At 37.8% G+C, this 57,671-nt stretch carries 51 protein-coding genes (2 of these 51 only partly in view); 23 read left to right on the top strand and 28 right to left on the bottom strand.

From position 1 onward, the window contains the following. The 11 genes from AADJ06_RS09170 to AADJ06_RS09120 all read right to left on the bottom strand — a co-directional run. On the bottom strand, positions 1-58 hold the 5' end (the start) of the coding sequence (locus tag AADJ06_RS09170; protein ID WP_341226135.1) for an NAD-dependent epimerase/dehydratase family protein. The gene continues 968 nt to the left of window position 1, outside the view; only the first 58 of its 1,026 coding nucleotides appear in the window; its start codon is at positions 56-58; its stop codon lies beyond the left edge, outside the window. A gap of 121 nt (positions 59-179) precedes the next feature. Next, positions 180-968: a hypothetical protein gene (locus tag AADJ06_RS09165; RefSeq protein ID WP_341226134.1), complete on the bottom strand. Its 789-nt coding sequence runs from the start codon at positions 966-968 to the stop codon at positions 180-182. 73 nt (positions 969-1,041) lie between these two features. After that, positions 1,042-2,256 carry an MFS transporter gene (locus AADJ06_RS09160; protein ID WP_341226133.1) on the bottom strand — a complete coding sequence of 405 codons (1,215 nt, stop codon included), beginning with the start codon at positions 2,254-2,256 and terminating at the stop codon, positions 1,042-1,044. After that, entirely contained in the window at positions 2,253-2,795 is a 543-nt protein-coding gene (locus AADJ06_RS09155) for a GNAT family protein (RefSeq protein ID WP_341226132.1), read from the bottom strand. Before AADJ06_RS09155 ends, AADJ06_RS09160 begins: the two co-directional genes overlap by 4 nt. Positions 2,796-2,809: 14 nt before the next feature. Further along, positions 2,810-4,528, bottom strand: coding sequence for a GMC family oxidoreductase (locus AADJ06_RS09150; RefSeq protein ID WP_341226131.1), 1,719 nt, complete (start codon positions 4,526-4,528; stop codon positions 2,810-2,812). A 135-nt stretch (positions 4,529-4,663) separates the two neighbouring features. Continuing rightward, positions 4,664-6,379 (bottom strand): GMC family oxidoreductase, encoded by a 1,716-nt coding sequence (locus tag AADJ06_RS09145; RefSeq protein ID WP_341226130.1) that lies wholly within the window; start codon positions 6,377-6,379, stop codon positions 4,664-4,666. Between the two features lie 148 nt (positions 6,380-6,527). After that, positions 6,528-12,470, bottom strand: coding sequence for a T9SS type A sorting domain-containing protein (locus tag AADJ06_RS09140; protein ID WP_341226129.1), 5,943 nt, complete (start codon positions 12,468-12,470; stop codon positions 6,528-6,530). A gap of 367 nt (positions 12,471-12,837) precedes the next feature. Continuing rightward, positions 12,838-13,716 (bottom strand): sugar phosphate isomerase/epimerase family protein, encoded by an 879-nt coding sequence (locus tag AADJ06_RS09135; protein ID WP_341226128.1) that lies wholly within the window; start codon positions 13,714-13,716, stop codon positions 12,838-12,840. A gap of 37 nt (positions 13,717-13,753) precedes the next feature. Further along, entirely contained in the window at positions 13,754-14,344 is a 591-nt protein-coding gene (locus tag AADJ06_RS09130; RefSeq protein WP_341226127.1) for a HupE/UreJ family protein, read from the bottom strand. A 136-nt stretch (positions 14,345-14,480) separates the two neighbouring features. Then, entirely contained in the window at positions 14,481-16,073 is a 1,593-nt protein-coding gene (gene nadB, locus AADJ06_RS09125; protein ID WP_341226126.1) for an L-aspartate oxidase, read from the bottom strand. 56 nt (positions 16,074-16,129) lie between these two features. Continuing rightward, positions 16,130-17,104, bottom strand: coding sequence for a KpsF/GutQ family sugar-phosphate isomerase (locus tag AADJ06_RS09120; RefSeq protein ID WP_341226125.1), 975 nt, complete (start codon positions 17,102-17,104; stop codon positions 16,130-16,132). A 187-nt stretch (positions 17,105-17,291) separates the two neighbouring features. On the opposite strand from AADJ06_RS09120, the gene AADJ06_RS09115 reads away from it, so the two are divergent. The 11 genes from AADJ06_RS09115 (at position 17,292) to AADJ06_RS09065 (ending at position 31,936) form a co-directional block, all read left to right on the top strand. Then, positions 17,292-19,571, top strand: coding sequence for an ATP-dependent DNA helicase RecQ (locus tag AADJ06_RS09115; protein ID WP_341226124.1), 2,280 nt, complete (start codon positions 17,292-17,294; stop codon positions 19,569-19,571). 114 nt (positions 19,572-19,685) lie between these two features. Continuing rightward, positions 19,686-21,326: an adenine deaminase gene (ade, locus tag AADJ06_RS09110; RefSeq protein ID WP_341226123.1), complete on the top strand. Its 1,641-nt coding sequence runs from the start codon at positions 19,686-19,688 to the stop codon at positions 21,324-21,326. 2 nt (positions 21,327-21,328) lie between these two features. After that, positions 21,329-22,111 (top strand): acetylglutamate kinase, encoded by a 783-nt coding sequence (gene argB / locus AADJ06_RS09105; RefSeq protein ID WP_341226122.1) that lies wholly within the window; start codon positions 21,329-21,331, stop codon positions 22,109-22,111. 39 nt (positions 22,112-22,150) lie between these two features. Beyond that, positions 22,151-23,224, top strand: coding sequence for a M20 family metallo-hydrolase (locus AADJ06_RS09100; RefSeq protein WP_341226121.1), 1,074 nt, complete (start codon positions 22,151-22,153; stop codon positions 23,222-23,224). Between the two features lie 106 nt (positions 23,225-23,330). After that, the gene (locus AADJ06_RS09095; RefSeq protein WP_341226120.1) at positions 23,331-24,761 is read left to right on the top strand and encodes a DUF937 domain-containing protein; all 1,431 of its coding nucleotides are present in this window, start codon (positions 23,331-23,333) and stop codon (positions 24,759-24,761) included. 158 nt (positions 24,762-24,919) lie between these two features. Further along, positions 24,920-26,512 carry a S8 family peptidase gene (locus tag AADJ06_RS09090; protein ID WP_341226119.1) on the top strand — a complete coding sequence of 531 codons (1,593 nt, stop codon included), beginning with the start codon at positions 24,920-24,922 and terminating at the stop codon, positions 26,510-26,512. A 62-nt stretch (positions 26,513-26,574) separates the two neighbouring features. Then, positions 26,575-27,747, top strand: coding sequence for a putative sugar nucleotidyl transferase (locus AADJ06_RS09085; RefSeq protein WP_341226118.1), 1,173 nt, complete (start codon positions 26,575-26,577; stop codon positions 27,745-27,747). A gap of 3 nt (positions 27,748-27,750) precedes the next feature. Next, positions 27,751-28,848 (top strand): DNA polymerase III subunit, encoded by a 1,098-nt coding sequence (locus tag AADJ06_RS09080; RefSeq protein WP_341226117.1) that lies wholly within the window; start codon positions 27,751-27,753, stop codon positions 28,846-28,848. A gap of 60 nt (positions 28,849-28,908) precedes the next feature. Then, a complete protein-coding gene (locus tag AADJ06_RS09075) occupies positions 28,909-30,654 on the top strand; it encodes a GMC family oxidoreductase (protein WP_341226116.1) in 1,746 nt (581 codons plus the stop codon). Between the two features lie 74 nt (positions 30,655-30,728). Continuing rightward, complete coding sequence (locus AADJ06_RS09070; protein ID WP_341226115.1) at positions 30,729-31,382, top strand: gluconate 2-dehydrogenase subunit 3 family protein; 654 nt, start codon at positions 30,729-30,731, stop codon at positions 31,380-31,382. Positions 31,383-31,477: 95 nt separating this feature from the next. Beyond that, positions 31,478-31,936: an FKBP-type peptidyl-prolyl cis-trans isomerase gene (locus AADJ06_RS09065; protein WP_341226114.1), complete on the top strand. Its 459-nt coding sequence runs from the start codon at positions 31,478-31,480 to the stop codon at positions 31,934-31,936. A 3-nt stretch (positions 31,937-31,939) separates the two neighbouring features. Here AADJ06_RS09065 and AADJ06_RS09060 read toward each other — a convergent pair whose 3' ends face one another. Then, positions 31,940-32,497 carry a thioredoxin family protein gene (locus AADJ06_RS09060; protein ID WP_341226113.1) on the bottom strand — a complete coding sequence of 186 codons (558 nt, stop codon included), beginning with the start codon at positions 32,495-32,497 and terminating at the stop codon, positions 31,940-31,942. Between the two features lie 106 nt (positions 32,498-32,603). On the opposite strand from AADJ06_RS09060, the gene AADJ06_RS09055 reads away from it, so the two are divergent. From AADJ06_RS09055 to AADJ06_RS09040, 4 genes are all read left to right on the top strand, one after another. Beyond that, positions 32,604-33,140 (top strand): mechanosensitive ion channel family protein, encoded by a 537-nt coding sequence (locus AADJ06_RS09055; RefSeq protein ID WP_341226112.1) that lies wholly within the window; start codon positions 32,604-32,606, stop codon positions 33,138-33,140. A 54-nt stretch (positions 33,141-33,194) separates the two neighbouring features. Next, complete coding sequence (locus AADJ06_RS09050; RefSeq protein WP_341226111.1) at positions 33,195-34,043, top strand: methylated-DNA--[protein]-cysteine S-methyltransferase; 849 nt, start codon at positions 33,195-33,197, stop codon at positions 34,041-34,043. Positions 34,044-34,371: 328 nt separating this feature from the next. Next, positions 34,372-34,959 carry an alpha-ketoglutarate-dependent dioxygenase AlkB gene (locus tag AADJ06_RS09045; protein ID WP_341226110.1) on the top strand — a complete coding sequence of 196 codons (588 nt, stop codon included), beginning with the start codon at positions 34,372-34,374 and terminating at the stop codon, positions 34,957-34,959. 68 nt (positions 34,960-35,027) lie between these two features. After that, the gene (locus AADJ06_RS09040; RefSeq protein WP_341226109.1) at positions 35,028-35,156 is read left to right on the top strand and encodes a hypothetical protein; all 129 of its coding nucleotides are present in this window, start codon (positions 35,028-35,030) and stop codon (positions 35,154-35,156) included. A gap of 599 nt (positions 35,157-35,755) precedes the next feature. On the opposite strand, the gene AADJ06_RS09035 is transcribed toward AADJ06_RS09040, so the two are convergent. The 5 genes from AADJ06_RS09035 to AADJ06_RS09015 all read right to left on the bottom strand — a co-directional run bounded on the left by AADJ06_RS09035 (position 35,756) and on the right by AADJ06_RS09015 (position 38,937). After that, positions 35,756-36,535: an SDR family oxidoreductase gene (locus tag AADJ06_RS09035; RefSeq protein ID WP_341226108.1), complete on the bottom strand. Its 780-nt coding sequence runs from the start codon at positions 36,533-36,535 to the stop codon at positions 35,756-35,758. Positions 36,536-36,619: 84 nt separating this feature from the next. Then, complete coding sequence (locus AADJ06_RS09030) at positions 36,620-36,916, bottom strand: hypothetical protein (RefSeq protein ID WP_341226107.1); 297 nt, start codon at positions 36,914-36,916, stop codon at positions 36,620-36,622. Between the two features lie 17 nt (positions 36,917-36,933). Beyond that, positions 36,934-37,284 (bottom strand): hypothetical protein, encoded by a 351-nt coding sequence (locus AADJ06_RS09025; RefSeq protein ID WP_341226106.1) that lies wholly within the window; start codon positions 37,282-37,284, stop codon positions 36,934-36,936. Between the two features lie 9 nt (positions 37,285-37,293). Continuing rightward, complete coding sequence (locus tag AADJ06_RS09020; RefSeq protein ID WP_341226105.1) at positions 37,294-37,704, bottom strand: hypothetical protein; 411 nt, start codon at positions 37,702-37,704, stop codon at positions 37,294-37,296. A gap of 39 nt (positions 37,705-37,743) precedes the next feature. Then, a complete protein-coding gene (locus AADJ06_RS09015) occupies positions 37,744-38,937 on the bottom strand; it encodes a cation:proton antiporter (RefSeq protein ID WP_341226104.1) in 1,194 nt (397 codons plus the stop codon). Positions 38,938-39,189: 252 nt separating this feature from the next. Between AADJ06_RS09015 and AADJ06_RS09010 the strand changes: the two genes are divergently transcribed. After that, positions 39,190-39,804: a fumarylacetoacetate hydrolase family protein gene (locus AADJ06_RS09010; RefSeq protein ID WP_341226103.1), complete on the top strand. Its 615-nt coding sequence runs from the start codon at positions 39,190-39,192 to the stop codon at positions 39,802-39,804. A gap of 32 nt (positions 39,805-39,836) precedes the next feature. Here AADJ06_RS09010 and AADJ06_RS09005 read toward each other — a convergent pair whose 3' ends face one another. From AADJ06_RS09005 to AADJ06_RS08985, 5 genes are all read right to left on the bottom strand, one after another. Continuing rightward, on the bottom strand, positions 39,837-40,136 hold the full coding sequence (locus tag AADJ06_RS09005; RefSeq protein ID WP_341226102.1) for a HigA family addiction module antitoxin: 300 nt from the start codon (positions 40,134-40,136) through the stop codon (positions 39,837-39,839). Further along, positions 40,097-40,636 carry a hypothetical protein gene (locus AADJ06_RS09000; protein WP_341226101.1) on the bottom strand — a complete coding sequence of 180 codons (540 nt, stop codon included), beginning with the start codon at positions 40,634-40,636 and terminating at the stop codon, positions 40,097-40,099. The genes AADJ06_RS09005 and AADJ06_RS09000 overlap by 40 nt, the downstream gene beginning before the upstream one ends. 91 nt (positions 40,637-40,727) lie before the next feature. Further along, positions 40,728-41,432, bottom strand: a complete 705-nt coding sequence (locus AADJ06_RS08995) for an SDR family oxidoreductase (RefSeq protein ID WP_341226100.1) — start codon at positions 41,430-41,432, stop codon at positions 40,728-40,730. Between the two features lie 107 nt (positions 41,433-41,539). Beyond that, positions 41,540-43,258 carry a hypothetical protein gene (locus AADJ06_RS08990; RefSeq protein ID WP_341226099.1) on the bottom strand — a complete coding sequence of 573 codons (1,719 nt, stop codon included), beginning with the start codon at positions 43,256-43,258 and terminating at the stop codon, positions 41,540-41,542. A 188-nt stretch (positions 43,259-43,446) separates the two neighbouring features. Beyond that, positions 43,447-44,889 (bottom strand): sulfatase, encoded by a 1,443-nt coding sequence (locus AADJ06_RS08985; RefSeq protein WP_341226098.1) that lies wholly within the window; start codon positions 44,887-44,889, stop codon positions 43,447-43,449. 306 nt (positions 44,890-45,195) lie between these two features. Here AADJ06_RS08985 and gltX point away from each other — a divergent pair, with 306 nt between their 5' ends. From gltX to AADJ06_RS08955, 6 genes are all read left to right on the top strand, one after another. Next, positions 45,196-46,695 carry a glutamate--tRNA ligase gene (gltX, locus tag AADJ06_RS08980; protein WP_341226097.1) on the top strand — a complete coding sequence of 500 codons (1,500 nt, stop codon included), beginning with the start codon at positions 45,196-45,198 and terminating at the stop codon, positions 46,693-46,695. 92 nt (positions 46,696-46,787) lie between these two features. Next, positions 46,788-47,018, top strand: coding sequence for a DUF2283 domain-containing protein (locus tag AADJ06_RS08975; RefSeq protein WP_341226096.1), 231 nt, complete (start codon positions 46,788-46,790; stop codon positions 47,016-47,018). Next, positions 47,009-47,251: a DUF4258 domain-containing protein gene (locus AADJ06_RS08970; protein ID WP_341226095.1), complete on the top strand. Its 243-nt coding sequence runs from the start codon at positions 47,009-47,011 to the stop codon at positions 47,249-47,251. The genes AADJ06_RS08975 and AADJ06_RS08970 overlap by 10 nt, the downstream gene beginning before the upstream one ends. A 105-nt stretch (positions 47,252-47,356) precedes the next feature. Then, positions 47,357-47,554 (top strand): hypothetical protein, encoded by a 198-nt coding sequence (locus AADJ06_RS08965; RefSeq protein ID WP_341226094.1) that lies wholly within the window; start codon positions 47,357-47,359, stop codon positions 47,552-47,554. After that, positions 47,551-48,330, top strand: a complete 780-nt coding sequence (locus tag AADJ06_RS08960; protein ID WP_341226093.1) for a TIGR00266 family protein — start codon at positions 47,551-47,553, stop codon at positions 48,328-48,330. Before AADJ06_RS08965 ends, AADJ06_RS08960 begins: the two co-directional genes overlap by 4 nt. Positions 48,331-48,473: 143 nt before the next feature. Beyond that, on the top strand, positions 48,474-49,331 hold the full coding sequence (locus AADJ06_RS08955) for a sugar phosphate isomerase/epimerase (RefSeq protein ID WP_341226092.1): 858 nt from the start codon (positions 48,474-48,476) through the stop codon (positions 49,329-49,331). Positions 49,332-49,385: 54 nt separating this feature from the next. On the opposite strand, the gene AADJ06_RS08950 is transcribed toward AADJ06_RS08955, so the two are convergent. The 5 genes from AADJ06_RS08950 to AADJ06_RS08930 all read right to left on the bottom strand — a co-directional run bounded on the left by AADJ06_RS08950 (position 49,386) and on the right by AADJ06_RS08930 (position 56,301). Then, the gene (locus tag AADJ06_RS08950) at positions 49,386-49,979 is read right to left on the bottom strand and encodes an SET domain-containing protein (RefSeq protein WP_341226091.1); all 594 of its coding nucleotides are present in this window, start codon (positions 49,977-49,979) and stop codon (positions 49,386-49,388) included. A gap of 142 nt (positions 49,980-50,121) precedes the next feature. Then, positions 50,122-53,055, bottom strand: coding sequence for a DEAD/DEAH box helicase (locus AADJ06_RS08945; RefSeq protein WP_341226090.1), 2,934 nt, complete (start codon positions 53,053-53,055; stop codon positions 50,122-50,124). 406 nt (positions 53,056-53,461) lie between these two features. Then, positions 53,462-53,917, bottom strand: coding sequence for a DUF4440 domain-containing protein (locus AADJ06_RS08940; RefSeq protein ID WP_341226089.1), 456 nt, complete (start codon positions 53,915-53,917; stop codon positions 53,462-53,464). Beyond that, entirely contained in the window at positions 53,904-54,863 is a 960-nt protein-coding gene (locus tag AADJ06_RS08935) for a kelch repeat-containing protein (protein ID WP_341226088.1), read from the bottom strand. Before AADJ06_RS08935 ends, AADJ06_RS08940 begins: the two co-directional genes overlap by 14 nt. A gap of 25 nt (positions 54,864-54,888) precedes the next feature. Further along, positions 54,889-56,301 (bottom strand): PQQ-dependent sugar dehydrogenase, encoded by a 1,413-nt coding sequence (locus tag AADJ06_RS08930; RefSeq protein WP_341226087.1) that lies wholly within the window; start codon positions 56,299-56,301, stop codon positions 54,889-54,891. A gap of 132 nt (positions 56,302-56,433) precedes the next feature. Here AADJ06_RS08930 and AADJ06_RS08925 point away from each other — a divergent pair, with 132 nt between their 5' ends. After that, a complete protein-coding gene (locus AADJ06_RS08925) occupies positions 56,434-57,315 on the top strand; it encodes a DNA adenine methylase (RefSeq protein ID WP_341226086.1) in 882 nt (293 codons plus the stop codon). Positions 57,316-57,317: 2 nt separating this feature from the next. On the opposite strand, the gene AADJ06_RS08920 is transcribed toward AADJ06_RS08925, so the two are convergent. Continuing rightward, positions 57,318-57,671, bottom strand: the 3' portion of a protein-coding gene (locus AADJ06_RS08920) for an AMP nucleosidase (RefSeq protein ID WP_341226085.1). The gene runs 423 nt beyond the window's last position; only the last 354 of its 777 coding nucleotides appear in the window; its start codon lies off the right edge, out of view — the gene reads right to left on this strand; its stop codon occupies positions 57,318-57,320.

Here is a 57,671-nt window from a genome sequence, read left to right as displayed (position 1 = left end):
GTTTTTTTATAAGATGAAGTCCGATAAAACCCGCCGCCCCTGTAACTAGAATTTTCATTTATAAGAATCTTTGACTCATAAAATCCTTTTGGAAAGAAAATGGTTCGTGATTTGTACTTATTCTTTATGAAGAGTCACTTTATGAGTACCAACGGCTTTTAGTAGGACTATATCAATGTCTAATAAGAGAGCTTATACTCTATTAAAGATGATTCCGGCTCAGCTTGGCGATTAATAATAACCTTAGACACTCTTTCTAACTCGTCGTATTCATAAGAGAAAGCTAGCGTGTAGTCATAGTCCAAATCTTCGTCGTGAAATACGGCAGTTTTCAAAAGGTTCGTACTAAAGTTTCCTAAATATTTATCTCTAAAAGACCAATGGAAGGTAAGTGGTGTTAAAATTTCTTGTCTAATGTTGTTAGTAGTAGAGTCAATATACGTATAGTCTGCCGTGAGAGAGCCATTTTGATAATGAATCAAGTTTCCATCGGTAGAGTATTCCATATTATATCTTGAAACTTCTGTTGTTTTTAATAAATAATCATTTTTAAAATAGTATTTGAATTCATTTGTGAGTCCTTGTTCTTGTCTCGCAATACCATCGTCGTTAAGGTAAATAGTTTTGCTTATTCCATTTTCAAGAACATTAACTCGGTCAGCTTGATAGTTGTAAGAATAGAGCGTGTCATTCTCCATATAGACACTTTTTAAACGATTGCTGTCATCATAATCTAGTAATAGATTATAAGTGCTTGTGACATTGTTTATAGTTAATCCAACATCCATTTTGGTGAAATTAATTTGCTCTATTTCGGAGACTGTAATTTCAGGGAGTAAATCGATTTCGTTTTGAATTGCATCTTCCTGGCTTATAGGTTCTTGGTCTATCGGCTCAGTTGAGTTGTCTTTTTTACAAGAGAATATTATTATGCTTAAAAAGAGGAATAGTAGACTTTTATTTTTCATAGTGTTGAGATGGTTTTTAATCCTAACGACAATTTGTTTTAGAATATTTCTTCTGTCTCAATATTTATGCCTTTCAGTCTTCTAGATAATCTAAATCTTTATGAAAGGTTTCTGGTAAAGCATAGTTGGCATATATAGCCAATGAAAAACAAAGTAAACCCGTAATGATGGCAGCTTGAATTATGTTAAATTCATTCATAGAGCCTATGAAGGCATAAAGCATACTGATAGGAATGGCTGCTCCTCTAACAAAATTTGGAATGGTGGTAGCCACCGTGGAGCGTATATTTGTGCCAAACTGCTCCGCACCCATGGTTATCATCACTATCCAGTATCCGGTAGAAATTCCCATCAAAACACAAACCACGTAAAATACATAAGCGGACTGCCCATGGAGGTTTAAATAAACCAAAGAAATTATCAAACTGCTTATTTGAAAGATGCCAATGGCCTTTTTTCTGCTTTGGAGCTTTTGACTAACCACGCCGCAGAGCACATCACCAAAGGCAAGTCCTAAGTAAATAAATGCCACAGCTTTACCAGTAGTTATGGCTCCTTTGATGCCTAGTTCTTCTGCCAATGATGGAGCCATTTGCATCAAAATAGTTACCACGAAAAACACTGGAATGCCCACGAGCAAGCTCAGGATATAGATTTTTCTACTTTTGGGGTTTCTAATGAGTTTAAGAATATTCCCTCTTTCTTTTTTACTGGCACTGGCGTGCAAAAACATTTCAGATTCGTAAGTGCCTATACGTAAAAGCAAAAGGAGTATTCCGAGTGCTCCACCAATAAAGAATGCGTATCGCCAATAAAAAGTATCTCCAATGAGACCTGCCACCACAGCACCTAAAACACCTGTGGCTGCCAAAATAGATGTACCGTATCCTCTGATTTTCTGAGGCATGGTTTCCGCTACTATTGTTACGCCCACACCTAATTCACCTGCCAAACCTACACCAGCTAAAAACCTAAGTGCGGAGTAAGAATAAATGTCAGAGATAAAGCCGTTAATGATATTACAAACCGAGTAAAGTATAATGGAGGCAAAAAGCACTGAAAGTCGACCTTTTTTATCGCCAAGAATACCGAAAACTACACCACCGATTAGTAAACCTACCATTTGAATATCAAATAGTAAAAGCCTCATATGGTCTAAGGAGGCTCCAGAATAACCCATTTCGGCCAAACTACTTTTGCCAATAACCACAAAAAGCACCAAGTCAAAGGTGTCAACAAAGTAACCTAATGAGGCAACAAGGAGTAGGAGCCAGGTAGACTTTTTCATTTATTGAAATCTTCGGAAAGAATGGCGTACATGTAATTATCAGACCATCCTGATTTTAAAGGTAGTACTTTTCGTTTTCTACCCTCCTTCTCCATTTTTACTTTTTCCAACACTCGAATTGATGCTTGATTTTCTACGGCTACTCCTGCTTCTATTCTATGAAGCTTTAGTTTACTAAAGCCAAAGCTTAAGACATTTTCGAGGGCTTCGCTTGCGTATCCTTTGCCCCAAAAATCAGGATGTAGTTTATACCATACTTCTGCTTTTTTATGTTTTTTAGCTCCAGAAGTAATTAAGGCTATCAATCCTACAAATTGATGAGTTTTTGTTAGTTCAATAGAAAATGTATGATTTTCAATACTATCCTTCTTGTTCTCAGAAATCCACGGTTTTATAGTGCCTTCTGTCTCCTTAATATCCTTTGGTATTCCTAGTGTGTTAAAGTGGTCTACCTCAGGTCTTGCATGCAATGCATGTATGGCCTCTAAATCGGAATTGTCTATCAGTTTAAGGGTTATCCTTTCACTGAAAATGTTCATTTGTCCTTTGTTGCTCACGATAGGTTGCCTAGTTTAAATTGTTCTGCGGCATAGTTTGCGGCTCTAGCCGTTAACGCCATATAAGTTAATGAAGGGTTTACACAAGAAGAAGATGTCATGGCAGCTCCGTCTGTTACAAAAACATTTTCAGCTCCCCACACTTGATTCCATTTATTAAGTACAGACGTTTTGGGGTCTCTACCCATTCTGGCGGTGCCCATTTCATGAATACCTACACCAGGGCTTTTTTCTTTATTATTATTTCCAACCACATCTTTTAGCCCAGCAGCTTCTAACATGTCTACAGCTTCCTTCATTATCGTTTCACGCATCAGGATTTCGTTTTTACCCCATCCTGCATCAAATTCAATTTGTGGTAAACCATTTTTATCTTTTTTACCTGAAAGGGTCATTCTGTTATTTGGGTCTGGAAGTGTTTCTCCAAAACCCCATAAACTAAACTTCCAAGAACCTGGTAAACTCATGTTTTCTTTAAATTCAGCTCCAAAGGTAGGAGCACCTTCTTGGTATTGCCCTTGGCCTCTAGCTGCCTGTCCTTGGAAACCAAAGCCTCTTAGAAATTCTCTTTTGTCATTACCCCAGTTAGCAAATCTTGGAATATAAATACCGTTTGGTCTACGACCGTAATAATATTTGTCATCCATGCCTTCAAACCTTCCATCGGCTCCTACGGCCAAATGGTGGTCCATAATGTTTCGGCCTAGTTGGTCGCTATCATTTCCTAAACCATTCACATGTTTTGAAGATTTAGACTGCATCATTATCCATGCAGAATTCATAGCAGAAGCATTAAGGAATATGATTTTAGCAAAATACTCTACCTCTTCGTTTGTTTTTTCATCAATGGCTTTAACGCCAATTACCTTATCTGTTTCTTTATCAAAAATGGTTTGATAAACTATTTTGTCATTGACTACCGTCAGGTTTTTAGTTTTTTTAGCAGCTGGTAATGTAGACGCCTGCGTACTGAAATAGGCTCCATATGGGCATCCTCTTTTGCATAGATTTCTGTTTTGACAAGTACTTCTACCCAAAGCTAATTGTTCCTCGGTTGGGTTGGTCAAATGAGCGGCACGCCCTATAATAAGGTGCCTATTCTCAAAATTAGATTCTATTCCTTTTTTGACTTCTTTTTCTACACAGTTAAGCTCCATTGGTGTTTGAAAAACTCCGTCTGGCAAAACATCTAAGCCCTCTTTGCTGCCACTAATTCCAGCAAATCGTTCTACATAGTCATACCAAGGTGCTAAATCATCATACCTGATGGGCCAGTCTACCCCATGACCATCTTCTAAGTTTGCTTCAAAATCTCTTTTATTCCATCTATAACTCTGTTTTCCCCATGTTAAAGATCTACCACCAGTCTGGTATCCTCTTACCCAGTCAAACCTTCTCTTTTCGGCAAAAGGGTAATCTACATCTTTAACAAAATGGGGGAGTATGTCTTGAGCATTTGCAAAACCGGCTCTAGCTCCGGAGTAATATTCCTCTTTTTCTTTATTGGTTAGTTGCCCTCTATGTGGAAAATCCCAGGGGTTCTTCATGGCATTTTCATAACCAGTAATATGCTGTATATCTCGTCCTCGCTCTATCATGAGCACTTTTAGGCCTTTTTCAGTCAATTCTTTGGCCGCCCAGCCTCCAGATATTCCAGAGCCTACCACTATGGCGTCAAAAGTTACTGCCTCTTTGGCATTTCCTTGTATGTACATTTTATGGGTTGAATATGGTTAGTTCTAAAATGGAAATTATAAAAAGTAGTAGTGGATAGAACGAACAAAACTAGGGGTAAATATTTTTCACATTAAACTAAAAGCATTGAGGTTTTATGAAAAAGAACTAGGGAATTATAAATTCCCTAGTTTTAATTGTTCTACTGCATAATTAGCGGCTCTGGCCGTCAATGCCATGTACGTAAGCGATGGATTTACACAGGAAGAAGAAGTCATGGCAGCTCCATCTGTAACAAAGACATTTTCAGCTCCCCATACTTGATTCCATTTGTTTAGTACAGATGTTTTAGGGTCTCTGCCCATTCTTGCAGTGCCCATTTCATGAATACCAACACCCATACTTTTTTCAGCCTCATTATATCCTACTACATCTACCAAGCCAGCTGCTTCCAGCATCTCTACAGCTTCTTTCATGATGGTTTCTCTCATTTTTAGCTCGTTTTGCCCCCAACTTGCGTCAAATTCAATTTGTTGTAGACCGTTTTTATCTTTTTTATCAGATAACCTTATTCTATTATTTGGGTCAGGTAAAGTCTCTCCAAAACCTCTCATGCTAAAAGACCATGGCCCAGGTACAGACATTTTTTCTTTAAAATCAGCTCCAAAAGTTGCATCATTTATTCTTGGATCGCCTTGTGCTCTACTAGCTCCACCTTGATATCCGAAACCTCTTAAGAAATCTCTTTTGTCATCGGCCCAGTTGGCAAACCTTGGAATATAAATCCCGTTTGGCCTGCGGCCATAATAGTATTTGTCTTCATGCCCTTCGTATCGACCTCGTGCCCCTGCATTTAGGTGGTGGTCCATGATGTTTCTTCCTAGTTGGTCAGATTCATTACCTAATCCATTCGGATGTTTTGAAGAGGTAGACTGCATCATTATCCAAGCTGAATTCATAGCAGAAGCATTGATGAAGATGATTTTCGCAAAGTATTCTACTTCCTCATTAGTTTTCTCATCAATGGCTTTAACTCCTATTACTTTATCAGTTTCTTTGTCAAAAATGGTTTGGTAAACTATTTTATCATTTACCACTGTTAGGTTTTCTGTTCTTTTAGCAGCTGGCAATGTAGCAGACTGTGTACTGAAATAGGCTCCGTATGGACACCCCCTTTTACAAAGATTTCTGTTTTGGCATGTGGCTCTTCCTAGAGCCAGTTGTTCTTCCGTTGGGTTTGTTAAGTGTGCGGCTCTACCTATAAAAAGGTGTCTGTTTTCATAACTAGATTCTATCCCTTTTTTTATTTCTTTTTCAACGCAGTTAAGTTCCATGGGTGTTTGAAAAATACCATCGGGAAGTACATCAAGGCCTTCTTTGCTTCCGCTAATACCAGCAAAACGCTCGACGTGGTCATACCAAGGAGCTAAGTCTTCATATCTAATTGGCCAGTCTACACCATGACCATCTTCTAAGTTTGCTTCAAAATCTCTTTTATTCCATCGGTAGCTTTGCTTACCCCAAGTTAGGGAGCGGCCACCGGTTTGATATCCTCGAACCCAGTCAAATCTTTTTTGCTCCTGAAAAGGATAATCTACGTCTTTTACAAAATGTGGGAGTATATCTTGAGCATTTGCAAAACCAGCTCTGGAGCCTGAGTAGTATTCCTCTTTTTCTTTATTCGAAAGTTGGCCTCTGTATTCAAAGTCCCATGGGTTTTTCATGGCATTTTCATAACCGGTAATGTGTTCAATGTGCCTGCCTCTTTCAATCATTAACACCTTCAGACCTTTTTCAGTCAATTCTTTGGCAGCCCAACCACCAGAAACTCCTGAACCAACTACTATAGCGTCAAAAGTCATTGCCTCTTTGGCTTTTCCTTGTATATACATTCTTAATAGGTTTTCTTCTATATGCTAAAATGACAATTAAATTTTAAAACGTATATCATAAAGCCGTGTTTTCTCAGAATTGCTTTTCTGATAACAAAAAAATCCTGACCAGAAGGCCAGGATTTAGTTTTGGTAGTAACCAAACTAATTAGTCTAGTTTTATAAACTTCTTAGTTGAAATGTCTTTTGAGTTTTCTGCTTGTAAGAAGTAAGTACCAGTTGGAATGCTTCCGAACTCTACTGTGTATTCTGTTGAGCTATTTTTGGTCGTATTTATTTTTATCCCTACACCATTTATGTTGAGTAACCTGAAAGAAAGCTCTTCGGCGTTTCCTTTTGTTTTAATATTTATTTCTTTTGACCCAGCCTCCACAGGGTTGGGGTACAAAGACCATTTTAAAGCGTCTGTTTCTCTAAAGTCAATCGCGATTATTTTGGAATAACTAGTAGCCCCATCAATGTCAATACTTTTAAGTCTGTAGTAATTTACTTTTGCCTTAGGAGACTTGTCAGTAAAAATATAGCTGTGTTTTTCTAATAAATTTTCAGCTGCTACTTTTCCAATTCTTTCAAATGATATGGCATCAAAACCTCTTTCTATATCGAAGTGGCTAACACCTATTTCGTTAGAAACGGTCCAAACCAATTCGGCAGTTTCATTAATTTTCTGTCCAGAGAAAGAAACCAGCTCTAGTGGAAAGCTATTAGCAGCAGCTACAGAACAGTCAGAAGAACTATATGGCTGAGATGTTTCACAGCCATTTTCGTTAACAGTAACAGTGAAGTTGGTTGAGTTTGGAATGTTCTCAATTACCCAAACTGTTCTTGAATCATTTTCTCTGCCGTCATTATCAAAGCTTGCAGTTAAACCATTACTTACAGAAACTGTACTATTAGAGCCTCTAGAAGTTTGAATGGCCATCATTGAAACACTTCCGTCGTTGCAACTGGGTGCTAAGATGTCTGTGATAGTAGGTAGGGCTTTTACTATAATTGGTTCTTCATCAGACTCAATTGATGGACAGGTAGTTCCAGGAGATTCACATACGGCATAATATCCTGTAGAAATAGCAGGCGAAAGAAGAACAGATGCAGTGCTTGCAAAACTGATTGTACTTCCACTTTCATACCAAGAAACCCCATCATTACAGCCTACTGCCGTCAAAGTGCTACTTCCACCGGGGCAAATAGATGGAGACGAATTTGTGATTGTTGGTTCAAAAGGCGGAAGTATAACCGTTATTACTAAATCTGAACTGCTTAAACTAGTACAGCTATTGGCATCAGTACAAGTGGCTGTATAAGTTGTGGTTCTGTTTGGAGTTACTGTAATGGTATTTCCTGTTTCTCCTGTAGACCAAGTAACAGTACCCGTACAGCTTGCTGCTGCTAAGTTAGAAGAAGAACCTTCGCAAATTGTATTTTCATCTGCCGACAAAGTAGGTGCCGCTGGTAGCGGGTTTACATTTATTATTTGAGCAGCTCCAAGGCTTTTACATGTTCCATTTTCACAGGCAGCATAATAAGTGATGGTACTTGTAGGATTAACAATTGTGCTTGCCAAAGGTGTATTTAGTGCAGCATCTTCATACCAAACTAAATTTCCCAAAGTACATGCACCGCTAAGTTCACTTCTATCTCCTGCACAAACAGTGCTTGGGCTTGCAGATGTAGAACTTGGTGCGGCTGGTGTTTCTGTAACTTCTACAGTATGAGATGCCGAAGAACTTTGACATGTATTTAAAGTGCAAATGGCATAGTAAGTAGAAGTTTCTGTTGGGCTAACTGGGCTTGTTACACTTGTAGTCAATGCAGCATCAGAAAACCAACTAATGCTACTTCCGTTAGTACAGGTACCGCTTAAGGTACTACTTTCTCCGCTACAGATAGCTGGCCCTGCTAAGCTTGAAGGTGTTTCAGGAATGGCCGTTACTTGAATAGCAACTATCGTAGATTTATCACTTTCACAGCCATTAAGTACGCAAACTGCTTGGTAGTCTGTACTTGTTGTTGGAGATACTGTTATGCTAGCACCTGTTTGTCCATCAGACCATTTGACAGAGCCACTGCCACAGTTTGTAGCATTTAATGTGGTGCTTTCGCCTTCGCAAATGGCATTGTCTGTTGTACTTATTGAAGGTATATTGGGTAATGAATTTACCGTTACTTCAATAGGGTCGGCAGCTCCTGATTCACATTGTACCGCCACTTCATTACTAGTAGTTGTGACACAGTTTGCGGTATATGATGCGGTTCCCGAGACTGTTGGGATATGGTTTATTGAAGTACCAGAACCAATGCTGTTCATAGATTCAAACCAATTGACAACAGGATTGTCACCTGTACAATTAAATGATGTTAATGTAACAGACTCTCCAAGACATAGCTGAGTTTTATTTGCTGAAATACTTGGGATTGGCGGGGGGAATACTACATTTATTGTGCTTACAGCACTGACAGGACTTATGCAGCCAGTGTTTGGGTTTGTACATGTAGCACTATAACTCGTGGTATCTGCTGGTGTTTCGGTAATGCTTGCGGTTGTTTTTCCGTTAGACCAGGTTATGTTTCCAACACAGCCACTTGCCGTTAAAACTAAACTAGCTCCTTGGCATAAATTACGGCTACCAGGTTCTATGGTAGGGGCGGCAGGTAGTTCATTTACTTCTACAGTCTGACTCACATATGGACTTTTACAAACTCCATCTATACAAGAAGCATAGTACGTAGTAGTATTAGTTGGACTTACGGTGGTACTTCCTAAGGTAGTCGAGAGAGCTTGGTCAGTGTACCAAGTTAAAGTTCCGCTGGCACAGGTAGCAGTTAATGTGGTGGAGCTTCCTTCGCAAATAGTACTTGAAGATGACATTACTGATGTCGGGTTCGGAGGGATGGCTGTTACAGTTATTTCAACAGAACCTGCTGCACTTTTACAAGAGCCGCTAACGCAACTTGCATAATATGTGGCGGTAGCACTAGGGCTTACAGTACTGCCTACAGCGGTAGTTAATGCAGCATCTGAAAACCAAGTTAAAGTTCCGGTAGCACAAGTAGCACTTAAAGTACTGCTCTCGCTGTCACAAATACTTGTTGGACTGGCAGTAACAGATGTAGGTGCTACGGGTGTTGGCGAGACATTGATGGTGATGTTTTGAGAAAGAGATTGACAAGAACTTAAAACACAACTGGCATAATACGTCGTGGTAGAAGTTGGGCTTACTGTTGAGGCAGTTACTGTAGTAAGTCCAGCATCTTCATACCAAGTTAAAGTTCCGGTTGAGCATGTACCAGCTAAGTCACTTGATTCTCCACTGCAAATAGAAGAAGGTGTAGCTGTAAGGTTAGTTGGATTATTTGGTCTGTCTTTTACTGAAATTTTAATGTCCGCTCCTTTAGGGCTTTCGCAATTAGTTGAGTTGTTTTTACAGGTAGCAATGTAAATAGTAGTTTCAGTAGGACTTACACTCTGCGGACTAACAGTACCAACCAGTGTGCTAGGTGAAATAACAGATAAGTACCACTGAATTGTGTTGCCAGCCTCACATGCACCTATTAGGTCATAAGAGTCGTCCTTACAAATATCAGTGGATGTACTTAAACCTGTAGGAGCCGCAGGTGCAGGAGAAACCGTTATAGTGATACTTTTTGAAGTACTAAGGCAAATTCCATTTTGGCAAGCTGCGTAGTAAGTAGTAGTGCTGGTTGGTGAAACAGTGGTAGATGCTAGTTCGTTAGTTAAAAGGGCATCTGTAAACCATTTAAGGTTTGCGGTGCCACTACATGTGGAACCAATAACTACGCTTTCACCTTCACAAATACTTGTTCCAGTAGTTGAAATGTCAGAAGGGGCTGAAGGAGTAGTTGTTACGTTAACATTTATAGATGATGGAGCACTAGAACAGCCATTTTCTGAACAAACACCATAGTAGGTGGTATTGCTAGTGGGCGAAACTGGTAGTGTTACCAGGTTTGTTAAAGCGTCTTCTTCATACCATGTTAATGTACTTGTTCCAGAGCACATTCCGTTTAGAGGGCTACTGTCACCTGAACAAATATTGACAGAAGATATTCCGCTTGGGGCGTCTGGTATTGGATTTACAGCTACATCTACGCCAGTAGAACTAGGGCTAGTACATCCGTTTTCAGTACATGTTGCAGTGTAGGTTGTTGGTGACACTGACGGGCTCACGGTTATGGAAGTACCTGTTTGTGAATTTGACCACGACACCGTTCCTGAGCAACCCGTGGCTTCTAAGGTTGTAGTTTCGCCAGTACAAATGGTACTGTTACCGGTGATTGAAATGCTAGGAGCACTAGGTACATTATTTACGATAACGTCAATATTAGAACCTGATGAAGAGCAGTAAGCGGCTTGTGAAGCGTCACATAAAGCATTATAGGCTGTTGTGCTTGAAGGGCTTTGAGAAAGACTGGCTGTGTTTCCTATAGGAACTACATTTCCTACTTCAAACCAAGATATGGTACCTGAACAATTAGACATTAACAGATTAACAGTTTCTCCATTACAAATAGTGTTTTTGTCAATGGAGATAGTAACTCCAGAACTTGATACTACAGTAACTGTTATGGTATTCGAATTTGTACTAACACAGCTGGTAGTTGTATTCGTACAAGTGGCAGTATAATCGGTGTTGACCGCAGGACTTACAGTAACACTAGAACCTGTATCCCCACTAGACCAATTAATAGTTCCGCTACATCCGGTAGCGGTAAGTTTAGTACTGTTTCCTTGACAAATTTGCGTATTTCCTGCAGTTATGGTTGGTGCTGTTGGAGTAGGATTTACTGTCACTGTAATGGCAGAAGAGGGAGAACTTTCACATGCTGGGGAAGCAGATTTACAAGTAGCTACATAATTGGTGGTGGCAGATGGGCTTACTGATAAGGGGCTTCCTGTACCTACTAAAGTACCAGAAGTGTTATTCTGATACCAGTTAATAGTTCCTACACTGCAGGTTCCTGTTAAGTTGCTAGATGCTCCTTCACAAATACTTGAAGGGCTAGCGTTTAATGAGGAAGGCGTAGTAGGTACATTGACTATTGTTACGGTTACCATGGTGTTGGAAGCACTATAACAGTCATTTTCTGAGTCATAGAAAGTTGCGTAATAGGTTCCGCTGCTTGATATGTTTAGATTTGAAATTTTGTTGGCATTTGTTGGTGGTGAAGCTGTATGCCAGGTTAATACAGTTCCATCTGGCGTGTTGTCTGCCGAAATTGTTCCTAAATTAACGCTGGTTTCGCCACAGCCATTTGAAATATTTGTTGAGCTTAAGTTAGGTGCTGTATTACCTACCTTACATAGTGGGGCAGTTACACATCTAGCACCATCATTGGTTCCTGATTTTGTAGCTTGTGAAAAGAAAACAGCATTTGATGGGCTGCCTGTAGTTAATGTACTGTGACTAATTGTAAATATTTTACCGTTTGAATTACCATTGAGGTATAGTGTCCCATTTGCGTCAAAATAGACCGCTCCATACGTTTGTCTATCTAAACCAGTTACGGTAGTTGTGATAGTTCGAGCTCCATTGGCAGGATTAAATTGATATACACGCCCTCTATTATCTACACCATACAAGAAACCATCTATTGGGTTAAATGCATAATCGGCAATTGAAGTTTTCGTAGTAGTGAGGCTTGATATTGGAGCAGGAGGATCTACGTTTAAATCATATCGAATTATTTTAGTAGTGTTGCCTTTATACATATACATGATTCCATTTGCATCTATATCGGCATTATATAAACCTGTATTGATACCGAGGTTATAGGTTGTGAAATTCCAGTTTTTATCAACCTTATAAAGGTTCCCTGTTTGTTTCCCATTTAAATAAATGAAGTTATCTGCCCTATTGTATCCAGCGGATACATCTTCACCAAACAAATTGCTTGCTACCTCCGTGCTGTTTCCAGTTTGTAAATCAATCTGAATAATATCAGTGGGTCTGTTTTGAAATAAATAGGCGAATGATTCACATTCGAAAGGGACTGATGCTGGGATTGGCTCTTGTGAGAAGACGAGTCTTGAAGATACAAATAGCAAAAATATTACTGTAGAGAGTCTCATCAGATTGTTATAGGTTTGTCGATTTACTTTAATACTTCTTTTTTTAGAAAAAGTCACTTTTAGAGTAACTTATATTCTGTGCAGTAGTTATTTACAAAAGTACGTAAATATGAAGTAAAAGGCTTAAATAAACTTTTTAGAGATGAGCTTTAGACTTGACTAGTTTTTCTGCCGATAAAGTGTAAGTTTCTCAGTATGAATATAGTTTTTACCTTAATTATTTTAAGTAACTGTAATCCAGAAAAAACTACAGGTTGTTTTTGTTTCAAAGTGAACCCTTGAATTTCTTCTGAGTAAGTGTGTTTTTATGTTTGTGATTTTTTTAGGTTTTAGTCTTATGTTACATAAGACTAAACCAAATTTTGATTTAAAGGCTTTTTCTTATTTTCTCCATTAAGGCAGTTACTTTTTGCCCTACATCGCCATCTCCTAAGGTTTCAATTGGGATATATCCTTTATAACAGGATTTTTTAATAACATCTAGTAGTTTGGGGATATCGGTATCCATTTCTTGCCCATTTACAAAGATTTTTTCTTTGATTTGCCAATTGACAGCATACTTAATAGTACTCGCAATGTCTTCATAGGTTTTGCCACTTCTGTATCCACCAGTGTCCATTATAAGTCCGAACCAAGGGTTGTCCACTTTCTTAAAAAGATAATGCACATGCTCTGGTGTTCTGATAAAATCATTGTGATTTTGAACGGCTACCACCACCCCGTGTTTCTTGCCAAAGTTTACACATTCTTTAAAGTCTTCCACCATCCATTCTGCCGTTTCTTCCCAAGTATAACCATCGGGTATGTCATTTCCTGCAAAAATTCTAATAACGGGTGCTCCGAGCTTTTGAGCTACTTGTATCCAATTTTTTACCAGCTGAATGTGCTCATTTCTTATCGTTTTATCTGGATTAGTAAAATCATTCCTAACACCTGTTCCGCTTATTTCCAATCCATTATCTTGTGCTTTCTTTTTGATAGCAAATATGTAATCATCAGAAGGAACCTTTGGGTACTCTGGGAAATAATAACCTGTAATATCTATAGCATCAAATTTCTGTTTTACGCAGTAGTCAATAACTTGAAATAAATTAATCTCACCTTTTGTTAGGGGATTGTTAAAAGAAAAGGCATTAAGGCTAGTTTTTAGGTTGAAGCATTCTGCCGATTGACCATAAAGTTTTGATGAATACATCAAAACTGGTAGTGTAGCCAAGGTCTTTAAAGCTTTTCTTCTTGATTGCATTATTCAATAGGTCGTTTAGGTTTCAATAGTTCTTTAGTCAGGCAGCATTTATAATCATCATAAGAGTCATGCCAAATACTATTCCGCTAAGAATTAAATTCCATGTTTTTCTTCTTAAATCAAGTATGGAAATCATGAGGAAGTTTATTAGTAAGATGGCCATTACAATAATTATTTGACCAAACTCTAAACCTATGTTAAAGGCTAGTAGAGGTTTAACTATGCTATTCTCAGCTCCGAGTAAACTTCTTAGGTAATTGGAGAAGCCGAGCCCATGAATCAATCCAAAAAGAGAAGCAATGACATACCTGATAAATTGCTTGTTTTTTGGTTCGGTATAAATGCTCTTTTTGAATTTATGGAAAAAGTTGACCACACAGGTGATCAGTATGGTTATAGGAATAAGAAGCTCAATAAGCTCAGAATTAACATTAACTAAACCGGTGGTAGAAAGAGCCAGTGTAATGGAATGACCAAGAGTAAAAGCAGTAATTAAAATTAAAACACTTTTCCATTGTTTTACGGAAGAGATAGCACAAAGTGCAATAATGAATAAAATATGGTCAAAGCCATTTAAATCTGTTATATGCTGATAACCAAGTTTTAAGTATATAAGAAATTCCTGCATAAAGTATTTTGGGTTGAAATTGTCTTGAAGGTACTAAATGGCATCTAGCAAGGCAAAGTAACCGTTACTTTTAGTAAAAAACTTATTGGATGGAGGGCAGTGGATATCTGACCTCTATTTATAATACTTGGTGCTTTTATAAAACGGAGTTTTCTGGTTTTCCACCGAGTTTATATGGATAATCTGTAGTGAAATGGAGCCCTCGACTTTCCTTACGTATTTGAGCACATTTTATGACCATTTCGGCACATAAAATAAGATTTCTGAGTTCGCAGAGCTTTACGGAGAGTTTAGTTTTTTTGTAGAATTCTTCCGTTTCTTCTTGAAGCAAATGGAGCCTTCTCATAGCTCTTTCTAATCTGAAATCAGAACGAACTATACCTACATAATCAGACATCATTCGTTGTAACTCTCTTAAATTATGTGTTACCAGTACAGCTTCTTTTGGTTGCTCTGCTCCAAATTCATTCCAGTCTGGAATTTGCATATTGAACTCTACACCTTCGATGTTTTCAAGTGCTTTTTGAGCTATTCTATTTCCAAATACGGCAGCCTCTACCAGTGAGTTTGATGCAAGTCTATTGGCCCCATGAAGCCCAGAAGAAGAACATTCGCCACAAGAAAATAGATTTGATATGCTTGACTGACCATTTATGTCAACCATGATTCCACCACATAAATAATGTGCGGCAGGAGTTACTGGGATGTAATCCTTTGTCATGTCAATACCAATACTAAGGCACTTCTCATAAATGTTAGGGAAATGGTCTAAAATCATTTCTTTAGACTTATGTGTGATGTCTAAATAAACAAACTCTTCTCCCGATTTCTTCATCTCCGCATCTATGCATCGTGCTACTATATCACGAGGAGCTAAGGAGCCACGTTCGTCATAGTCGTACATGAATTCTCTGCCATTCTTATCTCTTAAGACACCACCTTCACCACGAACAGCCTCCGTAACCAGGAAACTAGGAAAAGAACCTGGGTTATAAAGCGAAGTAGGATGAAACTGAATCATCTCCATGTCTCTCACCTTGCCTTTTGCTCTATAAACCATCGCTATACCGTCTCCCGTAGCTATCACCGGATTAGTAGTAGCTGCATAAATATGACCAGCTCCACCAGTAGCCATGAGTGTCATTTTTGATAGAATCTTTTCTACTTTCCCAGAGTTCACATCTAAAGCGTAAATCCCGTAAGAAGTAACATCTTTAGTTTCACGTGTAATCTCAATTCCCAAGTGATGTTGTGTAATAACTTCAACAGCATAGTAATGGGTTAGTATTTCAATATTAGGGTTTTTAGAAACCTCTTCCAGTAAGGCTCTTTCTATTTCCCAGCCAGTAATGTCTTTATAGTGAAGAATTCTTTTTTCCGAATGACCACCTTCACGGGTCAAATCGTAAGAGCCGTCTTCGTCTTTGTCAAAGTTTGCACCGTAGTCAATTAATTCACGAATTCTGTCAGGGCCTTCTTTTATTACTACTTCTACAGTTTCTCTATCGCATAATCCATCACCAGCTATCAGTGTGTCGCTAATGTGTTTCTCATACGTATCTACCTCTGGGTTAAATACGGCTGCAATACCGCCTTGAGCATACTTAGTATTGGTTTCTTCGGCATTTACTTTGGTTAGCACCAGTACTTTACCTTTTTTTGCTGCTTTTAAAGCAAAGCTAAGACCAGCTATTCCAGAACCTATGACTAAAAAATCTGTTTGACGCATATTCGTGTTTAAGACTATTCAACAAAAAAAAGAAGAAAATTCCGTAATGTCACTGCCTAGGTCAATCCCTCTTTAAGTAAATCGTGTAAATGAATAAAACCAAGTAGTTTTTTGTCTTCGGAAACTATGAGCTGCGTAATGCTGCACTCTCGCATAAATGCGAGTGCTTTTGTACCTAAAACTTCAGGTGCAATAGTTTTTGGACTTTTGCCCATGATATCTTTCGCTTTAAGTTTGCTGAAGTTTTCATGCTTTTCTAGCATCCTTCTCAGGTCACCATCCGTAATGATTCCTACAAGGTCGTTTGTGCCGTTTATTACAGCTGTGGCTCCTAGTCTTTTAGACGTTATTTCTAGAATAACTTGGTTAATACTGTCGTTTTCTGAAACTTTAGGGATTGCATTTTTTGTATATAAATCGGCCACCTTTAATAGCATGATTTTGCCTAATGTTCCTGAGGGATGGTTTCTGGCAAAGTCATTTTCGTCAAAATTTCGAACCTCCATTAAACATACAGCAAGAGCATCTCCCATGACCATGGCTGTGGTGGTGGAAGATGTGGGAGCTAAATTATTAATACAAGCTTCTCTTTCCACAAATACATCTAAAGTGCAATTTGCGGCTGTGGCTAATGCAGAGTCTTTATTTCCTGTAATGGCGATAAGGGGTGAGCCAACTTCCTTTATATAAGGTAAAAGGTTTACTATCTCTGGACTATTTCCACTTTTTGATAAACAAATTAAAACATCGTTTTTGTCCAATATTCCTAAGTCACCATGAAGAGCATCTACGGCATGCATAAAAACAGAACTTTGACCAGTAGAATTAAAAGTAGCAGATATTTTCTGGGCAATTATTGCACTTTTGCCAATTCCTGTAATAACAGCCTTGCCTTTGGTGTTGATAATCAGATCTATAGCTTTTGTGAACTCTTCTCCAATTGTATTTTTCAAAGAATCTATTGCCCTTGACTCAGCAGCAAAGACATTTATGGCTAAGTCGGTAATTTTTTTCTTTAATTTCGTATCCACTTATAAATTTTAGTAATAATTATTTGACAAAAGTATAAAATCTTTGTCAGCAAAATATTTAAAGCTTCATGAGGTGAATTGAGTCAGAAACTACTTTAAAAAGTGATTTTTTTTGGCTAAATTTAGAAAGAAGAATTTTGCATCCCTGAAATATGGATGTAATGGAGCAGGTACTTAGTGATTTATCATGATTGATATTAAAATAGAAAACAAACTTAAGCAGAACCTAAAAGACGTATTTGGTTTTGACAAGTTTCGCGGAGAACAAGACAAAATTATTCACAGTGTAGTTTCAGGACAAAACACTTTTGTGATTATGCCCACTGGTGCTGGTAAATCTTTATGTTACCAATTACCAGCAATTACCCTAGACGGCACGGCTGTGGTTATTAGTCCTTTGATTGCCTTGATGAAAAATCAGGTTGATCAAATGGTGGCTTTTGGCATAAACGCTCAGTTTTTAAACTCAACACTCAATAAGTCAGAAATGACTAGAGTAAAAAGAGATGTACTTAGTGGTGAATGCAAGCTGCTTTATATAGCACCGGAGTCTCTTACCAAAGAAGATAACCTTGTTTTTCTGAAACAGGCGAAACTGTCTTTTGTAGCAGTAGATGAAGCACACTGTATCTCTGAATGGGGGCATGATTTCAGACCCGAATACAGAAAGATTAGAAGCATCATAGAAAGCATTGATATCAACCTTCCAATAATAGCTCTGACAGCCACGGCCACTCCAAAGGTGCAAATGGATATCAAGAAGAATCTGGACATGGATGATTCTACGCTGTTCAAAACTTCATTTAATAGGGCCAACCTTTATTATGAGGTTAGACCCAAGATGAATCCTAAAAAACAACTGATTCAATTTGTGAGTCAGTACAAGGGTAAAGGTGGAATTGTATATTGCTTAAGTAGGAAAAAGGTAGAGGAGATAGCCAGTTTATTGGCGGTAAATGGCGTAAAAGCATTGCCGTATCATGCAGGTCTAGACCCTGATGTTAGAATTAAAAACCAAGACGCCTTTCTGAAAGGAGACTGCGATGTAGTTTGTGCTACCATTGCTTTCGGAATGGGTATTGATAAGCCCGATGTGAGATTTGTGGTGCACTATGACGCTCCTAAGTCTTTAGAAGGGTATTATCAAGAAACAGGTAGAGCAGGTAGAGATGGTCTTGACGGAACATGTCTTATGTTTTATGCATATGATGATGTCTTAAAGTTGGAGAAATTCAATAAAGATAAAACTGTAGTAGAAAGAGAGAATGCCAAAGCTTTGCTGATGGAAATAGTTTCTTATTCTACTTTAGGTGTTTGCCGTAGAAGACAGCTTTTGGGCTACTTTGGTGAATACATGGACGAAGATTGTGGTTTTTGTGACAACTGTAAAAACAAAACACGTTCGTTCACTGTCAAAGATGAAGTCACCTTAGCATTAAATACTATTCTAGCTACCGAAGAGCGATTCCCATTACAGCATATTGCAGATTTACTTACCGCTAATACTTCTAAAAACGATTATATAGAAAGCCATGACCATCATAAACTTAAAGAGTTTGGTGCTGGTCTTGAGTATTTTAAAGGAGATAAAGTAGATTTTTTTAAGCCTAACGGCAAAGATGATACCGAGAAAGAAAAGTTTGGGCCAACCGATAGATGGGTTTCTGTAATTCGTCAATTGATGGTTTATGGTATCATTGAAAAGGATATTGAAAATTACGGAGTCATAAAACTTTCTGATGCCGGAAGAGCCTTTTTGAAGAAACCGTATGAAATAGAAATGCGTGACGACCACGACCTTTCAAAAGCCGAAGGAAGTAGAGATGATGGTATTCAATCATCCGCCCCTACTGGTGGAGGTGCGGCTGCTGACGAAGCTCTTTTAGAAATGCTAAAAGGACTTTGTAAAAAAGTGGGTAACGCAAACGGAATTCCTCCATACGCTGTTTTTCAAGAACCTTCTTTGTTAGAGATGGCTACAGTTTATCCTGTAAATATTGAGTCACTTACCCAGATTCAAGGGGTAGGGATGGGAAAAGCGAAGAAGTTTGGTAAGGCGTTTATTGAGATGATTTCTCAATATGTAGAGGAAAACGATATAGAAATTACACAAGACTTTGTAGTAAAATCTGCCGTTAATAAATCAAAAGCTAAGATTGTTATTATTCAGCAAGTAGATAGGAAAGTAAGTTTGCCAGAAATTGCAGATTCACTAAAAATATCCTTTGATGAGTTATTAACAGAAATAGAAAACATCTGTTATTCTGGAACTAAGTTAAATATTGATTATTACTTAGAGCAAGAAATGGATGAAGACAAACAAGACGACCTCTATGATTATTTTATGACGTCTGCATCTGATGCCGTTGACGAAGCTTTGGCCGAGTTTGAGGATTATGATGAAGAAGTGACGGAAGACGACATAAGACTGGTTAGAGTGAAGTTTTTGAGCGAAGTCGCTAATTAAATTTTAAAGATTTTGAAGGAAGGGTTGCTGGATATATTTCAGCAACCCTTTTTCGTTTATACGGCTAATTCTAGATATTATAATTCTTAAATTGCCATTTGTTAAAATGATGATATGGAGGTAATACAAGGAAACGTTGTAAATATTTTTGATAATACCATTCTGTGGGGTGAAATCATTGTGAAAGATGGTAGAATATTTACTATTAAGAATTTTGGTGAAGAAAAGAAGGGGGAAAGTTATTTGCTCCCTGGTTTTGTAGATGCTCATGTGCATATTGAAAGTTCTATGCTAAGTCCAGCTTCTTTTGGTAGAGTAGCTTTGACACACGGAACAGTTGGTTCTGTTTCTGACCCACATGAGATAGCTAATGTTTTGGGCATTGATGGTGTCAAATACATGATAGAAGATGCTCGTCAAACACCTTTCAAAGTTTCTTTTGGTGCACCTTCTTGTGTGCCAGCCACTTCTTTTGAAACGGCAGGAGCAGTTATCGGACCTAAAGGAATAGAAGAGCTTCTAAATATGCCAGAAATATCTTATTTGGCAGAAATGATGAATTTTCCCGGTGTAATATTTAAGGATGAGGAGGTTATAGAAAAATTAAATATTGCCAAGCAATTAGGCAAGCCAATAGACGGGCATGCACCTGCAGTTAGGGGAGAAGATGCTGTCAAATATTTTAGCCAAGGAATAAGCACAGACCACGAATGTTTTACGTATGATGAGGCTTTAGAAAAGCTCAAGCTTGGAGTTAAAATATTGATAAGAGAAGGTAGTGCAGCTAAGAACTTTGAGGCACTTATTCCTTTAGCAAAAGAATGGTCTCATCAGATGATGTTTTGTTCTGATGATAAACACCCTGACGAGTTAATTAAAAGTCATATAAATACTTTGGTGGCAAGGGCTATTGATGCAGGTGTAGGTCTCTTTGAAGCTTTGAGGATGGCCTCGCTAAATCCAGTAAAGCATTATTCACTGCCAATAGGTTTGCTTTTAGAAGGTGACCCAGCTGACTTTATTAGAGTGGGTAACTTAAGAGATTTTCATGTTCAAGAAACCTATATAGACGGTAAGCTGGTAGCAGAAAGAGGGCAGTCTAAGCTTCCTCAAACTAAAAGTAAGGTAGTCAATAACTTTTCAGCAGTAAACCTGGAAAGCAAAAACTTGAAAGTACTTTGCGATGATCCGTTTAAGAAAATAAATGTCATTAAAGTAAATGACGGGCAGCTAATAACGGACTTTATCAAAAGAGACATGAAACTGGAAGGTAAAGAAATAGTGGCAGATGTAGAAAATGATATTTTAAAATTGGTGGTATATAATAGATATACCGCGAGCCCAGTTTCTGTAGGTTTTATCCACGGTTTTGGTTTAAAAGAAGGAGCTATTGCGTCTTCAGTGGCTCATGATTCACATAATATTATAGCAGTTGGTATTGATGATGCCGCCATTGCTGATGCTGTCAATCTTGTGATTAGAGAAAAGGGCGGAGTTTCTGCCGTTTCACTCGAAAAAATGGGTGTCTTAGGTTTACCAATTGCAGGCTTGATGAGCAATAAAGAACCGCAAGAAGTAGCTGCAGATTACGAGCAAATAGACCGTTTTTCAAAGGATGTACTCGGTGCTACATTAGCGGCTCCATTTATGTCACTATCTTTTATGGCTTTATTGGTGATTCCTTCATTAAAACTTTCTGATAAGGGGCTTTTTGATGGTCAAAAATTTCAATTTGTAGATTTAGTAGGAGCGTAATTATGGTGATAAATATTATTAAAATTGGCGGAAATGTTATCAATGATGATGCAAAATTAGAAGCATTTTTAACTTCTTTTTCTGCTCTTTCTGGTGAGAAAGTTTTGGTGCATGGTGGAGGTAAAGTAGCTACCAAAATAGCTAAGGATTTAGGCGTAGAAACTGAAATGGTAGAAGGCCGAAGAATTACCAATGCCGAAATGAGAGATGTGGTTACCATGGTATATGGTGGCTTAATAAATAAAAAAATAGTGGCTTCGCTTCAATCATTAGATTGTAATGCTATAGGGCTAACAGGAGCTGATGCGTGCGTTATAAAAGCTCACAAAAGAGCAGTAAAGACTATTGATTACGGTTATGTGGGTGATATTGATAGTGTAAATGCAGTTTTTGTATCGAGTTTATTAAGTCAAAAGATTACGCCAGTTTTTGCTCCATTGTCCTTTGACAAAGACTTCGGTATTTTAAATACCAATGCCGATACACAAGCTTCAGCCATTGCTACGGCCCTCTCTGAAGAGCATGAGGTTAATTTAATTTATTGCTTTGAAAAAAGAGGCGTTTTGTTAGATGCCGAGGATGATGACTCTGTGATTTCAGTATTGAAACCAAAGCTTTATGAGGAGTATAAAGCAAGCGGCGTAATTTATGACGGTATGATACCAAAATTAGATAACGCTTTTGACGCAGTTAATAAAGGAGTTAAGAAGGTTATTATTTGCGAAGCCAATGAGCTTTTGGCGGCCGTAGAAAGAGGGGAAACCGGGACACAAATTTTGATGTAAGTTTATTAAAAGAATAAGTTTTAGAAAGGATTGAAAGCCATGAATATAGATAACACTATAACTGACGGAGCCATTGCATTGCTTCAAAAACTAATTTCCACACCATCTTTAAGTAGAGAAGAAGATAATACAGCACTGGCTATTGAAGAATTTTTTAGAGAGCGGAACATTCCGTTTTCAAGGTTCCTTAATAATGTATGGGCACGGAATAAGTTTTTTGATAAAGAAAAACCGACAATACTTTTAAACAGCCATCATGATACGGTAAAGCCAAACGCCTCTTATACCAAAGACCCATTTTCTCCAATAATTGAGGGAGATGTACTTTATGGCTTAGGTAGTAATGATGCAGGAGGGCCTTTGGTTTCTTTAATGGCTACGTTTGAGCAGTTCTATTACCGGTCCGATTTGAGTTATAACCTTGTTTTGGCGGCTTCTGCCGAAGAAGAAGTTTCTGGTAAAAATGGTGTGGAAGCACTTTTGGCAAAGCTGCCTAAAATAGACTTTGGAATAGTAGGTGAGCCTACTAGCATGGATTTAGCCATTGCCGAAAAAGGTCTGATGGTACTAGACTGCTATAGCAAAGGTAAGCCTGGCCATGCCGCTCGGGAGGAAGGTGAAAATGCTATTTACAAGGCATTGAAAGATATGGAGTGGTTTAAAGATTATGAATTTTCTGAGGTTTCGCCTTCGCTAGGTAAGGTCAAAATGTCTTTGACCATTATAAATGCAGGGAGTCAACATAATGTGGTGCCAGATTCATGCAAGTTTACTGTCGACGTAAGAGTAACGGATGCTTATTCCCTGCAAGATTGTTTAGATATAATCAAAGAAAACGTGGACTGTGAGGTTGTACCTAGGTCACTAAGATTAAACTCATCCGGTATAGCTCCTAGTCACCCTTTGCTTAAAGTAGCCACAGATTTAGGTTTTAAAACTTATGGCTCTCCTACACTATCAGACCAAGCCCTAATGCCCTTTGAAACAGTTAAATTAGGTCCGGGAGAATCGGCTAGATCTCACTCGGCAGATGAGTTTATAAAGCTCAGTGAAATAAAGTATGGGGTTCAGAGGTACTGTCAACTTTTAGAAAGCCTAAATAATAAGCTTTAGATAAAAAATATATTAGCCGCTCTACATAATCTTTTAGGCATAGTTCTTGTTTTTCTTAAACGGAGTAAGAATGAATTTATCAATTCGACAGAACTGAAATACTATAATGGAAATTATAAATGGCTTAAAGTCTAAGATTGGAGTAGCAGAAATAGAGAAGATTAGCAATTTTTTAGGCGAATCTGCTGAAGCGGTGAGCAAGTCTTTGGATTTGTCTTTAAATGCAATGTTGGGAGGCTTAAAAGGAGTGTCAACAAATGATGGAAACGCTGCCAAAATTCTTAAAGTTATTAATGACGGCGGACACTCTGGTGATTTAACGGACGATCTTCCAAGACTTTTTAACAACCCTGATAAAGTTCAGCTTTTAATTACTATTGGGAAGAATATTAATAACCATTTCTTTAATAGTAAAGCAGGTGTTTTGATTGATAAAATTGCAGAAATAGGTGCTTTAAGTAAGACATCAGCATCTTCTCTCTTTAGTTTATCAGCCCCCCTCATATTAGGAGTTTTAGGCAAAAGCATAAAAACAGAAGGCCTAAATTTAGATGGATTTACTGCGAAATTAAGTAATGCTGGATTAAGTACGGAAGCTGGTACGTCGGCAGTTCTTTTGGGAAGTTTAGGCTTCTCTGGTACTTCCTCTGTACCTCCAAAAGAAATTTATGTACCTACCCCAGAAATATCAAAACCAGCACCTGCTATTGCTCCAGCTCCAGTGGTAAAAGAACCATCTCAAACAGTTAACAAACAAAAAAGTAAAAAAGAAGGAAATTCAGAAGGTTCTATAAATTGGTTGGCTTGGGTGTTTTTAGCCATCTTAGGTTTGGCTGCTATGTTTTATACTTTTAGAGGTAAATATCAAGGAACTCCAAAAACTGCGGACGAAATCAGTTCAAAAGATTCTTCCTTTTACGAATCTGAAAAGAAGATGTTTGAAAACTTAGAGACAGATAGAAATAAAATGGCAACAATAGGTTCTACTGGTAATACTGGCTTAAATGACCTATCTGTTAAAGAAGGAGCAAATGCAGCATCCAACGCTGACCTTAAAACAGACGCAGATGAGGATTTTGATAGTCCAGCATTTTCTAATAATAAAGTGGTTTCAGAAAAAACAGCTCCCAAAACAGAGACTCCAGTGAGAAGTGCTCCTGAGCCAGCAAGAAATACCTCACCAAGCCAAAATAAGCAGCCTACGGTAACGCCAGAAAGAGCAACTTCGGACACCAGACCTATGTCGGTAAAACTTGGTGAATCTAATAGTTTTTCTGGAATAAATGGTTTGAGCTTTAAAAGTAACAGTGCCGAAATTAGAAGTAAAGGGGCTTTGAATGATGTGGTTTCTTATTTGAAAAGCAACCCGGCAAAATCAATTCAAATAGCAGGAACGGGTTCTTCAGTCCGTGTAGCAGAAGATAGAGCCTACGGGCTTCAAGGAGCTTTGTATGAAGCAGGAATAAGCACTTCTCGTATTCAGGTATTATCAAATCCTGTTCAGGGAGATGGTCCTGTGGTGGTGAAAGTGAAATAATTAAGAGTTTTCTCTAGACGGAAAGCCCTCGATGAAAATCGGGGGCTTTTTTTGATCTTAACAAAACTTAAAAGAATTGGATATTAACAATATTTTTTATTCTTAAAAGTTTATTACGTAATTCGCAACTTATTTTTAAGTCAACAAATTAAAACTGGATGAAGAAGTCAATTTTAGCTTCGCTGTGTGTGTGCCTTTTTGTGGGAGCCTCTGCCCAAGACCTTAAAACCAAAGCAAATTGGTTTAATCTTGATTATGAACAAGATGGGGTTAGAGGAATGAGTGTAGAAAAAGCTTATAACGAACTTCTTAAAGATAGAACTAGCAAAACTGTTATAGTGGGTGTGGTTGATTCCGGAGTAGATATTGAGCATGAAGACTTGAAAGGAAAGATTTGGGTCAATGAAGGCGAAATTCCGAATAATGGAAAAGATGATGATAACAACGGTTTTGTAGATGATATAAACGGTTGGGACTTTATTGGCGGGGCCGACGGCACAGATGTAGAGCAAGAGCAATTAGAGGCCGCAAGGTTGTTTATTAAGTATAGTGAGCTTTTTGGTGAGAATCCAAAAAAGAGACTGCTCAGGAAGTATAAAGAGGAGTACAACACTTTACAAAAAATAAAAAGCGAGATAGCTGAAAATAGGAAAGAGGCGGAGCAGTATCTTCCTATGTATGAATCGCTTAAGGAGAATCTTACTATTACGGAAGAAATTTTAGGTGATGTTTTAGGTGTTGAAACCTTTGGTAAATCAGAAGTAGAAGGTATTGATGATTCCAAAGTCGATTTGAGAGTGCGTCAGGCTAAACAATATTGGTTAAGAATGAATGAAATGGGAGCCGATTTAGCTGGAATTAATGAAGGTATTGAGCACTTTAAAGACCAGTTAAATTTCAATTATAATACAGATATTAACCCAAGAGCAGTAGTGGGAGATAATCCTGACAAATTGGAGTATGGCAAATATGGGAATAATGAGGTTAGGGGGCCAAGAGCACTACATGGTACGCACGTTTCAGGAATTATAGCGGCAAATAGAAATAATGAACTTGGAGTAAAAGGGGTGGCAAATGATGCCAAAATCATGGTAGTGAGAACCGTGCCTGGCGGTGATGAAAGAGATAAAGATGTGGCTAATGCCATAAGATATGCCGTAGACAATGGAGCTAAAATTATCAACATGAGTTTTGGTAAGCCCTATTCTCCAGAAAAAGGATGGGTAGATGATGCCATCAAATATGCTGAAGAAAATGATGTACTTCTAATTTCAGCTGCAGGTAATGATAATGCAAATGTGGACGTGGAAACACACTATCCTACTAAATACTACAAGAAAGGTGGTGAGGCCAAAAATTGGATTGGAGTAGGAGCCTCTTCTTATGAAGATGGACTTAAAATGGTTGCCGACTTTAGTAATTATGGTAAAAAGTCGGTTGATGTTTTTGCTCCTGGAGTAGCTATTTACAGTACTGAACCAGATTCAAAGTACGGCGAAAAGCAAGGTACCAGTATGGCAGCCCCCGCAGTTACTGGGGTAGCGGCATTGTTAAAGTCTTATTTTCCTACTTTAACAGCGGTTCAGTTGAAAGAAATAATTTTGCAATCTTCTGTGAAATTAAAAGACCAAGAAGTGATATTGCCAGGTGGTGAGAAAGAAGGCCGTTTTGGCTCTTTAAGTAGTACTGGGGGGCTTGTGAATGCATATGAAGCTGTTAAGATGGCTATTGAACTTACGACCGAACAATAAGCTGAAATAATTTATATGGGAGCCTCATTGGTGCTATGCCAATGAGGCTTTATTTTTGCTTTATGAACATTATTCTTTTCGAAGATACCACATACCGTAATCAGCTAAAGCCGCTTACTCTTACCAGACCCATAGGAAACCTCAGGGTTGGAATTTTGACCATTAATGAGAAATGGGAGCGGCGTTTAAAAGCTAAAGTTTCATTTCTGACAGAAGCTTACCTCCAAAAAAAGTTTGCCTACCATGCTGTCAAGGAAAATATCTATATCAATGCCTCATTTTTACCTACTACGGGTTTTGAAAGACTTTTGAGAAGTTTGTCATTTGGCGAGTGTATTAAATTTGGAGAGGAAGTAGTGGCCTATGCTTCTGACAGATTTGGCGATTTTGATAATGAAAAAGTAAAAACCTTAAAAGAAAATGATGCTCATGTTTTAAGAGAACTACCAGATTTGTTTCATCAAAATAGAACGGAGATAGCATATGATTTTGCCTTAATTACCAAAGGCAGGTTATCGGAGAAAATAAGTGACCCATACACCAAGGTCTACTCGTCCAATAATATTTTTATTGAAAAAGGAGCAAAATTTAAAGCTTGTATTTTAAATGCCGAAGAAGGCCCTATTTATATTGGCAAGAATGCCGTAGTTCAGGAGGGTGCCGTCATAATAGGGCCCGCTGCTATTTGTGAAAAAAGCATGGTGGCTTTTGGTGCTAGAATAAGGCCCAATACTACTTTAGGACCCGTGAGCAGAGTAGGAGGAGAGGTTGGTAATACTGTTTTTTATGGTTTTAGTAATAAAGCACATGATGGCTTTTTGGGCAATTCATATATAGGAGAGTGGTGTAATTTGGGAGCCAATACCAACAACTCGAATTTAAAGAATGACTATAAAGAAGTGAAGCTTTATAATTATGCCCAAGAAGCTCTAGTCAAAACAGGTGAGCTTTTTTGTGGAACATTTATGGGCGATTTTACTAAAGCCGGCATAAGTACCATGTTTAATACAGGTACTGTAATAGGCGTTAGTTCTAATGTATTTGGAGCAGGATTTCAAGAGAAATTTATACCTTCATTTACATGGGGTGGCAAATTGGAAGGATACAGCCCGTATAGATTTGATAAAGCCAAAGAAGTGATAAACGCTACCATGGGCAGAAGAGACATGGAACTCTCAGCCGAAGATGAGAAAATACTAGTACACATTCTGGAGGATAAAAAAACTCAAATATAGTAGATGCGTTTTTCAGACATCATAGGGCTAGAAGAAGAAAAAGCAACTTTAGTAGCTGCCGTTAAGAAAAATCATGTGGCTCATGCCCAATTATTTCATGGTGCAGAAGGCTCTGGGAACTTAGCATTGGCTCTTGCTTTTGGTGCTTATGTTAACTGTGAAAAACCTACTGAAACTGATTCATGCGGAGCCTGCCCTTCATGCTCAAAAATTGATAAGCTTGCTCACCCTGATATTTCTTTTATTTTTCCTACCGCTGGAGGTAAAAAAATATCGTCAGAAACCTTTATGGCCGAGTGGCGTTCTTTTGTTCAAGAGAACGTTTACGGAAATTTGACAGATTGGTTAGAGAAAATTCAAATCAAGCAAGGTAATATCCCAGTAGAAGAGGCACGGAAACTGATTCAAAACTTATCTTTAAAATCTTACGAAGGTGGTTATAAATTGGTTTATATCTGGCTGCCAGAATTACTCAGTATTTCTACAGCTAACGCTATTCTCAAGGTTCTAGAAGAACCACCAGAAAAAACCTTCTTTCTTTTGGTTTGTAATAATTCACAGTCTTTACTTACCACCATATTATCTAGAGTACAGCGTTTTGCGGTGCCTAAATTTAAAGATGAAGATGTCAAAGCTTATTTGACACAAAAAGGAATTACAGAAGATAGGGTTCAAGAATTAACCATTTTGGCCAATGGGAATTTAAATAGAGCCATTAAACTATCAAGTGCTAATAATACCAACGAGCACGACTGGTTTGCTAGCTGGATGAGATACTGTTTTGCCTTTAATTTGACCCAACTGGTGAACTGTTCAGAGGAGTTTGACAGCTTTTCTAAGGAACAACAGAAAAATATGTTAGAATATTCTTTAACTATTTTTAGAGAGATTTTTTTAGTTGCCGGAGGCAATGAGAACATGGTTAAGCTGGAAAAAAAACAATTAGAATTTGTACGTAATTTTTCTAAAGTTTTTAATATCAATAACCTCCAAAAGATTTCTGAACTAGTAGACGAAGGCATTTTTCATATAGAGCGAAACGTTCGTGCGAAGATGGTTTTCCTTGATACGTCTCTTCAATTGGCTAAGCTTATCAAGTAAGCTTTTTTATTTATACTTTATTAGCTAGATTGAACTCGAATAATTCAATCATTATACAGAATGAAATCTTTTCAGATAAAAGAAACTGCTAAAGAATTTGACGTTTTAATCGTTGGTTCGGGTGCAGGAGGCGGTATGGCCGCTCATCAATTAACTAAAGCAGGAGCTAAAGTTTGCATGTTAGAAGCAGGTGGATATTATGACCCTGCCGACCCCAAATACATTACTCAATTAAAAAATCCTTGGGAATCTGCTCGGCGTGGTGCCAGTAGTAAATTCAGAAACTTTGGAGACTTTGACGCCGCTTGGGGCGGCTGGCAGCTAGAAGGAGAGCCTTATACCCAGAAAGACGGCTCCAAGTTTAATTGGTTTCGCTCAAGAATGCTTGGAGGAAGAACTAATCACTGGGGAAGAATCTCGCTGCGGTTTGGTCCTAAAGATTTTAAAAGAAAAGATATAGATGGCTTGGGTGAAAACTGGCCAATATCCTATGAAGATGTAGCACCTTATTATGATGAGGTAGAAAAACTAGTAGGCGTTTTTGGTAGTTATGAAGGTTTGCCAGATGACCCAGATAGTATTTTCTTACCTGCTCCTAAACCTCGTTTGCACGAGTTAATGTTTATGGAGGCCAATAAAAAAATGGGAGTAACCACCATTCCTTCAAGGTTATCTATTTTAACTAAGCCTATTAACGAGCAGCGTGGTCAATGTTTTTATTGCCACCAGTGTAACCGTGGATGTCAGGCTTATGCCGATTTTTCGGCCAGTTCTGTATTATGCATACCAGCAGCCAAAACCGGTAACCTGACATTAATTAACAATGCCATGGCTAGAGAGGTATTGACGGATGAAAACGGGAAAGCAATAGGCGTGTCTTATGTAGATAAGCATACTAAAGAAGAAGTGACTGTTAGGGCCAAGATTGTTATTTTGGCCGCCAGTGCCTGCGAGTCTTCTAGATTATTATTAAACTCTAAATCATCCAGATTCCAAAACGGACTAGCTAACTCTTCTGGAGTGGTTGGAAAGTATCTTCATGATTCTACGGGTGCATCTAGAAGCGGTTTTGTGCCAGGCCTTACAGATAGAAAAAGATATAATGAAGATGGTGTAGGTGGACTTCACGTTTACTCACCGTGGTGGTTAGATAATTCTAAATTAGATTTCCCTCGTGGTTACCATATTGAGTATGGTGGCGGTATGACACAGCCATCTTACGGTTTTGGTTTTGGTATGGAAAATATCAATGGCCGATTCCCAGATAGAGACGGTAACATGAAAAGAGGTGGAGGTTATGGTGCTTCTTTGAAAGATGACTATAGAAGGTTTTATGGTTCTATGATTCATATGGCTGGAAGAGGAGAAGCTGTGGCTAGAGAAGATAATTATTGTGAGATTGACCCTAATGTGGTAGATAAATGGGGTATTCCTGTTTTAAAGTTTCATTACAAGTGGAGTGATCATGAGCGTAAACAAGCTAAGCATATGCATGACACTTTTGAGCAAATTATAGAATCTATGGGTGGCGTGGCATTAGGAAATAAGCCAGGAGCCAGCCAAGATTATGGCCTAGCTAACCCAGGTGAAATTATTCACGAAGTGGGTACTGTTAGAATGGGCTCAGACCCTAATAAGTCTGTTTTAAATGGTTATAACCAGGCACATGATGTTAAGAATCTTTTTGTGGTAGACGGTGGTGCTTTTGTGTCTCAGGCAGATAAAAATCCAACCTGGACCATCTTAGCACTTTCTATGAGAGCTTCAGAGTACATCATGAAAGGTGTTAAAAGCGGAGGTCTTTAATGTAAGACCTTATTGAAACATTCATTCACTGCTAAATTCACTTTTTAGTGCGTTTGGCATCAGATTTCAAATTTATGAAAAGAAGAGACGTCTTAAAGAATATAGGTTTAGGAACTGCTGGAGTAGCGGTTTCTGGAAAAGCAATAGCTCAAAACGAACCTAAAAAAATAGTAGAAGAATTACCAGATTCTAGAAATGGGCAGCTCAAAGAAGAAATTTTGCATGAGCAAAAACTCAAGGCAGAAACCTTTTTTGATAAGCATGAAATGGCAACCATAGCTGTTTTGGCAGATATCATTATTCCGGCAGATGATAAATCTGGGAGTGCTACAGACTCTGGAGTACCAGAGTTTATTGAGTTTATTGTAAAAGATATGCCGCACCATCAAGTTCCTATGAGGGGCGGTTTGATGTGGCTTGATTTAGAGTGCAATAGGCAGTTTGGTAAGAAGTTTATAAAACTATCTAAATCTGATAAAACCAAAATGTTAGACCAAATAGCTTACCCAGCAGAGGCGAAACCAGAAATGTCGCAGGGGGTAGCTTTTTTCAATAAAATGAGAGACTTAACAGCCACAGGTTTCTTTACCTCGAAAATGGGCGTTAAGGATTTAGATTATAGAGGAAATACACCAAATGCCTGGGATGGTGCTCCAGAGGAAGATTTAAAGAAATTTGGCTTAAGTTACGACGAATGGCGTAAGCACGTACCTGCAGAGGAAGATTAACGAAAACTTAAAACGGCATTACGGTTACAATTTCAATGGTACAGGCGAAAGCTTGTACCATTGTCATATATTTGTGTTTCTAAAAATCGAATAAAATGACAATGTCAAAAATCACCAGTTTCATCGTATTATTATTTTCTGTATTCATGCTTTCGTGTGATAAAGATGGATTTAGTGGCTCTGAAGATAGCCAAATACAGCAGTATATTGAATCTAAGAATATTGTAATAACAGAAAAAACAGATTCGGGTTTGGTTTACATCTTAACCGAAGAAAACTTAGATGGTGAAAGTTTAGAAAGAGGACAAATAGTAGGGGTAAATTATACGGGAAGGTTGCTTAATGATAAGGAGTTTGACTCAGGAAGCTTTAGTTTTCAACTAGGTGTGGGTAGAGTGGTTAAAGGTTTTGACGAAGGAATAGCCAAAATGAGAGTAGGTGAGAAAGCTACTATTATTTTCCCATCAAGCTTAGGTTATGGAAATCAAAAACAAGGTTCTATCCCTAAAAATTCGCCCTTAGTTTTTGATGTGGAAGTGGTAGGAGCCAAATAGTTTCTATTCTATCCATTTGATGTTACAGCCCATACTTGGGTATTGTATTTCTGAAACATAATCACCCGCCACCACGGCACGTAGAGCTCCCCTTAAGTCTGTACCCGTTAGAGGTATGTCATTTCCTGGGGTAGAGCCGTCTAGTCGGCCTCGGTAAACGAGCTTTAATTCTTTGTCAAAAACATAGAAGTCTGGTGTACAAGCAGCATCATAGGCTTTAGCTATTTCTTGAGATTCATCATAAAGGTATGGGAAATCATAAGCCAGAGCTTTAGCGGTTTTTGTCATTTCTTCGGGGGCATCTTCCGGGAAATTGATGATGTCATTAGAGCTAATTCCTACAAATTTTACACCTTTAGGCTTGAATTTAGACACTATCTCTACAATCTTAGGATTAACATGCTTTACATATTTACAGTGGTTGCAGATAAACATGATTACAGTAGCCACTTCCGATTTTACGTCAGTTAAGCTAATGTTTTTACCAGATACGGTATCGGGTAGTGTGAAGTCGGGAGCTTGCGTGCCTATCGGCAACATCTTGGATTCTGTACGTGCCATATTTCTTCTTTTATCAAAAATAAGGATTCCATTTAAATCAATAAATAAAAAAGGAAGCTTCTATCATTTTGATTTTAATTTGAAAGCAATACTCTAATTTTACATCATGGATTTAGAAAAAATCATCAACAGCAGATTCTTCGAGTTTTCGATATCTGTAGCAGCTATTTTAATCTTTATTGTTTTAAGGGTTATTTCTAGAAGCTTAATTAGGAAACAAGAAAAGAAACATGGCTTAGATAGAGCTAGATCTATTTATGCCAATAAGTTTTTTGATATTACTTGGTTAGCTTTCTTGCTTTTGGCTTTCGGTTTTATTTGGAATGTTTCCTTTAAAGGTATATTTGCTTCTTTTTTTGCAGTAGCTGGTGTGGCTCTTTTTGCCTCTTGGTCTATGCTGAGCAATATCACGGCATCTGTCTTATTGTTTTTTAACTTCCCTTTTAAAATAGGTTCCAAAATAAAAATCATGGATGGGGATAACTCTGTAACAGGCATTGTTAAAGATATTACGTTTTTTGCAATTCAGATTCAGATAGAAAACGGTGACTTAGTATCTTATCCAAATAATGTGGCTATTCAGAAGCCAATTATTCAAATGACCAATAAGCCGATAAGAAAGAAAGCGTCAAAAGAGCAATAATCGGGTTCATTGCTTATTCTTTAGATTTTACCTTTGTTTCATAATGTTAATATTATGAGTGAGCAAGAGTGTATAAATTTTGAGAGGATTGCAGAAGCAATAGCTTATATTCAACTAAACTTCAAAAGCCAACCAAGTTTAGATGAGGTGGCAGAAAAGGTTAACCTTAGTCCTTTTCATTTCCAAAGAGTATTTAAAGAATGGGCCGGCGTTACGCCAAAGAAGTTTCTTCAGTATATTTCTGTTAATCATGCTAAATCTATATTGGCGACTAACAGCCAAAGTCTTTTTAATACCGCCGAAGATGTAGGCCTGTCAGGTACGGGGAGGCTTCATGATTTGTTTGTCAATATTGAGGGTATGACGCCAGGCGAGTTTAAGAATGGTGGTGAAAACCTTACCATAAATTATAGCTACGCCAATACTAATTTTGGCCAAATATTAACAGCAGCTACTTCAAAGGGACTTTGTTACATGGGTTTCGCTGATGAAAATGAGGTGGCTTTTAATGAGTTAAAAGGACGATTTCCTAAAGCGAACTTTCGACAATCTTCGGACCATTTTCAAAAAAGTGGAATAGCAGTTTTTGGAGAAGATTGGTCAAAAATGAATAAAGTCAAACTACATTTGAAGGGTACGGCCTTCCAGTTAAAAGTTTGGGAAACTTTACTAAAAATACCATTAGGGAAGCTATCTACCTATGGAGAAATAGCAAACCAAATAGAGAAACCCAAAGCAGCAAGAGCAGTAGGCACAGCCATAGGCGGAAATCCAATAGCCTTTTTGATTCCATGTCACAGAGTAATTCAGTCAAGTGGAGTTTTTGGTGGCTACATGTGGGGGCCAAACAGAAAAGCTGCAATCATAGGTTACGAAGCAGCACAAATAGAGAATCAAAATTAAATTATCCTTATATCGCTCTGCACTGTTTGAACATTAAAAAGTTAATTAGAATTATATTGTAACAAGAGATATGGAAGTTTTAGGAAATAAAAGAGACTAACCTTATAACTCCCCATACTGTCTGAGTACAGGTAAAAGTATGGGGTTAAGCTGCAACAATTATAAAATTAGGCTTTTACATGTACGAGTTTATGGGGTGTGGGCTTTTTTGATTACTATTTTGCCCAACAAAAAAGTAATGCCGGCCCGGCAAGGGCAGCCAGGAAAATAGATATGGGAAATACTATGACTAAGAAGAGGAAGTAATAGGGTAAACAATGCAATAGCAATGAAAATGAACAAAAATCTTTTACCCTACGAAGGAATAGTAAACTACCACGGTAAAGTCCTTTCAGAAGAGAAGACAGAAGACTATCTAAAATATCTATTAGAAGAAATCCCATGGAAAAACGACGAAGCCCACATATTTGGTAAACACATTATCACCAAAAGAAAAGTAGCTTGGTACGCCGATGGCGACTACCCATATCACTATTCAAATACGACTAAAGTTCCACTTAAGTTAACGCCTGAATTATTGACTTTGAAAGAGCTTGTAGAAGAAAAGTGCAAGGTCAAATTTAACTCTGTACTCCTAAATTTATACCATGACGGTGATGAGGGAATGGGCTGGCACAGAGATGATGAGAAAACATTGGTTAAGGATTCTCCGATTGCTTCACTGAGTTTTGGAGCGGAAAGAAGGTTTGACCTGAAACATATTAAAACCAAAGAGAAGGTACAGGTAGTTTTAGAATCAGGAAGCCTTTTAGTGATGGCTGGTACTACACAAACGCATTGGCATCATGCCTTACCCAAAACCAAGAAAGTTAAGACGGCTAGGGTTAATTTGACGTTTAGGTGTATGGAGGTGTGATTGGTAGGTGACCATTGGGATATGTTAGCTCTAAGGTTATTTCTTTAAACGAAAATATGAGTAATAATATGTCACCCCTAAGGGGTTCTCCATATTTTTATTTCAAAATTACTATTGACATGTCGCCCCGCTGGGGCTCACATTTCCAAAGCGTTTTAATTGAAAATATCTTTAGCTCCGTAGGAGCGGAATATTAATAGAAAAGGGAGAACAGCGAATATTAAAAGCTCCATAGGAGAGATATAATAATGGAGACTCCAAGAAGCTTTATTTTTACGGAAGCCCGAACAATAACATGCCATCCCTATGGAGTTCTTAACTTCTTAAATTGAGAGTTGTTATTGACATGTCGCCCCGCTGGGGTTCACATTCCAAAGTACATTTTGATGGAAAAAATCTTTAGCTCCAGAGGAGCGGAATGTTAATAGAAAAGGTAGAACAGCGAATATTAAAAGCTCCATAGGAGCCATATAATAATGGAGTCTTCAAGAAGCTTTATTTTTTACGAAGGCCCGTGCAATAACATGCCACCCAATGGGGTTCTTAACTTCTCAAATTGAGAGTTGTTATTGACATGTCGCCCCGCCGGGGCTCTCATTCCAAAGTACATTTTGATAGAAAGTATCTTTAGCTCCAGAGGAGCGGAATGTTAATAGAAAAGGTAGAACAGCGAATGTTAAAAGCTCCATAGGAGCGGTATGTTATTGGAAAGGCTAGAGACCTTTCTTTAGCTTGGTGTTATTTGGTCTAGTAAACCCAAATAATGCCCATTTCCTCCTTCTTTCAACTATTCGTTCTACAATGTCGCCGCCAAACCGCCATCTACTGGTAAATTGACCCCATTGATAGAGAAAGCTGCTGGAGAAGCTAAAAAAGCCACTGCCGCAGCTACTTCTTCAGGTGTAGCAAAACGCCCAGAAGGTACATTTGCTTGCATTTCTTCCTCTAGTTTTTCTATAGATTTGCTTTCGTTTTTGGCTCGCATTTTATTGACTTGCTCTAGTCTTCCTGTTTTTGTATAGCCAGGTAAAACGTTATTGACCGTGATGCCAGTATGGCTTAATTCTTTTGATAAAGTTTTTGCCCAAGCCGCCACAGCCCATCTAATAGTATTTGAAACACCTAAACCCATGATAGGTTGCTTTACAGAGATAGAGATAATATTGATAATTCTACCAAATTTCTCCGCTTTCATGAAAGGCACTACCGCTTGGGTAATGATTTGATTCATAACTAAGTGCTGCTGGAAAGTCTCTTGGAATTTTTCTGGGGCTTCTTCTAAAATAGCTCCGCCGGCTGGCCCTCCAGTGTTATTTACCAACACATGAAATTGACATTTATTGCTAGCAAGAGCAGCTTCTACGCTAGCTCTATCAGTAAAGTCAGCCACTAGAAATCTATGCTTTTGACCTTTGGAAATGTCTAAAAGAGCCACCTTTTGCTTTAGTTTTTCCTTGTTTCTGGCAAATAACCAAACATTGGCTCCCATTTTAGCCAATTCTATGGCAGATGCCCAACCTATTCCGTCTGTTCCGCCACAGACTAAAGCGTACTTGTTTTTCAGATTCAAATTCATGCTGGAAAATTACGAATTCGATATTAAGAATGACAGACTTATTTGTTCGAATAGTAAGAAATTCGAGCCGGCAGTAGGTATTAATTAAAATATCGCCAAGGATGTCAAATTTTGACTAGAAATGCTTCCTTGTTTATAGCAAGCATACCAATCGTTGGCATTTGGGATATTGACCATATCTTTTTCAGAGGCTTTTGCAGCTTCTTTTGATTCCCAAGAAACTATGTCAGTATAGCTGCCATTGCTATTCGCGTTAATTTCCCAACTGATAAAGCCTGGTTGTTTTTTCATCCAGTCATTTACTATTTGCCCAGCTACTTTTAAAAGCTGTTCTTTCGTAACATTTTCAGCCAATTCGTAAGATATGATGTCTTTATACATGTATTTAATGATTTGTTCTAATTATACCAGACTGCGTACCGCTGTCTTTTTAAGTCTAAAGCCAAACTTTCTTCCAGCTTCAAAGCTTCGGCTCTTGTATTAACTGGTTCAATATAGTTATAAAGGCTCGGTCTAAGATACATGCCGTATTTCTGAACAATGTTTGCGGAGAGTTTGAGCCCTTTTTTGTTTCTATAACCAGTTTTGTGCTGAAGAAAACGCTCCTTTGGTGTTTTACTCGTCATGCCTACATATAAGCACTCTAGCACACCATTAAACTGTGGATTGGCCTCACGGAATTTCTTGTTTAGCGTAAATACCTTTTTGTTTAATTCTATGACGTAAACTTGATAGGTGTTTTTGGGCATTCTTTAGAATTATTTTTTAGCGAGTTTAGCCCCAAGCCAAGCCATTGGCAAATAGGCTAGAACTAAGTCTAAAACATTGAACCACATAGGCGAACCTGGAAGCATTTGAATATTCATAATACCGCCAATAAGAAAGAAGAAACCTATGGTCATAGCCAGTTGAATTTGACGCGTAGTGGCAATTCTGAATGCTAGATATGCACCTATTAACGTGCCCAAGGAATGAGCTAAAAAAGGAAAGATAAAATGTTTAGGCTGCATTAAAGGCATGGCGGCAAGTAGACCTTCCATGGTGGTAGTGTCAGTACCTTCAGGTGGCGGAATAAGTAATGGGCCTAGGGTAATTAAGCCCATATTTACAGGACTGCCAACAATCACACCGACTACTACGGCAAGAATATTTTTAAGAATTGGATTCATTTTGAGAGGCGTTTGTTTCTGTAAATTATAAAATCTCAGTTAAACCTCGCTAATCTCTTCTTCGGTTTTTTCTTTTTCAGGTTTAGCTATCAAACCAATAGCCATAATGATGGCGGATAAAAGGATGATTTGAATTATTAGTGAATTATTAACCAAAGGGATATTGTCTTTAGGGTCAATGGAAAGGAACAAAAGCACCGTTATAAGGCCTCTCGGAGCAATGTATAACAGAGGAGTAAAGTCAAAATTGGATATCTTTAGTTGTCCCGCCCTTATCAAAAATGCAATTCCTACAATAAGCATCGCCCAAAAAATGGTGTCCTGATTCAGAATTTCGGCCGTTTCTATAGTATAACCGAAAAGGATAAAAAATAAGGCCCTAACTAAAAAAGCCCCTTCAATGGTGATTTCTTCAAATCGTTTAATTTCATTTTTGAGGTTATCGGTATTTACATTTTTAAACCATTTTATCTTTTTGAATTGGTCTAGATTACCAATAGCCAAACCAAATAAAAGTATGAAAAGAAGTGCCGGGAGGTGGTATGCTTTAAGCACTGCATACACCAGCACTATCAAAAGAATGATGGGGATAAATTTTATATGATGTTCTATTCGGTTTAGTAAAAGAGATAAACCAATGGTCCCGATAATGGAGACTACTAACATGATTATCAAATGCAGTCCAAAGTTCCCAAAAGCGGCAAGGTCTAGTGTCTCATTTAGAGCGATAAAATTGAAGAATAAAATACCAATTATATCAGAAAAACTACTTTCATAAACAATGAATTCTTTTTCTCTAGAATCTAAATTTATAACGCTAGGGATGGCTATGGCACTACTTATTACACATAAAGGGATGGCGTTTATTAGGCTTATTTTTAAGGAGTAGTTTCCAAAATAATGAAAGGCATAGGCCAAGAGAGCTGCTAGTAAAATCATAGGAAGCAATGCTCCTAGTACGGACTTTTTAAGAAGCGGAATCTTGGAAGAGTTGAGTTTTAGTTCTAAAGAACCTTCTAAAACTATAAGAATTAACCCAATGGTGGCTAAAACAGGTAAAAGGGTGGAAAAGTCAACGAGGGTAAAACCCAAAAAGAGACTTATTTCCTTCATGCCCCAGCCTACCAGCAGCAGTAGAATAACAGAAGGTATCTTAGTTTTGGCCGATGTGATATCAAATAAATAGGCAATCAGCATCAACGAACAAAATGTAATGAGGATAGTGGTTGTCATTTAATGGAATCTAGTTTAATGTTGGTTTTAGAAAATTGTATTGAAGTAAATACAAAATAGCTACGTTCAATTAGATTTAATAGTTTTTTTTCAGGGAAAGAGTAATCTTTACTGCCGAACAAAGGTCTTGGTACATATTGATATAACCTATTTGAAAATCATACTTATATCGAGTGTGATATTTTTTTGGCGTTTCTAATTCTATATTTCCTTTTCTTTATTTTTAGGGCTTTAAATACAAAAAAACAAGAGATGAAAATATTAGCCATTGGCAAAAACTACGTTAACCCAGGTGAAGATAAAAATGAGGGTAAAACCGGCAATCAGATTATCTTTTCAAAACCAGAAAGTAGCTTGGTTACAGGAAATGTAAATGTGGAGTACCCGTCATTTACTAAGGACTTACGTTATGAAGCTGAACTCGTTATAAAAATAGGCACCAAAGGCAAAAATATTAGTGAAGCAGATGCAGCCAGTTATATTTCAGAAATAGGCATCGGGATAGATTATACCGCCAAAGATATTTTTGATGAAAGTCGTGGAGGAAAAGGCCCATGGGATTTGGGTAAAGGTTTTGATGGTGCTGCACCTATGTCCACATTTAAACCTGTTTCGGCTTTTCCAGATTTAGACAATATTAATTTCGATCTAAAAATAAACGGTGAGCAAAAGCAAATAGGAAACACCAGCCTAATGGTTTACAATTTTGCTGAGATAATTGCCTTTACATCAAAATTCATGACCCTAGAGCCAGGCGATTTAATCTTCACAGGAACACCAGCTTCAGGAACAGGCCAAATCCATAGAGGAGACCATCTGCAGGCGAGTATAGAAGGGGATTTAGTTTTGGATTTTAAGATGGTGTAGGTTTTGTTGATACTTAGCTGACTTTGTCAATGCTATTTCGCGGCGTATTCAATAGTCTTAATAGATTCAATCTCCTTAGACTTTCGGCTTTCTTCTTCTTCTAAGTCGTAATCATCTTGAAGGCCGAGCCAAAATTTTGCGGAGGTTCCAAAGAACTTAGAAAAACGAAGTGCAGAATCTGCCGTTATTCTTCTGTTACCCTTAATAATTTCACTGATTCTGGTTTGTGGAATAAAGGTCTCTTTGGATAATCTATAGGCCGATATTTCAAGAGGAATCAAGAACTCCTCTTTTAATATTTCACCCGGATGTATGTTGTTTGATTTTTCCATTTTACGTCAAGAAAGTCAGCTAAAAATTTGTTGATATAATAAAAGACTTCATTAAAATTTTTCCATAATAATGGGTCTTTTCGTCCGTGAAAAAGATTGCACCTAAATTTGAATAAAACTAACAAAATGAATTTTAGTTTTTCTTCAGGTGTTGGGTTTTGCTTTCTTAATATGGCCTTAGTTAGTTTCAGCCACTTATTGTCAAAATTTAGATTGGCGAAAAATCTAGTTGTTTTACCTTTCTGGAAATATCTTTTGTGTAGGAATCCGTACATCGTATCGATGTCTATTTTTTTAATAGGAAACTTTGCTGAAATGTCAATAAGCTGGTCATTGTACTTTTTGAAATCTCTACTGTCCCTTAAATATTTGTGTTCAAATATTGCCCATACCCAAATGAATTCTAAAGAATTATTCGCATTGTCTAAGGTCTTGTCAGTAGACCTTAGTCCAAAATATTTTTTTACCCAGGATTTTACGTCGAATTTTGATTTTGACATTGCTGTTTTCTTTCATTGTACTGCAATATAACTAAATGCCCGTTTTGAACTTATTGGAAAGCCTAAAACGGGCACTGAATCTAGGAAAGGATTACTTCTTAGCCGTCTTACTAGGCCTAACTTCAATTTTACTCGGAAGCGTTCTAGCTGGCATTTTGATCAAGTCAGACACTATTTGACCAATATCTTCTGGCTGTATTTTCCATGCATCGGCGTCAGATGGGGTATGACCTGCAAAGTATGTAGAAACAGAACCAGGCATAATGGTGGTCACTTTGATATCGTCATTTCTTACATCCATCATCATGGCTTGTGAGAAACCTACCGCACCAAACTTAGAGGCATTATAGGCCGCACCTTTCGCAAAGAAATTTGTTCCCGCTAAACTAGAAATGGTAATGAAGTAGCCTTTTGTTGCTTTTAGAGCATCTAAACTAGCTTTGGCAGAGAAAAATAAACCAGTAAGGTTAATGTCAATGGTTTGTTGCCACTGCTCGGCTGTCATTTCTTGAATGGGAGCAAAATGCCCAACACCAGCATTTGCGATGAAATAATCTATCTGTCCCCAAGTGTCTAAAACTTGTTTGACGGCGGCTTCTTGAGATGCTAAACCTTTCACATCAGAGACTATGCCTATAGCGTAGCCATCTTTTATTTTATTGAGATTGGCGGCAGCTTCTATCACATCCACTTCTGTTCTGGCGGTTATGGCTACTTTGATGCCGTCGTTAATTAGTTTTTCTGCTACGGCGTATCCTATTCCTTTACTTCCGCCTGTTATTAATGCTGTTTTCATTTTGTATGTGTTATGAGTGAAAAGTAATAATTGCTTACCTCTTAAAATTAGAGATAAGCAATATTAGTTCGGAAATACAGCGAATTTATTGTTGATGAAGGTAATTGTTAATAAGTAAGAGTCTTGTTTACGCCGTTCTCTGAAAATGTAATTTGAAAAGTATAATGCTGAAGGTCCGCTATTAAATGAGCAGTTTCTGCTCCATTTTTCCATAAAATATCTATAATGTTTTCTGTGGCGTCATTGATGGTGGCTTCACCAGAAAATGCTTCAGAGGTATTACGCAAACGTATAATTTCTAATTGATTTTTAACAATGTCTTTTTGGAGTCCTTGCTCTATATCGGCATTAGACAAATTGGTTCTATTGATTTCTTTGTGGCCACCGCTTCCTCCTTTGTCGGCAGCGGCATAGTCATTTTTACCAGCAAATATGTCAAGATACCACACCTGAGGAATTCCCGGCATAAACAGCTGAATAGCTCTGGCAAGTAGCATTTTGCGGTCGTCTTCGCCCAAGGCACTGTAAAAAGTGGCGTTTATTTGGTAGTAGGAAATCTTATTTCCGGCAGGGTCATAAAGGTTTTTTACGCGGCCACCACGTTCCATTATGGTACTCATGATACTTTCTATTTCAGTATCTTCCAGCAGTCCTTTATTATAAATACCGTTTACCTCTTTTCCTTTTAGGTCTAAAACCGGAATGCCGTCATGGCAGCCTAGCATATTTACCGTTTTGTATCCTTTGGTTATAATTTCCTTTGCCCACTTTATGATGGCGGTATTGCTTCCTTTTTCAATGGCATGAATACATAAGCCTGGTAAGAAGAAATCATAAATATAGTAGCCTTTACTCGCTACTTCGTCATGCAGGTGCAAACCATATTCTGCATGAATTTCAGGTAGCAGGAGCAAGTTATTATTGGTAGCTATTCCTTTAATTTCTTCCAAATAATCCCAAGTACCGGGTTTATTGAAAAAGTTAGATTGACCTATTTCTTTATGTAAGTACGCAAAGGCGTCTAAGCGAAGTATTTTACCACCAAAGCCGCTTACTTTTTTGAGCGTTTCTTTATAAAAGTCCCATACCAATGGCGATTTTCCATTGACATCCATTTGACCCAAATAAGAACGGTTTTGCTCCACAATTTGAAGAACTTCTTTTGTGAAGTTTCCCAAGTCTAAGTTTTTGAAAGGCTCTTTGTTTTGGATGGCCGTGTTAACTTTATCCGAAATAGTTTTAGCCTCATCAGTGCTTAAACCGTTAATGTTTTCTAATGCTTCTGGTTTTATTTCTTCATAAGAAATTTGCTGATAAAAGGTATTCCAGTAAGGTTTTTCAGAGCCATCAGGAAAGCGAACTTTCAAAATGGGCAAACCAGGCTTTCTCATGAAAAGCTTACTGAGAAACTCTTCATTGGGTGTTATCACACCATCAGCATTTATGGTGCCATGGCCTTCCCAAAACTCATTCCAGTTAATGAAAAAGTCTTTATACTTTGATTTGTTTCCGTATTTTAATAGGTCCTTAAATTGGGGCGAAGCCACCGAAAGATGATTTAAGACGATGTCAAATTTTAGCTTAATATTAAGTTTTTCTAGTGCTTCTAAATCCTCGGGAGCGACTAATTCTTGATTTAGGTCATAGTCTATAATAGAAAAGCCGCGGTCTAGGTCACTATTGAAAAAAGTTGGTAGTACATAAAAAAGCGAAAAGGCGTTTTTAAACTCCTCTAGATTCAGCATTCTTACTGTATCTGCTAATTTTTCACCAATACTATCTGGGTATGCATTTAGCATTACACCATTCGGAATACCATTATCCATAGACTATTTATTTCAACGTGATTAGCGAATCTAGTTAAAATAAATAGTCTTTATCTGGTGAGTTTTGGTATCCAATGCTTTTCGAGGTTTCGAAAACGATTGTTGTGGAAATCAAATTCAGAAAAGTTTTAAAATCAACCATTTCTGAATAAAAATTGACCAGTTTCAATCTTAAAGATGATGAGCTTTTACTGCCTTAATTTCCCCAAAGGTCTTCTGCCGCTACCTTCCACACCTGTATTTTCATCGCCTAGGTCGGCCCTTATTTTTTCGGCGTAAGCTTGCAGTTCTTTTACTATTTCTGGGTGCTGTCTTTGTACATCATATTCTTCACCAGCATCTCGCCTTAAGTCGTAAAGGGCTAAAGGTTCTTCGTGTTTTTCGGTGTTAGGACCTGGGTAGCCATCGTTACCAGGCAAAAAACCTTTATAGGTTCTTCCGGTATGCGGAAGTACCAATTTCCAGTGGTCTTTTCTAACAGCTTCTAGGTTGTTTTTTCTATAGTAATAGGCAAAGAATTCTCTTGGTTTTGCATCCATATTTCCTTCTAAAATTTCAGAAAGGTTCACTCCGTCAATCTTGTGATTAGGAAGTGAAGCACCAGTAATAGATGCCAAAGTAGGGAAGATGTCAATGGTTGATGATAATTGGTTACATACCATACCTGCTGGTACCTGTCCTTTCCATCGCATAATTCCTGGTACTCGTTGCCCACCTTCATAGCTTACGCCTTTTCCTTCTCTCAGTCCTCCTGTAGAGCCTGCGTGGTTACCGTAATTTATCCATGGTCCATTATCACTCGTGAAAATCACCAATGTGTTATCGTCCAAACCTTGGGTTTTAAGTTCGTTCATTATTTCACCTACAGACCAGTCAATTTCCATCATCAAATCTGCATAAAGACCCTGTCCACTTTTACCTTTAAATTTTGAAGAAACATCAATAGGCACATGGGGCATGGTGTGTGGTACGTATAGGAAAAAAGGTTTCTTCGCATTTCGTTTGATGAAATCTGTCGCTTTTTCGGTGTAAAGTGTGGTTAGTTCGGCTTGCTCTTCTAGTGTTGTTATAGGCCTTGTTTCTTCATTTCCTTCAATTAAGTGAAGTGTAGGCCAGTGTTCTTTAAATGTTCCTTTTTCATGTTTTCCATTATACCAAATAGGCCACATATCGTTAGAGTAGGCGAGTCCTGTATATTCGTCAAAACCGTGTTGAAGTGGTAAAAACTGTTTTTCATGTCCTAAATGCCATTTTCCGAAGATTGCTGTAGCATAACCTTTTTGTTTTAACATCTCTGCCATAGTAGTTTCTTGGTCGGCTATTCCTACACCTGCATTAGGAAAAAACGCTCCCGAAACACCTATTCTATTTGGGTAAGTTCCTGTCATTAAACCGGCTCTGGAAGCGGAGCAAACGGCCTGAGCACTTAAGAAATTAGTAAATCTTATTCCTTCAGCCGCTAATCGGTCAATATTGGGAGTACGATAAGTGGAGGCACCATAAGAGCTTAGGTCGCCATAACCCATGTCATCCATAAAAATTAGGACAATGTTTGGCGTTTTTGGAGCTTTAAAAGAAACGGCACTCTGGAGTAAAAATGCAATAGGAAGTAGAAAGAGAAGTTTTTTCATTTGAAGGGTCTGGTTGAAGTTATGAAGCAATTTAAGGAAGAAATGTTAATTGGATATCGAAATTGAACCGCAAATAGCTGAATGGTTAATAGTTGGCGTTGAAAGCCTAGGTATTCGTGGAATAGAAGCTTACCACTAACTTATCGGGCTAATGCCTAGCGTGCTCCTGTTTTAGCGGTTGAAGAACTAAGCGTGAAGAAGTGTAGCAATTAATCCTTAGCCAACTCTAAAAAACAATCCATACGCATTCTTCTTACTAAATCTTAAAATACCTACTTTTGCAGCCCAAAATTATCAAGAATATAGATGTCAGTACGCGTACGTTTTGCTCCAAGTCCTACAGGTCCACTTCATATTGGTGGTGTTAGAACAGCCCTTTATAATTACCTTTTTGCCAAGAAAAATGGTGGTGAACTAATTCTTAGAATAGAAGATACCGATCAAACAAGGTATGTAGAAGGTGCAGAAGAGTACATAGTTGACAGTTTAGCTTGGTTAGGAATAAACTTTGACGAAGGCCCGAAAGATGGTCCAAACGCTCCTTACCGTCAGTCTGAAAGAAAAGAGCTTTATCAAAGACATGCTCAGCAATTAATTGATTCTGGAAAGGCATATTATGCTTTTGATACTTCAGATGAACTAGCGGCTTTAAGAAAAGAACTAGAAGAAGCCAAGGTTGACAACCCTTCGTATAATTCGGTAACACGAATGAAAATGAAGAACTCTATTACGCTAGGAGCAGATGCTACTAAGGAGTTGATAGAAAATGGAACACCTTATGTGATTCGTCTTAAAGTGCCTTTGAAGGAAGAAATTCGTTTTCAAGATGCTATTAGAGACTGGGTGGTGGTTCATTCTTCTACCATTGATGATAAAGTGCTCCTGAAAGCTGATGGTATGCCAACCTATCATTTGGCGAATATTGTGGATGACCATGAAATGGCCATTACACATGTAATTAGAGGAGAAGAGTGGTTGCCGTCGGCTCCATTACACATATTGTTATATAAGGCCTTTGGTTGGGAGCATCCTAAATTTGCTCACCTACCTTTATTGCTTAAACCAGAAGGACCAGGTAAACTGAGTAAACGTGATGGCGATTTAGGAGATTTTCCTGTTTTTCCTACCGCGTGGAATGATGGAAAAGGTGAGGTAATGAGAGGTTTTAGAGAAGATGGCTATTTGCCAGAGGCTGTTCTAAATTTCTTAGCTTTATTAGGCTGGAATCCTGGAACAGAACAAGAGATATTTACTCTGGAAGGGCTTGTAGAAGCTTTTTCTTTAGATAGAATTAATAAGTCGGGTGCTCGTTTTGATGTGGCTAAAGCCAAATGGTTTAACCAACATTACATTAAAGAGATGGACGATGCCACTTTGACTGCAATGGTTAATGAGAAAGTAAAGGACGAAGCTTTAGCGGCTAATTTGGTTAAGCTAAACAAGGACAGGGTTACTTTTGTAGCGGAAATAGTGACACTAGTTCCTTATCTTTTTGAAGCTCCTGCGGCCTATGATGAAAAAGTAGCTGGAAAAGCGTGGAGCGATTTAGCTAAGCAAGGAATGCCAGTTATTATAGACTTGGTTAATGGAATGGCTGATGCAGATTTCAAATCTGAGGCTATTCATAATACGCTTTGGGAAGGCTTAGCTGGCAAAGAAATAAAGCCAGGCAAAGTAATGCAGGCACTAAGACTAGCATTAACAGGAGAAGGAAAAGGACCAGATTTAATGCTAATGTTAGAAATACTTGGCAAAGAAGAAGTAGTCAAAAGAATTCAGACTGCTTTGGAGAAGCTGGGAGCTTAGTTTTTTCAATTAATAACTAGAACTAAATACTTTGGTTTTCTTGTTCTAATATAGCAATTAGCTTAAATTGAGTTAATTAAAGAAAGTTCGAGATGAAAATGAAACTATTTGAACAAGTAAGTTTTGATTCGGAGGTTGATGCTTGTTATATCACCCTTTCGAACGAAGAAGTAGTGGAAACAGAGCAAAGAGGGGAAAATTGCTGGGTAGATATTTCACAGTCTGGTGGACTAGTAGGAATTGAAATACTTAAAGTGTCACAAAACTATCCCTTGATTAATAGTATTTTACTGTCGAATAAAGAAGTTTCTGAGTGCGTATAATTTTAAGCAATCATGCTAGAATACGTGCTCAAATGAGGAATATATCTTTTGAGGAAATAGTGGAATGTATTCTCAATCCTGATAAAATCACGCTGGAAGAAGATTCGAAAGTCTGTTACAAGAAATTGACAAATGAAAATAAGAAATTATTAATAACGTATACTTCAGATTCTGAAGGAGTGATTAAGGTTATTACTGTAATAAAAACCTCCAAAGTGAATAAGTACTTATAATTGTAAATCTCCCACTTATCAAGCAAAAGGAACTCACCATCATAATTTACGTTATGTCGGTGAGTTTTTTTATATTTTAGTCTTAACATTATTCAAAACAAGATTATGGGAAAGAAAAAAGAATTAAACGACGATAAGCCAAAGGTGCACAAAGACCTTGATGGTTTCGATATCAAAATCAACACCTTCGGTGAAATTCAGATGTCATACGATGTTGAGAAAATCAATAATTTCTTAAATGACAACGTAGACGACAAAAAACTAAAAGATATAGACCCACCAAAAACAAAAAAGAAGAAATGAGAAGTCATGAAATAGATTATGAAATCTTGGGTGAAGATATCCAAGTAGTAGAAATAGAATTAGACCCGAGCGAAACCGTTATAGCCGAAGCAGGAAGTATGCTTTTTATGGAAGACGGCATTCAGTTTGAAACCAAAATGGGTGATGGCAGCAATGCCAACGAAAGTGTTTTAGGCAAACTTTTCAAAGCTGGAAGCAGGGTTTTGATGGGAGAATCCCTTTTTATGACTCACTTTACTAACCGTGGACATGGTAAAAAGAAAGTAGCCTTTGCTGCTCCGTATCCTGGCACCATAAAGCCTGTAGATTTATCTGAAATAAAAGGAAATACACTCATAGTTCAGAAGGACGCATTTCTGTGTGCGGCTATGGGGACACAAATTTCGATTCACTTTAATAAGCGTTTTGGAGCAGGACTTTTTGGTGGCGAAGGTTTTATTTTGGAAAGAATTCAAGGTGACGGACTTGCTTTTATACACTCAGGTGGCGTAGTAATGGAGCGTACCTTAAATAATGAAACATTAAGAATAGACACAGGCTGCATAGTAGGTTATGAACCTCAGCTTAATTTTGATATTCAGCGTGCTGGTGGACTAAAATCAATGGTTTTTGGAGGTGAAGGAATGTTCTTAGCAACACTTTCTGGTACAGGAAAAGTATGGATTCAGTCATTACCTATTTCTAAATTGATAAGACGTTTATCTCCAGCGGGTGGAAATGCAAATAAAGAAGGAGGCTCCGTTATTGGAGGTTTGGCGGATATGTTTGAGAGTTAGGAAGGCATGCCCGCGATTCTCAAAAAGCGGCTATTTGTCTATTAATTTGAACGAAGGTTTTCTACTCGGTTTACTCTTGCCTTTTATTTCAATATCTTTACTTTTCAATAAATAACTGAATTAGTTTAAATATATCTAACCCAATGAAAAGAAGAGATTTTATATACCAAGGTAGTGCTGCTCTAGCTTTAGCTATGACATCCGGTAATTTACTTGCAAGTAGTAATAACCTGGGTACTGTAAAGAAGTTTGGATGTCAATTATATAGTGTGCGTGACCTGATGCCAAAAGACGCAAAAGGAACCATGGAGAAATTGGCAGGAATGGGTTATAGGTTATTTGAAAGCTATTCTGCAGACCCGTTTTGGGGAATGAGTCCGAAAGAATGTAAGAAGTTCTTAAAGGATATTGACGTGAAAATGATAAGCACGCACATGCGTTTAGATGGCATTACGGATGAGCTAGCGGCTAATGCTGCTGAAGCTGGTCTTAAATATGTGATGTGTCCGTTTATTGGTATGCAACCTAGCATGGATGCTTGGAAAAAAGTGGCTGATAAATTTAATGCTGCAGGAGATATTTGTAATAGACACGGTATAAAGTTTGGGTATCATAATCACTCTTATTCTTTCGCTTTTGTGAGTGGAATGAAGGGGCAGATGGTGCTTTTAGAAAATACAGACCCGGAAAAAGTTTGCTTTGAATTGGACATGTGTTGGTCAGAAGCGGCCGGAGAAAATACCATAGCACACTTACAGAAATATGGTAAAAGATATGAACTATGCCATATCAAACAGCTTATATCAAAAGAACCTAAAGAAGGTGAGAAGCGACCAGTTCAAACAGATTTGGCAGATGGTGTTATAGATTATGCAAAACTATTAAGAGTGGCTAAAGATAATGGTATGAAATACTATTTGGTGGAGCAGGAGCAATACCCAAAAGACAGCATCACTAGCATGGCAAACGATGCTGAGTTTATGAAGAACTTAATTTTTTAAGCTTTTTAAAGAGAAAAGAATTGAAAAGCAGAAGCCAAATGGCTTCTGCTTTTTTTATGCTGGTACCTGATGCATTAATGCCGATACGGACTTGTATTCTTCTGGGTACTTTTTCAGAATAGCTAATTCTCCTTTCGTTTGGTCGTCTACTAAACTCAATAAAGGCTGATTTACATCAAACAGAAAGAAAATAGACTCCTTGATTTTGGCATCCCAATCTTGGTAATATTTGCTGAAATCATCTGGTGCTATTTTTTTTCGACAGCAGGTTTCTCCACAGCTGAGTGGCATTTCTTCTTTTAAATTAAATATGCCGTATTCGTCAGTAATTTGCTCGTCGGGGTAAATGTCTCTAATGGCCATTTCAAAGCCGTAGCCAGTACTTATGGTGTTACAGTTGCAGCAGTGGTTAACATACTTTGCAAAGTCCCAGCTTATGATGTTATCGCCGTTTTGATCTCTGTAAGAATATTTTTCTATTATTTCCTTAACCTCTGGCGTATGCTCTTTAAAACGTTCATCAGAAATGATGATTTCTAAGGCATCTTTGACGTAAGTGATGGTACCTTTTGGGATAAATCTGGTGGCAAAAACACCGTATCCTATTTGCTCATTGATGAACACTAATTTCGTATGAGGATGAATCATTTTAACCTGTTTTTGTAATCAATATTTGAATACAATTTTACAGATAATTTCAAACGAAAATGTAAAACTATTCTTAATTATTTATTGGTATAAACTACTGGTTTTTAGTAAAATAGTTCCTTGATGTTTTGTGATTCTTATCTTATTCTAGAAGATTCAAAATATCCTCCTGATTAAGAGATTTCATGAAAGTCTCTTCGGTGGTGATGAGTTCGTCAAATAATCTTTTTTTCTTGTTTTGGAGAGCCAATATTTTTTCTTCTACTGTATTTCGGCTAATGAACTTGTAAGTAAATACAGTGTTTTTCTGACCTATTCTGTGGGCTCTATCTACAGCTTGGGCTTCTATGGCGGGGTTCCACCATGGGTCTAGCAGGAACACATATTCTGCTGCCGTTAGGTTTAGACCTACACCACCAGCTTTTAACGAAATTAAGAAGACTTTGATGTTTTCATCATTCTGAAAATTATCAACTTCTTGTTCTCTGTTTTTTGTACTTCCGTCTAGATATGAGTGGCTTATTTTATTATCATTGAGGTACTTTCTGATAATGGTTAGGTGTTTAACGAATTGACTAAATACTAAAACCTTAGAACCACTTTCTATAATACTTTTTAGCTTATGAATTACGTCAGAGTCTTTTCCTGAGTCGCCATCGTATTCAGGGTCTACCATTAAGGGGTTGTTGGCCATTTGACGAAGTTTAGACAAGCCCTGCAAGACCACTAATTGCGATTTATTGACACCCTTTTCTTGAATATGATCAATGATCATATTTCGGTAATAGGCCTTTGTTTCCTCATAAAGCTTCTCTTGAGCTTTTGACATGTCACAGTATTGCACACTTTCTATTTTCTCGGGAAGCTCAGTGGCTACTTGAGATTTATGCCTACGAAGCATGAAAGGCTTAATTTTACTGTAAAGCCTTTTAGAAGCCTCTTCATCACGCTTTTTTTCTATCGGTAGTTGGTATTTATCTTTAAAATATGCCTGCGAACCGAGTAGCCCAGGGTTTATGAAAGTCATTTGACTCCATAAGTCCATCGTGCTATTTTCTAATGGAGTTCCAGTTAGAATAAGCCTATTTTTACAGTTTAAAAGCCTTACGGATTTCGAAATATTTGACGAAGGATTCTTTATAGCCTGCGACTCATCCAAAATCACGTACTCAAATCTGAATTTTTCTATGAATTTAATATCTAGTCTCAAGACACCATAAGAAGTCAGAATGAGATCGTAATCTTTAAAGTGCTCCGTCTTCTTTATTCTTTGTCCACCAGTATGCTTAAGTGTTTTTAGTTCAGGTGTAAAACGCTCCGCCTCTTTTTCCCAGTTATAAATTAAGGAAGTAGGCATTACCAAAAGTATAGGATTTTTGATACCATCATTTTTGATTGATTGCAAAAACGCTAAAGTCATCACCGTTTTTCCTAAGCCCATGTCATCGGCTAGGCAGCCGCCAAGGTTGAAATCTCGTAAGAAATTTATCCAGTCATAACCTGCTTTTTGATAAGGCCTAAGTTCTCCCTGGAAACCCTCGGGAACCTCATAAGATTTAATTGACTCAAAATTATTTAGCCCTTGAAGCTTCCTTCCAATGACGGTGGTTGCTAATCCATCCTCTTCTAAATTTTGAACCAGATTTAGGTGATGTTTTTTCAGAATAAGTTCATCTTCTTCGCCAATGTCTGTTAAAGTGAAAAGCTCATGATACCTAATAAACCACTCTTCAGGAATAACCGCAATATGTCCGTTAGGGAGCTTAAACTCACGAATGTTAGCCAAAACTAGCTCGCGAAGTTTCAAGAAAGGAACTTCAAAGGAGCCAAATTGCACTTTTGTTTTTATGTCAAACCAGTCAGCGTTTTCTTCAATGCTAACTTCTATGGAAGATGTGCCCAGATGATATTTTTTTTCCGAGTCGGCAGATTGTTTGACGGCTATTCCTGCATCTTCTAAAGCTTTGGCATTAAGCTGTAACCAGCTGAAACCTTCATTCTTGTTAAGAGCTTTTCTGCCGTGAATAAGGTCTTGTCCTAAAGCTTTTATTTGATTGATAATATCTTTCTCAAAGTCTAAATCTCTTTTAATCTTATGAAAAACCCAGCCATCTCCTTTTTCTTCCACTTTTACATTGGCATTAGCTGCTAGGCTATCAAACCTAAAAGTGGAATTTCCGTAAACAAAACTCAGGTCAAAGTTAATTTTATCTGGACTGTCTGCAGCTTTTGCTGGTGTGTCAAATAGGGTAGGAGATTGCTTTTTTGTACTTAAGTCTGTGATGAGTAGCTCCGGCGAAGCGGTTGCTCTTTCTTCTGTAATTTCAAAACCCTCTCCATGGCCAAAGACATTAAACTGAGCTATTAGTGGCCCAACAAATTTCCTGAAATAGGTCTTTTCAATTCTGCGTTCTATCCTGATATTGTTTTTGTCAAAAAACGGACGCAGTTTTTTTCCGTCAATATGCTTATCGAAATAGTGAAGCCTGTTTTCGCTTAAAAGAAAAGCTGGGGAGTCGCTGAGCATTTGAGCTCCTACATGCTGTAATCTAACTTTTTCACCAGCACATTTTAGTACTGGAAAGTAAATGGTGTGGTCTTCTTTACGGTGAAAATTCATGAAAACCTTCGTTTTCTCACCCATAACTTTTACTTCTTGTCTAGTAGGGTCACCGTCTTCACCCATGATGAAAAAACGTTTGCCTACCAGTTTGGGTAAAATTGCCGCCCTATAATTATTCAGGTACTCTTCTATGGCAGCCTGCATGCCAAGGTCGGGTCTTTCGCCAGCATATACTTTAGTGAAATAGTCGAAGGGTTTTAGTTTTTTAGGGTTGAACTTTTGAAGTATGGTATCTTGGTGAATAGCGTCCATTAAGTTTACCAATTCAATATCAACATCGTCAATACCTTTAGAAAACTCTTCAATATTTCTTGACGATACATTTTGATGAGCAAAAGTCAGCTCACCTCGCTGATTTAACTGCACCATAAACGACTCAAACAGGTAGCCTAAATACTGGTGTTGATAGAGGGAGTAAATGATGCTAAACGGTTCCGAAGTAGATACCTTCATGTCTTCAAAAAGATAGGCTAAAGTACATTTTAACCTTCCTTTGAAGGTTAGTAAACTCCGAAATTAATCAGCAAGATTTGGGTGGGCAAATAAACTTATCAACAGCTGAAATTTAAAAGAAGATGTCAAAGGTATTATAGCAACAGATATTGAATTCTAAGATGAAATTAGGAGAGCTTAGCATATGATATGTAATCTCGTTGAAAGTAATCTATAATGAATTCGAAATATCAAGAGCATAAGAGTCCCGTGAGGGACTAAACATAGGTAGCCCGAAGGTCGAATAAATAAAGAGGTTGATGTTCAGACGTCCCTTAGTGACGATACATTGGTTTGATGCAGTTTGTTACTTTTTTTGTATTCTTACAAAGAGGCGTCTGAATAAGAAAATGTTAGAATTAGCGAATCACCTCGGAACAATTGTAGAATGTAATAACTCCAGTTTCCAACCTTCTTTAGTTTTGATGGCAGAGCCACTTTCTAGCCAGTGAAGTTTTACCACAGACTTACCATCAATCTTTATGTTGGCATAATTTTGATAAGCTACCCAGGCCAATTTACCTTTTACTTTGATATCTAGAAAATCAAAAGTGTTGATTCTTTCTGGCTTTATTTTTCTGGCATTTGCTCTATCTATATAAGAGTAAACTGAGTCAAGGTTCCAAACTATGCCAGCTTCTAAAAGAAGAAAATCGCTCGTATAATATTGAGTTACCTTTTCTTTCTTTTGTTTACTGAAAATATCATCAAAAGAGTTTTGAATTAAGGCTTTTAATTGTTCTTCGTTACTTCCCTTTTGAGCTTTAAGCGAAAAGGGAAGAACAAAGAGTAAAAGAATAAAAGCTATTCTATTTACAGCCATAACATTCCAAACTGTTTAATTCTGGGCTTCCACCGGCATTTCCTACACCTGAAGAGATATAAACCTTGTTACCAATTTTAGCTGCCCCACTAGCATGTCTTCCTCTAATCAAATGAGGAAGTGTGCTCCATTTCATGGTTTTTAGGTCAAAAGCCTCTACCTCATTATGAGCGAGCTTTTGGTCGGCGGCTTCTCCTCCCATAAAAAGAACTTTAGAGCCAATGGTTGCCACGCCTGGCCCAGCTCTTAATGTTGGAATGTTAGCACCTTCTATAGTAGTCCAGGTATTCGTTTTAAAATCATAAACGTCGGTATAAGGAACAGTAAGTGTCATTACTTCACCTGTCCTATGTCTTGACTTTCTACCTGCGGCTATCACCACTTTGTTTTTGACTACTCCTGCCACCACGTGGTCTCTAGCATGAGGCGAATCAGGTAATTCTCTCCATGTTCCTGTTTTTGGGTCAAACTCATCAAACCAAGCTACATGACCATCCCAGTGTCCGTCTATAATTCCATTTACTACATAGATTTTGTCTTTGTACACAAACACGGCAGCAGAGCCTCTTTTTCTAGGGACTTCAGGTCCCACTCGCCATTCGTCCTTTTCAGGATTATAGATGTATACATTAGGTATAGGAGTTTCATGAGGGAAAGGGCCTGTTAACGCACCTAAGACATAAATCTCCCCATCATATGCCACGGCTTGAAAATGATGTATTTCTAAAGGTAGTTCTCCTTTTTTCTCCCAGGTGTTGGTTTCGGTGTCATAAACCTCCATCGGTTTCAATCCTCTTCCACCAAATAGGTATAGTTTTTTACCAATAGCCACCATAGAGTTTTCACCACGCGGGGTGCTTTCGCCAATAGTTTCTAAAGTTGTCCATTCCTGAGCAAATCCGGTAAAAGAAACGCTCAGGGCAACTAGTAATAAGATTTTTTTCATTTCAATAGGGTTGAATAAATAAGAATTATTGAGGCAATAACTTGTAAACTACGCCAGGCTTTTCTACGCCCACATAAATGAAGCCATCGGCTCCTTGTGTAACACTTCTAAGTCTACCGATATTAGGCAGAAGTTTTTCTTCATTGCCAACTACTCCATCTTTCAGGCTTACTTTATTTAAGTATTTGAAGCGAAGCGAACCTGCTAAAATATCTCCTTGCCAAGCTCCATATTTATCTGAAGTGACGTAAGTCATTCCACATGGGGCTATTGATGGAATCCAGTACAATTCTGGCTGTAACATGTCTTCTTTTTCAGTAATGTCTGTAAAGGTGGTAGCGTCATAGTTAATACCATAAGATATCACTGGCCAGCCGTAGTTTTTCCCTTTTAAAATAATGTTCAGTTCATCTCCACCTCTAGGGCCATGCTCATGCTCCCAAAGAGTGTTAGTGGCTCTGTCAATATCCAGTCCTTGAGGGTTTCTATGACCATAACTCCAAATAGACTTTATAGCATCTGGTGTATTATAGAAAGGATTATCTTCTGGAATGCTTCCGTCGTCTTTGATTCTATGAATTTTTCCACAAGCATTGTCTAAAGATTGAGGGTTCTTATCTCTATTTCCTCTGTCTCCAACAGAAACAAAAAGGTATCCGTCATTGTCAAAAATCATTCTAGCTCCATAATGATGACGGGTTGATGAATAAGGCACGGCCTCAAAAATATCTTCTTTACTCACTAAGGTATTTCCCTGTAACTTTCCACGAGTCATGGCTGTGGTAGAAACAATCCTTCCATTTTCGTTTTTATGTTTGGCATAAGTAAGGTAAATCCAGCCATTTTCTTCATAGTTAGGGTGAAGTTTAACGTCAAACATTCCTCCTTGACCTGTAGCCAAAACTTCAGGAACTCCTGTAATCTTAGATTTACTTTTATCTGGAGCTATTTTCCAAAGGTCGCCTTCTCTGTCTGTAACCAATAGGCTGCCGTCAGGAAGAGTTGTGATTCCCCATGGACTGTCCAAACCATCAATTACTGTTTCTAGTTTGACAGTAATCCCTTTTGATTTATAGGTGTCTGTTTTTTCTACGTCCTCAAAATCATATTGGTCTACAGTTTCTAGACTGCTAACTATTAAGTCGGCTAATTTGGCAATGTCTTCTGGCTGAATGGTATTTTTCCAGATTGGCATTCCAGCGTCAATATATCCGTTGCTAATACTAGCTATAATGGCATCTTTGGTTTTGCCGTGTAGCCATTTTCTGTCTACAAATGCTTCAACTTTTTCACCATGACAGGAGGAACAGTATCTGTCATAAATGGCTCTGGTATCAGCAAATTGTTTTGTGTCATCAGAACCTGTATTTAGGCCAGATTTTTTAGAGCAACTAGCTAAAGCAGCTAGGCATAAAAGGAAAGAACAAATTCTTAACATTAATAATAAGGTTTATTTTCGTGTGAATTTAGTTATTAGATTGGCAATGAAGAAATTTGTGCTGTTAGAAAGTAGCTTAGTGTAGAATAACAGTGCTTATTATTTCATTTTTTGTTAAAAATAAGGTATTAAATGGCAAAACCGTTTTTGAAATGGGCAGGCGGGAAAAGTCAATTGATTGACGAGATAGAGCATCGGTTGCCTGAAAGGTTAATCGAGAGTTCATTTGTTTTTGTTGAGCCATTTGTAGGAAGCGGAGCTGTTTTGTTTTGGGTACTGCAGCGTTTTCCTAATTTAAAAAAAGCAGTGATTAATGATGTCAATAAAGACCTTTGTAACTGTTATGAAGTTATAAAGTCAGATGTAGAAAGTTTGATACTAATTTTGACCAAATGGCAGGAAGAGTACTATGCGATATTGAAGGATGAAGTAGCATGTAAGAAGTATTTTTATAGCAAAAGGACGCTATTAAATATGAATACTTCTGAAAAAGTAATTCAGGCAGCTTTGTTTATCTTTCTGAACAAAACATGTTTTAATGGCCTATACAGAGTTAATAGGAAAAATGAATTCAATGTCCCGATAGGGCGATATAAAAAACCTCGGATTTGTGACGAGAAGAACTTGAGAGCAGTATCTAAATTGCTAAAGAAGGTGGTAATTTTAAACAGTGATTATACTGACACCTTGAAGCATGCGGGTAAATTTGCTTTCTACTACTTAGACCCACCATATAAGCCATTGAGCAAAACCTCAAGTTTTAATTCGTATGCCAATGTCATTTTTGATGATGTAGAGCAAACAAGACTAAAGAAGTTTTGTGACCTTTTAGACAAAAAGGGCCATTTATGGCTTCAGAGTAACTCTGATCCTAAAAATACAGAGCCCGATAATAATTTCTTTGACTTTCTTTACAAAGCATACTCCATACAAAGAGTTAAGGCCAACCGAAGAATAAATGCAGACCCTATCAAAAGGGGTGATTTGACAGAGCTGCTTATCTCCAATTTTTAGTATTAAGTCTCAAAACGCATGTGCTTCACAGACTTACCTGACTCGGCGAGTTCGTTTAAGGCGTCAATACCTATCTGAATGTGCTTTTGAACAAAATTAGTGGTAACCTTTTTGTCACTTGCTTCGGTTTTTACACCGTCAGGAGTCATTGGGTTATCAGAAACTAAAAGTAAGGCTCCATGCGGAATAGAGTTAACAAAACCAACAATGAATATAGTGGCTGTTTCCATGTCAATACCTAAAGCTCTAATATCTCTAAGGTAATCTTTGAATTTTTCATCATGCTCCCATACGCGTCTGTTGGTGGTGTAAATGGTACCAGTCCAGTAGTCCATGTTATGCTTGATAATGGCTTC

The sequence above is a fragment of the uncultured Arcticibacterium sp. genome, from assembly GCF_964021845.1.
Classification (GTDB): Bacteria; Bacteroidota; Bacteroidia; order Cytophagales; family Spirosomataceae; genus Arcticibacterium.
Note: the sequence above shows the minus strand (reverse complement) of the source record. Positions and strands in the feature narration are given on the sequence as shown.

Excerpts from the sequence above, each read along its gene's own strand:
- AADJ06_RS08945 (WP_341226090.1), bottom strand. The coding sequence starts at position 53,055 with ATGAAGGTATCTACTTCGGAACCGTTTAGCATCATTTACTCCCTCTAT.
- AADJ06_RS09095 (WP_341226120.1), top strand. The coding sequence starts at position 23,331 with ATGGAAATTATAAATGGCTTAAAGTCTAAGATTGGAGTAGCAGAAATA.
- AADJ06_RS09055 (WP_341226112.1), top strand. The coding sequence starts at position 32,604 with ATGGATTTAGAAAAAATCATCAACAGCAGATTCTTCGAGTTTTCGATA.
- AADJ06_RS09010 (WP_341226103.1), top strand. The coding sequence starts at position 39,190 with ATGAAAATATTAGCCATTGGCAAAAACTACGTTAACCCAGGTGAAGAT.
- AADJ06_RS08995 (WP_341226100.1), bottom strand. The coding sequence starts at position 41,432 with ATGAAAACAGCATTAATAACAGGCGGAAGTAAAGGAATAGGATACGCC.
- AADJ06_RS09135 (WP_341226128.1), bottom strand. The coding sequence starts at position 13,716 with ATGCAATCAAGAAGAAAAGCTTTAAAGACCTTGGCTACACTACCAGTT.
- AADJ06_RS08985 (WP_341226098.1), bottom strand. The coding sequence starts at position 44,889 with ATGAAAAAACTTCTCTTTCTACTTCCTATTGCATTTTTACTCCAGAGT.
- AADJ06_RS09040 (WP_341226109.1), top strand. The coding sequence starts at position 35,028 with ATGTCACCCCTAAGGGGTTCTCCATATTTTTATTTCAAAATTACTATT.
- AADJ06_RS08955 (WP_341226092.1), top strand. The coding sequence starts at position 48,474 with ATGAAAAGAAGAGATTTTATATACCAAGGTAGTGCTGCTCTAGCTTTA.
- AADJ06_RS09130 (WP_341226127.1), bottom strand. The coding sequence starts at position 14,344 with ATGCAGGAATTTCTTATATACTTAAAACTTGGTTATCAGCATATAACA.
- AADJ06_RS09065 (WP_341226114.1), top strand. The coding sequence starts at position 31,478 with ATGACAATGTCAAAAATCACCAGTTTCATCGTATTATTATTTTCTGTA.
- AADJ06_RS09035 (WP_341226108.1), bottom strand. The coding sequence starts at position 36,535 with ATGAATTTGAATCTGAAAAACAAGTACGCTTTAGTCTGTGGCGGAACA.
- ade (WP_341226123.1), top strand. The coding sequence starts at position 19,686 with ATGGAGGTAATACAAGGAAACGTTGTAAATATTTTTGATAATACCATT.
- AADJ06_RS09075 (WP_341226116.1), top strand. The coding sequence starts at position 28,909 with ATGAAATCTTTTCAGATAAAAGAAACTGCTAAAGAATTTGACGTTTTA.
- AADJ06_RS08930 (WP_341226087.1), bottom strand. The coding sequence starts at position 56,301 with ATGTTAAGAATTTGTTCTTTCCTTTTATGCCTAGCTGCTTTAGCTAGT.
- AADJ06_RS09115 (WP_341226124.1), top strand. The coding sequence starts at position 17,292 with ATGATTGATATTAAAATAGAAAACAAACTTAAGCAGAACCTAAAAGAC.
- AADJ06_RS09150 (WP_341226131.1), bottom strand. The coding sequence starts at position 4,528 with ATGTACATACAAGGAAATGCCAAAGAGGCAGTAACTTTTGACGCCATA.
- gltX (WP_341226097.1), top strand. The coding sequence starts at position 45,196 with ATGTCAGTACGCGTACGTTTTGCTCCAAGTCCTACAGGTCCACTTCAT.
- AADJ06_RS09015 (WP_341226104.1), bottom strand. The coding sequence starts at position 38,937 with ATGACAACCACTATCCTCATTACATTTTGTTCGTTGATGCTGATTGCC.
- AADJ06_RS09160 (WP_341226133.1), bottom strand. The coding sequence starts at position 2,256 with ATGAAAAAGTCTACCTGGCTCCTACTCCTTGTTGCCTCATTAGGTTAC.
- AADJ06_RS08990 (WP_341226099.1), bottom strand. The coding sequence starts at position 43,258 with ATGGATAATGGTATTCCGAATGGTGTAATGCTAAATGCATACCCAGAT.
- AADJ06_RS09070 (WP_341226115.1), top strand. The coding sequence starts at position 30,729 with ATGAAAAGAAGAGACGTCTTAAAGAATATAGGTTTAGGAACTGCTGGA.
- AADJ06_RS09030 (WP_341226107.1), bottom strand. The coding sequence starts at position 36,916 with ATGTATAAAGACATCATATCTTACGAATTGGCTGAAAATGTTACGAAA.
- AADJ06_RS09020 (WP_341226105.1), bottom strand. The coding sequence starts at position 37,704 with ATGAATCCAATTCTTAAAAATATTCTTGCCGTAGTAGTCGGTGTGATT.
- AADJ06_RS09140 (WP_341226129.1), bottom strand. The coding sequence starts at position 12,470 with ATGAGACTCTCTACAGTAATATTTTTGCTATTTGTATCTTCAAGACTC.
- AADJ06_RS09050 (WP_341226111.1), top strand. The coding sequence starts at position 33,195 with ATGAGTGAGCAAGAGTGTATAAATTTTGAGAGGATTGCAGAAGCAATA.
- nadB (WP_341226126.1), bottom strand. The coding sequence starts at position 16,073 with ATGCGTCAAACAGATTTTTTAGTCATAGGTTCTGGAATAGCTGGTCTT.
- AADJ06_RS08975 (WP_341226096.1), top strand. The coding sequence starts at position 46,788 with ATGAAAATGAAACTATTTGAACAAGTAAGTTTTGATTCGGAGGTTGAT.
- AADJ06_RS09025 (WP_341226106.1), bottom strand. The coding sequence starts at position 37,284 with ATGCCCAAAAACACCTATCAAGTTTACGTCATAGAATTAAACAAAAAG.
- AADJ06_RS08950 (WP_341226091.1), bottom strand. The coding sequence starts at position 49,979 with ATGATTCATCCTCATACGAAATTAGTGTTCATCAATGAGCAAATAGGA.
- AADJ06_RS09005 (WP_341226102.1), bottom strand. The coding sequence starts at position 40,136 with ATGGAAAAATCAAACAACATACATCCGGGTGAAATATTAAAAGAGGAG.
- AADJ06_RS09145 (WP_341226130.1), bottom strand. The coding sequence starts at position 6,379 with ATGTATATACAAGGAAAAGCCAAAGAGGCAATGACTTTTGACGCTATA.
- AADJ06_RS08925 (WP_341226086.1), top strand. The coding sequence starts at position 56,434 with ATGGCAAAACCGTTTTTGAAATGGGCAGGCGGGAAAAGTCAATTGATT.
- AADJ06_RS09155 (WP_341226132.1), bottom strand. The coding sequence starts at position 2,795 with ATGAACATTTTCAGTGAAAGGATAACCCTTAAACTGATAGACAATTCC.
- AADJ06_RS09060 (WP_341226113.1), bottom strand. The coding sequence starts at position 32,497 with ATGGCACGTACAGAATCCAAGATGTTGCCGATAGGCACGCAAGCTCCC.
- AADJ06_RS09100 (WP_341226121.1), top strand. The coding sequence starts at position 22,151 with ATGAATATAGATAACACTATAACTGACGGAGCCATTGCATTGCTTCAA.
- AADJ06_RS08940 (WP_341226089.1), bottom strand. The coding sequence starts at position 53,917 with ATGGCTGTAAATAGAATAGCTTTTATTCTTTTACTCTTTGTTCTTCCC.
- AADJ06_RS08935 (WP_341226088.1), bottom strand. The coding sequence starts at position 54,863 with ATGAAAAAAATCTTATTACTAGTTGCCCTGAGCGTTTCTTTTACCGGA.
- AADJ06_RS09085 (WP_341226118.1), top strand. The coding sequence starts at position 26,575 with ATGAACATTATTCTTTTCGAAGATACCACATACCGTAATCAGCTAAAG.
- argB (WP_341226122.1), top strand. The coding sequence starts at position 21,329 with ATGGTGATAAATATTATTAAAATTGGCGGAAATGTTATCAATGATGAT.
- AADJ06_RS08960 (WP_341226093.1), top strand. The coding sequence starts at position 47,551 with ATGAGAAGTCATGAAATAGATTATGAAATCTTGGGTGAAGATATCCAA.
- AADJ06_RS09000 (WP_341226101.1), bottom strand. The coding sequence starts at position 40,636 with ATGTCAAAATCAAAATTCGACGTAAAATCCTGGGTAAAAAAATATTTT.
- AADJ06_RS09090 (WP_341226119.1), top strand. The coding sequence starts at position 24,920 with ATGAAGAAGTCAATTTTAGCTTCGCTGTGTGTGTGCCTTTTTGTGGGA.
- AADJ06_RS09080 (WP_341226117.1), top strand. The coding sequence starts at position 27,751 with ATGCGTTTTTCAGACATCATAGGGCTAGAAGAAGAAAAAGCAACTTTA.
- AADJ06_RS09045 (WP_341226110.1), top strand. The coding sequence starts at position 34,372 with ATGAAAATGAACAAAAATCTTTTACCCTACGAAGGAATAGTAAACTAC.
- AADJ06_RS09165 (WP_341226134.1), bottom strand. The coding sequence starts at position 968 with ATGAAAAATAAAAGTCTACTATTCCTCTTTTTAAGCATAATAATATTC.
- AADJ06_RS08965 (WP_341226094.1), top strand. The coding sequence starts at position 47,357 with ATGGGAAAGAAAAAAGAATTAAACGACGATAAGCCAAAGGTGCACAAA.